Origin of the sequence: Klebsiella oxytoca NBRC 105695 (assembly GCF_001598695.1) — a bacterium.
GTDB classification, from domain to species: Bacteria; Pseudomonadota; Gammaproteobacteria; order Enterobacterales; family Enterobacteriaceae; genus Klebsiella; species Klebsiella oxytoca.
The window spans coordinates 346,030-399,064 of the sequence record NZ_BCZK01000004.1; the positions used below are offsets into that span (position 1 = coordinate 346,030).

The 53,035-nt window shown below is 54.8% G+C and carries 47 protein-coding genes (1 of these 47 cut by a window edge); 16 read left to right on the plus strand and 31 right to left on the minus strand.

Annotated elements, in window-relative coordinates:
* Positions 1-1,061, plus strand: the 3' portion of a protein-coding gene (gene csiE, locus KO1_RS09650; RefSeq protein WP_004104520.1) for a stationary phase inducible protein CsiE. It extends 217 nt beyond the left edge of the window; only the last 1,061 of its 1,278 coding nucleotides appear in the window; its start codon lies beyond the left edge, outside the window; it ends in the stop codon at positions 1,059-1,061.
* Here the strand turns inward: csiE and KO1_RS09655 are convergent.
* The 4 genes from KO1_RS09655 to KO1_RS09670 form a co-directional block, all read right to left on the minus strand.
* Positions 1,058-2,191 (minus strand): 3-phenylpropionate MFS transporter, encoded by a 1,134-nt coding sequence (locus KO1_RS09655; RefSeq protein ID WP_004104522.1) that lies wholly within the window; start codon positions 2,189-2,191, stop codon positions 1,058-1,060. The two genes, csiE and KO1_RS09655, sit on opposite strands and share 4 nt — an antisense overlap.
* Positions 2,192-2,268: 77 nt before the next feature.
* Positions 2,269-3,105 (minus strand): aldose 1-epimerase, encoded by an 837-nt coding sequence (locus KO1_RS09660; RefSeq protein WP_017145539.1) that lies wholly within the window; start codon positions 3,103-3,105, stop codon positions 2,269-2,271.
* On the minus strand, positions 3,105-4,541 hold the full coding sequence (locus tag KO1_RS09665) for a sugar porter family MFS transporter (RefSeq protein ID WP_017145538.1): 1,437 nt from the start codon (positions 4,539-4,541) through the stop codon (positions 3,105-3,107). Before KO1_RS09665 ends, KO1_RS09660 begins: the two co-directional genes overlap by 1 nt.
* A gap of 70 nt (positions 4,542-4,611) precedes the next feature.
* Positions 4,612-7,887 (minus strand): DUF5107 domain-containing protein, encoded by a 3,276-nt coding sequence (locus KO1_RS09670; RefSeq protein WP_024274560.1) that lies wholly within the window; start codon positions 7,885-7,887, stop codon positions 4,612-4,614.
* A gap of 112 nt (positions 7,888-7,999) precedes the next feature.
* On the opposite strand from KO1_RS09670, the gene KO1_RS09675 reads away from it, so the two are divergent.
* Both KO1_RS09675 and KO1_RS09680 read left to right on the plus strand, forming a co-directional pair.
* Positions 8,000-9,196 (plus strand): ROK family transcriptional regulator, encoded by a 1,197-nt coding sequence (locus tag KO1_RS09675; protein WP_017145536.1) that lies wholly within the window; start codon positions 8,000-8,002, stop codon positions 9,194-9,196.
* A gap of 74 nt (positions 9,197-9,270) precedes the next feature.
* A complete protein-coding gene (locus tag KO1_RS09680) occupies positions 9,271-9,693 on the plus strand; it encodes a DoxX family protein (RefSeq protein ID WP_024274561.1) in 423 nt (140 codons plus the stop codon).
* A 55-nt stretch (positions 9,694-9,748) separates the two neighbouring features.
* Here the strand turns inward: KO1_RS09680 and glyA are convergent, their stop codons facing one another.
* Positions 9,749-11,002, minus strand: a complete 1,254-nt coding sequence (glyA, locus tag KO1_RS09685; RefSeq protein WP_004104543.1) for a serine hydroxymethyltransferase — start codon at positions 11,000-11,002, stop codon at positions 9,749-9,751.
* A 325-nt stretch (positions 11,003-11,327) separates the two neighbouring features.
* Between glyA and hmpA the strand changes: the two genes are divergently transcribed.
* On the plus strand, positions 11,328-12,518 hold the full coding sequence (gene hmpA / locus KO1_RS09690) for an NO-inducible flavohemoprotein (RefSeq protein ID WP_064406911.1): 1,191 nt from the start codon (positions 11,328-11,330) through the stop codon (positions 12,516-12,518).
* A gap of 58 nt (positions 12,519-12,576) precedes the next feature.
* Here hmpA and glnB read toward each other — a convergent pair whose 3' ends face one another.
* The 5 genes from glnB to purL all read right to left on the minus strand — a co-directional run bounded on the left by glnB (position 12,577) and on the right by purL (position 21,018).
* Positions 12,577-12,915 (minus strand): nitrogen regulatory protein P-II, encoded by a 339-nt coding sequence (gene glnB / locus KO1_RS09695; protein ID WP_002914032.1) that lies wholly within the window; start codon positions 12,913-12,915, stop codon positions 12,577-12,579.
* A 65-nt stretch (positions 12,916-12,980) separates the two neighbouring features.
* Complete coding sequence (gene glrR, locus KO1_RS09700; RefSeq protein ID WP_064344215.1) at positions 12,981-14,318, minus strand: two-component system response regulator GlrR; 1,338 nt, start codon at positions 14,316-14,318, stop codon at positions 12,981-12,983.
* Entirely contained in the window at positions 14,305-15,009 is a 705-nt protein-coding gene (qseG, locus tag KO1_RS09705) for a two-component system QseEF-associated lipoprotein QseG (RefSeq protein ID WP_004114463.1), read from the minus strand. Before qseG ends, glrR begins: the two co-directional genes overlap by 14 nt.
* Before the next feature lie 13 nt (positions 15,010-15,022).
* Entirely contained in the window at positions 15,023-16,459 is a 1,437-nt protein-coding gene (locus KO1_RS09710) for a sensor histidine kinase (RefSeq protein ID WP_094298922.1), read from the minus strand.
* Between the two features lie 671 nt (positions 16,460-17,130).
* A complete protein-coding gene (gene purL, locus KO1_RS09715; RefSeq protein ID WP_064406918.1) occupies positions 17,131-21,018 on the minus strand; it encodes a phosphoribosylformylglycinamidine synthase in 3,888 nt (1,295 codons plus the stop codon).
* A 174-nt stretch (positions 21,019-21,192) separates the two neighbouring features.
* On the opposite strand from purL, the gene mltF reads away from it, so the two are divergent.
* A complete protein-coding gene (gene mltF / locus KO1_RS09725; protein ID WP_032705131.1) occupies positions 21,193-22,809 on the plus strand; it encodes a membrane-bound lytic murein transglycosylase MltF in 1,617 nt (538 codons plus the stop codon).
* On the opposite strand, the gene tadA is transcribed toward mltF, so the two are convergent.
* The gene (gene tadA, locus KO1_RS09730) at positions 22,806-23,312 is read right to left on the minus strand and encodes a tRNA adenosine(34) deaminase TadA (RefSeq protein WP_016809506.1); all 507 of its coding nucleotides are present in this window, start codon (positions 23,310-23,312) and stop codon (positions 22,806-22,808) included. The two genes, mltF and tadA, sit on opposite strands and share 4 nt — an antisense overlap.
* A gap of 58 nt (positions 23,313-23,370) precedes the next feature.
* Positions 23,371-24,006, minus strand: coding sequence for a phosphatidylglycerophosphatase C (gene yfhb, locus KO1_RS09735; RefSeq protein ID WP_004104558.1), 636 nt, complete (start codon positions 24,004-24,006; stop codon positions 23,371-23,373).
* Between the two features lie 209 nt (positions 24,007-24,215).
* Here yfhb and KO1_RS09740 point away from each other — a divergent pair, with 209 nt between their 5' ends.
* A complete protein-coding gene (locus KO1_RS09740) occupies positions 24,216-25,064 on the plus strand; it encodes a MurR/RpiR family transcriptional regulator (protein ID WP_004104559.1) in 849 nt (282 codons plus the stop codon).
* A gap of 38 nt (positions 25,065-25,102) precedes the next feature.
* On the opposite strand, the gene KO1_RS09745 is transcribed toward KO1_RS09740, so the two are convergent.
* Positions 25,103-26,020: an oxidoreductase gene (locus KO1_RS09745; RefSeq protein WP_016809504.1), complete on the minus strand. Its 918-nt coding sequence runs from the start codon at positions 26,018-26,020 to the stop codon at positions 25,103-25,105.
* 21 nt (positions 26,021-26,041) lie between these two features.
* The gene (locus KO1_RS09750; RefSeq protein WP_004104562.1) at positions 26,042-27,238 is read right to left on the minus strand and encodes an L-lactate MFS transporter; all 1,197 of its coding nucleotides are present in this window, start codon (positions 27,236-27,238) and stop codon (positions 26,042-26,044) included.
* Positions 27,239-27,354: 116 nt separating this feature from the next.
* Here KO1_RS09750 and KO1_RS09755 point away from each other — a divergent pair, with 116 nt between their 5' ends.
* Entirely contained in the window at positions 27,355-28,281 is a 927-nt protein-coding gene (locus KO1_RS09755) for a LysR family transcriptional regulator (RefSeq protein WP_024274564.1), read from the plus strand.
* 37 nt (positions 28,282-28,318) lie between these two features.
* Positions 28,319-28,579 (plus strand): YfhL family 4Fe-4S dicluster ferredoxin, encoded by a 261-nt coding sequence (locus KO1_RS09760; protein WP_023321435.1) that lies wholly within the window; start codon positions 28,319-28,321, stop codon positions 28,577-28,579.
* Between the two features lie 45 nt (positions 28,580-28,624).
* Here the strand turns inward: KO1_RS09760 and acpS are convergent, their stop codons facing one another.
* The 12 genes from acpS to rseD all read right to left on the minus strand — a co-directional run bounded on the left by acpS (position 28,625) and on the right by rseD (position 38,285).
* Entirely contained in the window at positions 28,625-29,005 is a 381-nt protein-coding gene (gene acpS / locus KO1_RS09765; RefSeq protein ID WP_004104568.1) for a holo-ACP synthase, read from the minus strand.
* Positions 29,005-29,736: a pyridoxine 5'-phosphate synthase gene (gene pdxJ / locus KO1_RS09770; protein ID WP_024274565.1), complete on the minus strand. Its 732-nt coding sequence runs from the start codon at positions 29,734-29,736 to the stop codon at positions 29,005-29,007. The genes acpS and pdxJ overlap by 1 nt, the downstream gene beginning before the upstream one ends.
* Before the next feature lie 11 nt (positions 29,737-29,747).
* Positions 29,748-30,476 (minus strand): DNA repair protein RecO, encoded by a 729-nt coding sequence (recO, locus tag KO1_RS09775; protein ID WP_024274566.1) that lies wholly within the window; start codon positions 30,474-30,476, stop codon positions 29,748-29,750.
* A 198-nt stretch (positions 30,477-30,674) separates the two neighbouring features.
* Complete coding sequence (era, locus tag KO1_RS09780; RefSeq protein ID WP_004104571.1) at positions 30,675-31,580, minus strand: GTPase Era; 906 nt, start codon at positions 31,578-31,580, stop codon at positions 30,675-30,677.
* Positions 31,577-32,257 carry a ribonuclease III gene (gene rnc / locus KO1_RS09785; protein WP_004104573.1) on the minus strand — a complete coding sequence of 227 codons (681 nt, stop codon included), beginning with the start codon at positions 32,255-32,257 and terminating at the stop codon, positions 31,577-31,579. Before rnc ends, era begins: the two co-directional genes overlap by 4 nt.
* A 224-nt stretch (positions 32,258-32,481) precedes the next feature.
* Complete coding sequence (lepB, locus tag KO1_RS09790; RefSeq protein WP_004104575.1) at positions 32,482-33,456, minus strand: signal peptidase I; 975 nt, start codon at positions 33,454-33,456, stop codon at positions 32,482-32,484.
* Positions 33,457-33,471: 15 nt separating this feature from the next.
* Positions 33,472-35,271, minus strand: a complete 1,800-nt coding sequence (gene lepA / locus KO1_RS09795) for a translation elongation factor 4 (RefSeq protein ID WP_004104577.1) — start codon at positions 35,269-35,271, stop codon at positions 33,472-33,474.
* 185 nt (positions 35,272-35,456) lie between these two features.
* Complete coding sequence (gene rseC / locus KO1_RS09800; protein WP_004104579.1) at positions 35,457-35,936, minus strand: SoxR-reducing system protein RseC; 480 nt, start codon at positions 35,934-35,936, stop codon at positions 35,457-35,459.
* Positions 35,933-36,889 (minus strand): sigma-E factor regulatory protein RseB, encoded by a 957-nt coding sequence (gene rseB, locus KO1_RS09805; RefSeq protein ID WP_023321438.1) that lies wholly within the window; start codon positions 36,887-36,889, stop codon positions 35,933-35,935. Before rseB ends, rseC begins: the two co-directional genes overlap by 4 nt.
* Positions 36,889-37,539, minus strand: a complete 651-nt coding sequence (gene rseA, locus KO1_RS09810) for an anti-sigma-E factor RseA (RefSeq protein WP_004104582.1) — start codon at positions 37,537-37,539, stop codon at positions 36,889-36,891. Before rseA ends, rseB begins: the two co-directional genes overlap by 1 nt.
* A gap of 32 nt (positions 37,540-37,571) precedes the next feature.
* A complete protein-coding gene (rpoE, locus tag KO1_RS09815; protein ID WP_004104583.1) occupies positions 37,572-38,147 on the minus strand; it encodes an RNA polymerase sigma factor RpoE in 576 nt (191 codons plus the stop codon).
* Positions 38,148-38,186: 39 nt separating this feature from the next.
* The gene (rseD, locus tag KO1_RS28905) at positions 38,187-38,285 is read right to left on the minus strand and encodes a rpoE leader peptide RseD (RefSeq protein ID WP_148720832.1); all 99 of its coding nucleotides are present in this window, start codon (positions 38,283-38,285) and stop codon (positions 38,187-38,189) included.
* Positions 38,286-38,570: 285 nt separating this feature from the next.
* Between rseD and nadB the strand changes: the two genes are divergently transcribed.
* Positions 38,571-40,190, plus strand: coding sequence for an L-aspartate oxidase (gene nadB, locus KO1_RS09820; protein ID WP_023329931.1), 1,620 nt, complete (start codon positions 38,571-38,573; stop codon positions 40,188-40,190).
* On the opposite strand, the gene trmN is transcribed toward nadB, so the two are convergent.
* Positions 40,175-40,915 (minus strand): tRNA(1)(Val) (adenine(37)-N(6))-methyltransferase TrmN, encoded by a 741-nt coding sequence (gene trmN, locus KO1_RS09825; protein ID WP_004104592.1) that lies wholly within the window; start codon positions 40,913-40,915, stop codon positions 40,175-40,177. The two genes, nadB and trmN, sit on opposite strands and share 16 nt — an antisense overlap.
* A 131-nt stretch (positions 40,916-41,046) precedes the next feature.
* On the opposite strand from trmN, the gene srmB reads away from it, so the two are divergent.
* A complete protein-coding gene (gene srmB / locus KO1_RS09830) occupies positions 41,047-42,378 on the plus strand; it encodes an ATP-dependent RNA helicase SrmB (RefSeq protein WP_023321440.1) in 1,332 nt (443 codons plus the stop codon).
* Between the two features lie 44 nt (positions 42,379-42,422).
* Here srmB and grcA read toward each other — a convergent pair whose 3' ends face one another.
* A complete protein-coding gene (gene grcA / locus KO1_RS09835) occupies positions 42,423-42,806 on the minus strand; it encodes an autonomous glycyl radical cofactor GrcA (protein WP_004104596.1) in 384 nt (127 codons plus the stop codon).
* 311 nt (positions 42,807-43,117) lie between these two features.
* Between grcA and ung the strand changes: the two genes are divergently transcribed.
* Positions 43,118-43,807 carry a uracil-DNA glycosylase gene (ung, locus tag KO1_RS09840; protein WP_004104597.1) on the plus strand — a complete coding sequence of 230 codons (690 nt, stop codon included), beginning with the start codon at positions 43,118-43,120 and terminating at the stop codon, positions 43,805-43,807.
* A 106-nt stretch (positions 43,808-43,913) separates the two neighbouring features.
* Here the strand turns inward: ung and KO1_RS09845 are convergent, their stop codons facing one another.
* The gene (locus KO1_RS09845) at positions 43,914-44,987 is read right to left on the minus strand and encodes a tRNA/rRNA methyltransferase (RefSeq protein WP_024274569.1); all 1,074 of its coding nucleotides are present in this window, start codon (positions 44,985-44,987) and stop codon (positions 43,914-43,916) included.
* A 203-nt stretch (positions 44,988-45,190) separates the two neighbouring features.
* On the opposite strand from KO1_RS09845, the gene trxC reads away from it, so the two are divergent.
* From trxC to KO1_RS09870, 5 genes are all read left to right on the plus strand, one after another.
* Positions 45,191-45,616 (plus strand): thioredoxin TrxC, encoded by a 426-nt coding sequence (gene trxC, locus KO1_RS09850; RefSeq protein ID WP_004104599.1) that lies wholly within the window; start codon positions 45,191-45,193, stop codon positions 45,614-45,616.
* Between the two features lie 69 nt (positions 45,617-45,685).
* Positions 45,686-46,384, plus strand: coding sequence for a tRNA-uridine aminocarboxypropyltransferase (locus KO1_RS09855; protein WP_004104600.1), 699 nt, complete (start codon positions 45,686-45,688; stop codon positions 46,382-46,384).
* Between the two features lie 35 nt (positions 46,385-46,419).
* A complete protein-coding gene (locus KO1_RS09860) occupies positions 46,420-49,098 on the plus strand; it encodes a bifunctional acetate--CoA ligase family protein/GNAT family N-acetyltransferase (protein ID WP_004104601.1) in 2,679 nt (892 codons plus the stop codon).
* Between the two features lie 93 nt (positions 49,099-49,191).
* Complete coding sequence (gene pssA, locus KO1_RS09865) at positions 49,192-50,547, plus strand: CDP-diacylglycerol--serine O-phosphatidyltransferase (protein ID WP_004104602.1); 1,356 nt, start codon at positions 49,192-49,194, stop codon at positions 50,545-50,547.
* 40 nt (positions 50,548-50,587) lie between these two features.
* Positions 50,588-50,914 carry a YfiM family lipoprotein gene (locus tag KO1_RS09870; RefSeq protein WP_004104604.1) on the plus strand — a complete coding sequence of 109 codons (327 nt, stop codon included), beginning with the start codon at positions 50,588-50,590 and terminating at the stop codon, positions 50,912-50,914.
* Positions 50,915-50,916: 2 nt separating this feature from the next.
* Here the strand turns inward: KO1_RS09870 and KO1_RS09875 are convergent, their stop codons facing one another.
* Both KO1_RS09875 and KO1_RS09880 read right to left on the minus strand, forming a co-directional pair.
* Complete coding sequence (locus tag KO1_RS09875) at positions 50,917-52,215, minus strand: MFS transporter (RefSeq protein WP_004104606.1); 1,299 nt, start codon at positions 52,213-52,215, stop codon at positions 50,917-50,919.
* A 273-nt stretch (positions 52,216-52,488) separates the two neighbouring features.
* On the minus strand, positions 52,489-52,944 hold the full coding sequence (locus KO1_RS09880) for a DUF4385 domain-containing protein (RefSeq protein WP_024274570.1): 456 nt from the start codon (positions 52,942-52,944) through the stop codon (positions 52,489-52,491).
* Between the last annotated feature and the right edge of the window lie 91 nt (positions 52,945-53,035).

Consider the following 53,035-nt stretch of genomic DNA (forward strand, 5'->3'; position numbering starts at 1 on the left):
GCTATCGGATGGAAGGCGCCGCGCTCGATCAACGCTTATGCCTGCTGCACGGCCTGCGCCGCGGGCTGCGCCTGTGCCCGCATTTTGTCAGCCACCATTTTACCCCGGCTCTGAAAACGCAGCTTAAACAGCAAGGTATCGCACGCACGCTCTATGATGACACCAATCTTCAGGCATTGGTCAACCGCTGCTCGCGCGCCCTGAACCGGCAGTTTGACTGCCGCGACGTGCATTTTCTGCGTCTTTATTTACAGTATTGTTTGCTGCAGCACCACCTTGGGCAGAGTCCCTCTTTCACTCACGAGCAGCAGCGCTGGGCGCAGGCCGCCGCCGAATTTGCCCTCGCGGAGGAGATTGTCCGCCACTGGCAGCGGCGGGTTGCGGCAGCGCCCCACGCAGGAGAACAGCTGTTTTTGACCCTGCTGTTTATGCTGTTGAAAACTCCCGATCCTATTCGCGATGGTCATCAGCAGGATCGACGTCTGCATCTGGCTATATCTGGCCTGATTCACCGCTTTCAGAACCTGGCGGGTCGTCCGTTTAGCGATGAACAGGGGCTCAGCGATCAACTCTATATCCACCTCTCGCAGGCGTTACATCGCAGCGTTTTCGCTATCGGTATCGATAACGCGCTGCCGGAGGAAATTGGCCGTCTTTATCCCCGCCTGATGCGCACCACCCAGGCCGCACTGGAGGAGTTTGAAGCCAGCTGGCAAGTGCGGTTTAGCCAGGAGGAAGTCAGCCTGATCGCGGTGATTTTCGGCGCATGGCTGATGCAAAAAAGCGATCTGCAAGAGAAGCAGGTGGTGCTGCTTACCGATGATAATCCGGATCTTGAGCAGTCGCTGGAGCAGCAGCTGCGCGAGTTAACCCTGTTGCCGCTCAATATCAAGTATTTGAGCGTGAGCACCTTTCAGAAAGAGGGCGCCCCGAAGGAAGTGACGCTGATCGTCACTCCCTATACCACCGCGCTACCGCTGTTTTCACCGCCGCTGTTTCATGCTGAAGAGGCGTTCAGCGATCATCAGCAGCAGCAGATTTGCAAAATGCTGGAGGCCTAGGCTACCGCTTTTGGCCTCACCACCAGCGCCGGTAAGGCCACCAACGCCATTACCCAGAACACGCCCTGGTGCAGATGCTGGTAGAGGAAACCGGCAAATACCGTCATCACCGCAATGCTGCCGCCCATCGCGACGGCGGAGTAGACCGCCTGCAGGCGGATCACTTCGCTGCCCTGACGCGCTGCGATATAGCGCATCGCCGCCAGATGGCACACCGTAAAGGTGCCGCAGTGGAGGATCTGCGCGACGATAAGCCAGGGTAGCGCCGTCGTCCAGCCCATCAACGTCCAGCGAATCAGCCCGCACACCGCGGACAGCAGCAGTAGATCGCGGGCGCTAAAGCGACGGAAGACTTTTTTGCTCAGCGCGAAAATCACCACTTCCGCCACCACGCCAAGCGACCACAGATAGCCCACCGCGGAGGCCGAATACCCCGCCTCCTGCCAGTAGATAGCGCTAAATCCGTAGTAGGCGGCGTGCGCTCCCTGCAGCAAACAGACGCAGGCGAGGAAGCGCCAGCTTTGCCGCACCAGCGTAAGCCAGGCCGCCAGGCCGGCCGCTTCCTGCTGGCGGGACTCTCCCTGCGGCTGCACCGACGGTTTCAGCAGCATGCCGAGCAGCATTGAAGCAATACCGACGCTGAGCATCACCAGTATCATCCGGTAGTCATACAGGCTGACCAGCTTCCCGGTTAGCGCCGAACCAATGACGAAAGCTATCGATCCCCACAGACGCACGCGCCCGTAGTCCATGGTGATCTGCTTTTGCCAGGTATTCGCCAGCGCGTCGGTGAGCGGCACCAGCGGCGAGAAAAAGAGGTTAAAGCCGACGATAATCACCATTAGCCAGGCGACATGATGGCCGACCCAAAATGCGAGCGCAAAAAGCAGCGTCAGCAAAGCCAGAATGCGTAGAGAAGAGATCAGTCGGGACGGGTCGCTGACCCGCGGCGCAATCAGCAGGCTGCCAAGAAAACGCGACACCAGCCCGGCGCCGAGCAGCATACCGATGGTTTCCGGCGTCAGGCCAAGTCCGGAAAGCCAGACGCTCCAGAAAGGCAGGAAGATACCGTAGCTAAAGAAATAGGTGAAGTAACTAAGCGCCAGCCAGCGCGTGGAGTGTAAGACCATGATTCCCTCCCGAATGGAGGCGACAGTCTGGCGATAAAGCGGGGCGGGTGCAAGATGCCCTCGCCCCAAAAATGGCGCTACTCGCGCCCCTGAACGTCTATTTTTAGCGAAAAATTCAGCGTATCTCCGGTGCCCAAAACCCGCAGCCCCGGCTGGCCGTCCATGTTATGGGCGTTTACCGGGTGAGTTTGCGGCTCGAGGCAAAGGAACGGTTCACCCTGCATTCTAAAGAGCATCAACCACGAAGTTTGCGAAAGAATTGCGATATTCATCACATTACTTACTATCCTCGCTCGTCCACTCCAGCCGGAATAGCCGACGTTTAGCCAGCGATCCTCACCGTACTGCGGGTGACTGAAATCGGCATAGCCGGGAAGAGGGCTTTGCCAGTTCAGAGGAAGGTGCTGTTCCCCTTCCGGCCAGTAGCCACTGGCGGCAAACTGCACCGTGCTGCGCTTATCAAAGGAGAAAAAGGGATGAAAACCGCAGCCGTAGGGGATAGGCGTGCTACCGCAGTGGGTAAGCGTCAGCGACGCTATCAGTTGGTTACGCAGCAACTGATAGCGGATCTGCGCCAGGTAATCGAAACCGCAGACATGTTGCCGACGCAGCTGTAACACGCAAAAATCGCCGCCGCGCGCAATGATATCCCAGCACTGCAGCCAACCGTCGCCGTGGAGAAAAAAATGCGCGTCGGCGTGGTGACGTGGCAGGACTATCTCGCGGCCCTGAAAAATGAAGCGATTTCCGGCAACGCGATTGGCCATCGGCAGCATCGGAAACATGCCGCCAGCGGGATTTTCATATAGCACCGGCGCCTGATATTGCCGCGAGAATAAACTTTGCACTTTGCCGCCCAGAGAAGAGACGCACATCCGCAGATGCGCGTTCTCCATAATCCACTCTTCCGCCATTAGCGCGTCGGCTCCTGCTTCGCCGCATTAACGCCCGTATGGCGTTGCGCCAGCTGTTCTTCCAGGGCTTCGAGAGTGATCCCCTTTGTTTCCGGCACGTTGCGCAGAATATAGAGATAGCCGGCAGCGCAAATGATGCCATACAGCAAGAAGCTGCCCGCCGCGCCCAGTCCGGCATTAAGCAGAGGGAAAGTGTAGGTTAACAAGAAACAGGCAATCCACAGCGCCAGGGTACCTAAAGACATGGCGAGTCCGCGAACGCGGTTGGGGAAGATTTCAGCCAGCAGTACCCAGGTGACCGGCGCCAGGGTCAAGGCGTAAATGGCAATAGCCGCCAGCACCAGCAGCAGTACCGGCCAGCCCATAATGCCCATGGCGTAAGCGCCGGCAATCAGCACATAGATCAGCGTCAAGCCTGAAGCGCCAAGCAGCATCAGTTTACGGCGGCCGATTTTATCCACCAGCGGCAGCGCGGCGAGGGTAAATACCAGGTTTACAACCCCCGTCGCGACGATCGATTTAAGCGTGCTGTTAATATCGAAGCCCGCTGAGGCAAAAATCTCCTGTGCGTAGTTAAAGATGACGTTGATTCCGCACCACTGCTGGAAAACGGCGAGAACCATGCCAATGATAACGATCGGTTTCACCTGCGGAGCCAGCAGTGCGCCATAGGATACTTTATGGTTATCTTTTTCCAGCGTGTGCGCAATGTCGCGTAATATTCTGTCGGCATAGTCGGCAGAACCAATACGTTCCAGCGCGGCTCGGGCACGCTCAGGCTTACCGGCTTTCATAAGCCAGCGCGGCGATTCGGGAACAAAAAACATCAGTACCAGAAACGCCAGCGCCGGAACCAGTTCTGCGCCGAACATCCAGCGCCAGCCCATCTGCCCGTTCCAGGTTTCTACAATCATTTGCTGCGTCGCCCCCGTCTCTACGGGTTCCGCAATCATCAGGTTAATAAGCTGAGCGGCCAGCACGCCAATCACGATAGTGAGCTGGTTGACCGCAACAAAGCGCCCTCTTTTTTCTGCCGGGCTGACTTCGGCGATGTAAAGCGGGCTGAGAGCGGATGCCAGACCAATCCCCACGCCGCCCACAATGCGGTAAACCACAAACATGTCGAAACTGCTGGCGACCGCCGTCCCCCACGCCGACGCGCTGAACAGCACGGCGGAAAGTATTAAGGGCAGCTTGCGCCCGAGTTTATCGGCGCACCATCCCGAGATTAATGCGCCGAAAACGCAGCCCACCAGCGCCGAACTCATAGCCCAGCCGGATTGTGCCGGGTCGGTAATGGAAAACCAGGCTTCATAAAATGGCTTAGCGCCGCCGATGACTACCCAGTCATAGCCAAACAGTAAACCACCGCAGGCGGCGACCAGACAGATAGTCCAGACGTAGCCCATTTTGAGATGTGTCTGCGCGTTATTCATAATGATTCCTCTATAAGGGAAACGCAGGGAACAGTAGGGTACAGGCGAGCCAGGCCCGCCCATTTGAGGTTCAGGAAAAAATGCCGCTTTGCAGGGCATGACGAATCAAATGCGCCTTATCATGAGCCGGGTTCAGTTGCAGAAGCCGCTGCATCGCCTGCTGGCTGGCGGATACATTCCCCAGCCCCAGATGGCCCAGCGCTTCAATAAACAAGCAGTGCTGCTGATGTTGCTGCTGCGCTGAGACATCAAGCACCACCAAATCCGGAAGAGAGACGGCAAAAAAGTCGGCTTGCGGAACGTCATCCCGATGCTGCCCGGCCCAGGTGATAAAATTCTGGAAGTGCTGCTCGGCCTGCGCCGGGTTACCGCTCTTACGCAGCGCGATGCCCTGCCAGAAAAGGTAATCAGCGGGCTGATCGTTGTAGTAACGCCCGGCGTCCAGCGTTGAGCCTCCTTGTAGGGCAAGCTGATAATATTCCTCTGCCTGCTGCGCATCCCCAGCCTGTTCCGTGCAGTAGCCCAGCAAATACCAGATATCGTTGTCCGTCTGCCCGGGCAGTCGCCCCTCCCCCAGATTATCGGGATAGCGTAATGCGTCTTTCAGACAGTCCGCAGCCTGCCTAAACGCCTCGCGTTCAATAAACTGCAAAGCCCGATGCAGCTGATTGAGCAAATACTGACCGGTGATTTTCCCTTCCCCGCCTTCCCAGGGATGAAACACGCGCGTACCGAGAATAGCGGCGGCATCGGCATAATGGCCGGAAGCATTCCACAGGCTTAGCAGCTCAGCGGTCAGATCGTCCCGCTTCAGCACCACCGATTTGCGCGCCGCCAGCTTCTCCAGTCGTTCGTTTACCGGCGTACCCAGTGATTTTTGCAGAAAATCAAGCTCAAAGAGGAAGCGCGCGTTTTCGGGCTCAAGCTCTACGGCGCGCTGTAGATAAGCCAGCGCCTGCGCTGCATCTTGTTGTTTGTTCCAGGCGTAAACCCCGAGCAGGCGATGAGCGGGCGCATAGTCGGGTGATTTTGCCAGCGTCTCGCGCCAGCAACTGACCGCCTCTTCATAGCGTCGTTTGCTGTACCAGAAGCAACCGAGCAGATAGCGGGCGAAAGCGCTGTCGCTCAGGGTTTGCAGCATCTGAACTTCATCGAGCGTATTGGGGAAACGCACTTTTTGCGGATGGCAGCGCTCGGCTTCGGCAATCAACCATTGCCGTTTATTTGCGTCATCGCTTAACGAGGCTCGCCACAGCATCGGCAGCGCTTCCTGGCAATCCAGCACCTCAAGCATCTCTTTCGCCGCCTGCTTCTGTCCGATAGAAAGCAGCCAGCCCGCCAGCAGGCTGCCGTTGATCCCTCTGCGCCCCGTTACCCGCAGTAGGTTCTCTCGCGCTTCGTCGCTGGGCTCAATCATCCAGCGCGCGCAGTGCAGCGGATAGCTCAACGGGTATTGTTTAAGACAGGCGAAAATATACTCCTGCGCCGCTTTCGTCCGCCCGCTGTCCGCTAACGCCAGCGCTTTCAGCCCCATAGCCAGATGGTTGCTGGCGTTGAACTGCAGACTGGTGTTGACCTTTTCCAGCGCGTCGGCCGTATCACCACGCTTCATCGCCAGCCTTGCCAGCGCCCACCATGCAGCATCGCGGCAGTTACCGCTCCAGGATGCTTTGTAATAGTGATCCCAGGCGCCTTGTTCATCTCCCTGCCTTTCCAGCGCGCTGGCAAGCAGCATACTGGCTTCGCCATCGCGCGGATTTTTATTCAGACGATGGGCGCGAAGTAGCGCGGCGCGGGAGCATTGCTCCGCTAAAACCCAGTCGGCCTGGTTAAACGCCAGCGTCCCGAGGGCAACATTATTGCGATAATCCTGCGGATCGAGGGCTATCGCCCGGCGATAGTAATCTGCGGCATAGCGGCTGGCGTGATTGTATTGTTCAAGATGCTGGCCGATAAAATAGAGCTCATCACCGTTGTGAATCTCTTCCGGCATCGCTGGCGCTGAGGCCGGTTCGGGCAGCGGCGTCTGCTGAGTAATATGTTCGTGATAATCCAGTAGCACTTGCTTGTCTGCACTTTTCACCTTGATGGTCAAGCGACCGACGTCATGTTCCGGCAGCGTATGCCGCCAACTCTCGCCGGGCTTCAGCGTAAGCTGAGTTTCATACAGCGGCTGCTGTTCAGCACTGAGTTCAACAACGATATTTTCCAGCGGCGCAATGGCGTAAACGCCGAGCTGTAGCTGCTCAGACTCGCGAACCAGCTTCAGCGCCAGCTGCGTATTGGCATTTTGCACCATTCCCAGCTCGCTATAGGGAAGGAAATTTTGCACAAAAATCTTCTCTTCATAAGGCGCAAGCCAGGTAAAGTCAGGCTGGTTATCGGTGTAGACGCCAGTCATCAGCTCAATATAAGGGCCATTTTCGTCGGTCAGATTGCGGTCCCATGCCTGGCCAAAGTCGCCATAGCCCCAGCTCCACTGTTTTTTGCCCGGAGAGATGTGATGATCGGCAACATGCAGTAGCCCACCGCGCTCGTCATGGTGATAAGCGCCGACAAAATCGTAATCCGATTTCTCCGCCATATACGAGGTGGGCACAGGAACGTTTTTATAACGGGAGATATCGACGCCCGCAGAATAGTCGACTTTGTAGTAGGTACCGGTGGCAATAGGGAAAGCGGAAACATCGCGCTTGCCGTGATCGAACACGGCGGTGACGTCGGGCGGGAAAACGCTCTGGTGAGCATCGCCGCCTTTTACCGCCGGGTTGGCCCACCACAGGAAATGGCGCGGCGTGGCGTTACCATTAAAGACCTTACCGGTAATTTCAATCAGCGCGCGGTCAGGATAGAGAGTAAACCCGGTCATGACCTGCAAACCGCGCATGGGCTCCGCTTCCCCCATCCATACGGTCTGCACGCCGTTTTCCCCGCACTGGATCGAAAAGTCGACCGGCATAAAGGTCGTCGGGCGATGATGCTGCGGCCAGTTGAACTCGATACCGCCGGAGATCCATGGCCCCAGCAGCCCCACCAGGGCGGGCTTCACAACTTCATTGTAATACACGAAATCGCGCTGTTTAACCTTGTCATACGCCCGATGTATACGGCCGCCGAGTTCCGGTAACAGCATAATTCGAATGAAATCATTCTCCATCCATACTGCCTGATAATCGCGCATCTCACGTTCGCCGGTCAGGGTGTCAATCACGCCGTAGGGATAGACGTTACCTGAAGAACCTTGATAAACGCGTTTTTCCAGAAACATGGGGTTCGGATCCTCCGCCCCCGTTGTCCACGTAGGTAATGTAATTATTTCCTGCCAGACCTTAACCGAACCGTACATGACGCCTCCACTAAACAAAGTAAGGTAAAATTCGCTATGAGAGGAGTTTATATCGTCACTTAGCTGCTAAAATGCGCAATGCTCACGCAATAAAGTTAAGGGAGTTAAGTGTATGCAGCGTACCGGTTTAAATAATGCCCGGGTCAGACAGGCCAATAAATCCATTTTTTTGGCTCATCTCTGGCGGGAGAAGCAGCTGAGTAAATCCCAGCTTTCTCAGCTCACCGGACTCTCTATTCCGGCGGTGAGCAATATTCTTGAAGAGCTGCTCAGCGAGGGACTGATCGATCACTCCACGGAAAAAATGAGCAAACGCGGCGTGAACAGCGGAAGCTACCAGATCCCCGCGCGCGGAGCCTGGACGCTATGCATGAATATTACGCCGACCAGTATTGAGTATCAGCTTGCCGATGCCCGTCTACTGGCGGTTGACGGCCACCAGCATTTGCCCATCGATGCCCCTACGCCGCAGGCCCTTCTGGAGGCCATCGTGGAATGCTGGCGGCGTATCCACCGCCTCTACCCGCAGCACAGCATCAATCTCGCCCTTGGCGTCCATGGTCAGGTTGATCCGATCACCGGCGTTTCACAAACCATGCCCCAGGCGCGCTGGAAAACGCCGATTGAAATAAAGTATCTGCTGGAAGAACAGCTCGGCGTGCAGGTACGGGTAGATAATGACTGCGTGATGCTGGCGCTGGCGGAGAAATGGCAGCATCCGGGCCCACAACCGGATTTTTGCGTGATCAACGTCGATTACGGTATTGGATCATCGTTTGTGATTAACGATCAGATTTATCGAGGAAGCCTCTACGGCAGCGGGCAGATTGGACACACGATTGTGAACCCTGACGGCAAAGCCTGCGACTGCGGGAGATATGGCTGTCTTGAAACCGTAGCCTCCCTCAGCGCGTTGAAAAAACAGGCGCGGATGTGGCTTAAAACCCAGCCTGAGGCGCAGCGATCTCCGGAGCAGTTAACCACGGCATCGCTCATTGAGGCCTGGGAACAGGGAGACGTGCATATTCGCGCATGGGTTGATAACGCCGCCAACGCTATTGGCTTAAGTCTTTATAATTTCTTAAATATTTTGAATATTAACCAGATCTGGCTATACGGTCGCAGCTGTGCTTTTGGCGAACAGTGGCTGGAGAGTATCGTCAAACAAACCGGCTTTAATCCGTTTGACCACGGCGATACGCCGAGAGCGCATGCCACCCAAATCGGTTTTGGCACACTGACCCGCGCTCAGCAGCTGATGGGGATCGGTTATCTGTATGTTGAGGAGCAACTGCAGACGCTGCGTTAATCGTCAGGGGGACGTGGCGGAGCGCAAATTTGTGTATTACGTTTAAATCACACGTCTCTCATAACGAGCTGATCATGAACACTCTACGCTACTTTGACTTTGGTTCCTCCCGCTCTCTGCTGCTGCTGATTGCGCGTATCGCGGTAGTGGTGCTGTTTATTCTTTTCGGTTATCCCAAGCTGCTCGGCTTTAGCGGCACGGTGCAGTATATGGCCTCCTCCGGCGCGCCGATGCCAACGCTTGCGGCCATCATTGCCATTATTATGGAGGTGCCGGCGGCCATTTTAATTGTGCTGGGCTTTTTCACCCGCCCGCTGGCGGTGATCTTTATTTTTTATACTCTTGGCACCGCGGTGATTGGCCATCACTACTGGAATATGTCCGGCGATGCGGTACTACCGAACATGATTAACTTCTGGAAAAACGTCAGTATTGCCGGAGCCTTCCTGCTGCTGGCAATAACCGGGCCCGGAGCGATTTCGCTCGACCGCCGCTAATCAACAGGCACAAAAAAGGCCGCATCAGCGGCCTTTTTTAGCTCAACGCTAACGCTTACGCATAGACCGGGAAGCGTGCGCAGATATCCAGCACTTTACCCTTCACGCGCTCAATGACCGCTTCGTCATTGATGTTGTCCAGCACGTCGCACATCCAGCCGGCCAGCTCTTTGACTTCTGCTTCCTTAAAGCCGCGACGGGTCACCGCCGGAGAACCGATACGGATACCGGAGGTCACAAACGGGCTCTTCGGATCGTTCGGCACGCTGTTTTTGTTGACGGTGATGTTGGCGCGGCCCAGGGCTGCGTCAGCTTCTTTACCGGTCAGGTTTTTATCGACCAGATCCAGCAGGAAAAGATGGTTTTCAGTGCCGCCGGAAACCACTTTGTAGCCGCGGTTCAGGAACACTTCGACCATCGCTTTAGCGTTTTTCGCTACCTGCTGCTGGTAAACTTTGAACTCTGGCTCCATCGCTTCTTTCAGCGCGACGGCTTTCGCCGCGATAACGTGCATCAGCGGGCCGCCCTGGGCGCTCGGGAATACGGCAGAGTTCAGTTTTTTGTACAGCTCTTCGCTGCCGCCTTTCGCCAGGATCAGGCCGCCGCGCGGACCAGCCAGGGTTTTGTGGGTGGTGGTGGTCACGACGTGAGCATGCGGAACCGGGTTCGGGTAAACGCCTGCGGCGATCAGACCGGCAACGTGAGCCATATCGACGAACAGGTATGCGCCGATGCTGTCAGCGATTTCACGCATTTTTGCCCAGTCAACCACGCCGGAATAAGCCGAGAAACCACCGATAATCATCTTCGGTTTATGTTCCTGAGCCTGCTTAGCCATATCGTCATAGTCAATTTTACCGGACTCATCGATACCGTAAGGGATGATGTTGTACAGTTTGCCAGAGAAGTTGACCGGAGAGCCGTGAGTCAAGTGGCCACCTTGCGCCAGGTTCATACCCAGAACGGTATCGCCCGGCTGCAGCAGAGCGGTATAGACCGCGAAGTTCGCCTGGGAGCCGGAGTGCGGCTGCACGTTAGCGTAGTCAGCGCCGAACAGTTCTTTAGCGCGGTCAATCGCCAGCTGCTCTACGATATCGACGTATTCACAGCCGCCGTAGTAGCGCTTGCCCGGGTATCCTTCAGCGTATTTGTTGGTCAGCTGAGAGCCCTGCGCCTGCATTACGCGCGGGCTGGTGTAGTTTTCGGAGGCGATCAGTTCGATGTGCTCTTCCTGACGTACTTTTTCTTGCTCCATAGCCTGCCACAGTTCGGCATCATAATCGGCAATGTTCATTTCACGCTTTAACATCCGCATCTCCTGACTCAGCTAACAATAAAATTTCGGCCTAAAAAGGCGGTCCACCTGGACAACGGCCCACAGTATAACTGAATCATTCTGCGATAACAGGTCTTGACAAAGGATTTTACGCAAACGATTGGCTCCGCATTACACAAGGCTTTGAGCAATAAAGCACATTCGATTATCAACGGATTTCTTTTCAGGTTTGTGATGCAAATAATTCATGTTGTAACTGTCTTAAGGTAAAGCGTTAAAGAACCATTTACAAAGCAGGGTTATTTTTATAAGATGCATTTAATATGCATCATTAAGATAACTTATAAAGGAAGCTGCTATGCTCGACGCCCAGACCATCGCTACGGTGAAAGCCACCATCCCCCTGCTGGTTGAAACCGGTCCAAAACTGACCGCTCATTTTTACGACCGCATGTTTGCTCACAATCCCGAATTAAAAGAAATCTTCAATATGAGCAATCAGCGCAACGGCGACCAGCGCGAGGCGCTGTTCAACGCGATTGCCGCCTATGCCAGCAATCTCGAGAACCTGCCCGCCCTGCTGCCGGCGGTAGAGAAAATCGCCCAGAAGCACACCAGCTTCCAGATTCAACCCGAGCAGTACAATATTGTTGGTACTCACCTGCTGGCGACCCTCGATGAGATGTTCAGTCCGGGCCAGGAAGTACTGGATGCCTGGGGCAAGGCCTACGGGGTGCTGGCCAACGTCTTTATTAATCGTGAAGCGCAAATCTATAACGAAAGCGCCAGCAAAACCGGCGGCTGGGAAGGCACCCGCGCATTCCGCATCGTCAAAAAAACGCTGCGCAGCGCGCTGATTACCAGCTTTGAATTTGAGCCGGTCGACGGCGGCGCGGTAGCGGAATATCATCCAGGCCAGTATCTGGCGGTCTGGCTGAAGCCGGAAGGTTTTCCGCATCAGGAAATTCGCCAGTACTCTTTGACCCGCAAACCCGACGGTAGAGGCTATCGTATCGCGGTTAAACGTGAAAACGGCGGCCAGGTTTCAAACTGGCTGCATGATTCAGCGAAAGAAGGCGACGTGATTTATCTGGCCGCGCCGGCCGGTGATTTCTTCCTCAACGTGGCGCCGGAAACCCCGGTCACGCTGCTCTCCGGCGGCGTCGGTCAGACGCCGATGCTGGCGATGCTGGATGTGCTGGCAAAAGCGCAGCATCCGGCGCAGGTGAACTGGTTCCATGCGGCAGAGAACGGCGACGTACACGCCTTCTCGGACGAAGTTAAAACGCTGGGTGAAACGCTGCCGAAGTTTACTTCTCACGTCTGGTACCGCAGCCCGAGCGAAGCGGACCGTGAATCCGGCGCGTTTGATAGTGAAGGTTTGATGGATTTAACGGCGCTGGCCGACAAGATCGGCGACCCGCAAATGCAGTTCTATCTCTGCGGCCCGGTGGCGTTTATGCAGTTTGCCGCGAAGCAGCTGGTAGATCTGGGCGTGAGCAGCGGCAACATTCATTATGAGTGCTTCGGCCCGCACAAGGTGCTGTAAACGGAGCGATAAATGCAGGCGGCCCGGAAATTGCCGGACCGCCATCCGGTTTGACAGCTTAAATCGCCGCGTCGTCTTCTTCGCCGGTACGGATACGAATCACGCGCGCGACATCAAAGACAAAGATCTTACCGTCGCCGATTTTGCCGGTCTGCGCCGTACGGATAATGGTATCCACGCAAGTGTCGACGATATCATCGGTAACAACGATTTCGATTTTCACTTTCGGCAGAAAATCGACCATATACTCCGCGCCGCGATACAGCTCGGTATGCCCCTTCTGACGGCCAAAGCCTTTCACTTCCGTTACCGTCATACCGGTGATGCCGACTTCGGCCAGCGCTTCACGCACGTCATCCAGTTTGAAGGGTTTAATAATCGCATCAATCTTTTTCATGGTGTTCCTGTTTTAGTCGCGTAACCGGTTGCTAACCGTATCATAACTTGCGCCACCATCCGGAGCTACTCTTTAAAGTCGTTAGCGTCGAGCTCGTGGCGCGACAGCAGCTTATAAAATTCGGTGCGATTGCGCCCGGCCATCCGGGCCGCATGCGTGACGTTCCCTTTGGTAATTTGCAGCAGCTTGCGCAGGTAATTGAGCTCAAACTGATTCCGCGCTTCGACAAACGTCGGCAGCGCGGTGTTTTCCCCTTCCAGCGCCTGCTCTACCAGGGCGTCGCTAATGACCGGCGAAGAGGTCAGCGCCACGCACTGCTCAATCACGTTCACCAGCTGGCGCACGTTGCCCGGCCATTTAGCGGCCATCAGCCGCTTCATCGCATCCGTGGAAAATGCGCGGACAAAAGGTTTATGGCGATCGGCAGACTGGCGCAGCAGATGGTTCGCCAGCAGCGGAATATCTTCCGTACGCTCAGCCAGCGGCGGGATTTTCAGACTCACCACGTTGAGACGATAGAACAGATCTTCACGAAATTCGCCTCGCGCCATGGCCTTCGGCAGGTCGCGATGGGTCGCAGAAATAATCCGCACATCAATATCGATATCGCGATTGCTGCCCAGCGGGCGCACTTTACGTTCCTGCAGAACGCGCAGCAGTTTCACCTGTAGCGCAACCGGCATATCGCCAATTTCATCAAGAAACAGGGTCCCGCCTTCCGCGGCCTGGAATAGCCCCTCGCGATTGCTGACTGCGCCGGTAAAAGCGCCACGCGCGTGGCCGAACAATTCTGACTCCAGCAACTGTTCGGGAAGCGCGCCGCAGTTAATGGCGACAAAAGGTTTATCGCGGCGCGGGCTGGCGTTATGAATTGCCTGGGCGACAATCTCCTTGCCGGTACCGCTCTGGCCGTTAATCAGCACGCTGACGTCCGACTGCGCCACCATCCCGGCCTGCTCCAGCAGTCGCTCCATCAGCGGGCTACGGGTCACAATCGCCTGACGCCAGCGCTCGTCGGTGGTTGGCGCACTCTGCTCCAGCGCGTCATCAATCGCTTTATAAAGGGCGTCTTTATCCACCGGCTTGGTGAGAAAGCTAAACACGCCCTGCTGGGTCGCGGCAACGGCGTCCGGAATGGAACCGTGCGCGGTGAGAATAATCACCGGCATCCCCGGCTGAACCTTCTGGATTTCGCTGAACAACTGGAGTCCGTCCATCTCGTCCATCCGCAGGTCGCTGACCACCAGATCGACCTTGTCGCGGCTCAGCGTGCGCAGCGCCTCCGGCCCGCTCTCGGCGGTCAGTACGCTATACCCTTCGCTGACCAGACGCATACCCAGCAGCTTCAGCAGCCCCGGATCGTCGTCCACTAATAGCAGACGGGCGGGTTTACGGATCGTCATGAATCACCTCCGGGACTTTATCGCCGCCGTGCCCGGCGTCAGAGCTGAAGTTCCCGCCGGGTTTACGGCTGGAGAGCTGACGCTCGATATCGGTGAGATTCTCCAGCTTGCGGGTCGTCAGTTCGAGCTGACTGCGTAGCTCAATTTCCTGCTGTCGCAGCGTCTCCAGCTCCGCATCGTTTGACTGCTGCAGTTTGGCGTAGCGGGAACGCTCGTCAATCAGCTGAAGCTGCCGGCCCTGAGCATCGCGCCAGAGCTGATAGAGCGGGCGCACCTGAGGGGCGATTTGCGGGCTGAAGCTATCCAGACTGGCGACCAGTTCCCGGCGCTCGTTAGGCGTAATTTTGGCATCAGCCAGTAAAATGCCGCGCTTAAAGGCATCCTGCCAGCTGTCGCCGCTGTGCAGCCGGGCCTCCGCCCGCGCCTGCACCGGAGCAAGACGATCGGCGCAGTCAATTCCACGCAGCCAGTAGAGCGGATTTTTGTCGCTGGCTTCGCTTTGCAGATTCCAGATATCAGCGCACTCCACCGAAAGAAAATCGGCGACCTGATGCTGCGGCAGCGCGGAGAGCGTTTTGCCATCCGCGGCGTGTGGTGATGTAGAGGCGGAACATCCCGCCAGCGCCAGGCAGGAAATGCCTGACAGCAGCCATCCCCTGAGGGGACGGACAAATGCGAAGAAGTGGGACATATTCACCCGATAGTTAGACGTTATTTTTTCCAGACTCGGCGACGGGGAGCGTGATACGAAAACAGATTAGCCCTGACTTCTCATCAACCAGGCTCAGCTCGCCCTGCATTTGCCGTACGCAGTCGCGGGCAATGCTCAGCCCCAGACCGCTGCCTTTTACCGCCCCTTTACGCTGGTGGCTTCCCTGATAAAAAGGCTCAAAAATCATGTTTCTTTCTGCGGACGGGATCGGCTCGCCGTCGTTAATGACGTCAATGCGCACCTGCTCGCCGTGCCGATAGCTATGGATTCGAATGTTACCGGATTCAGCACCATAGTGCACCGCATTGGAGTAGAGATTATCCAGTACACTCACCAGCAGAGCGGGCTCCGCTTCGCAAAAACGCTCGCTGAGCAACAGTTCGGTATGCATCATTTTAGCTCTTGCCGGCAGGCTATGGGCAGAAACCACATTTTCCACCAGTTCGGCCAGGTTGACCGTCTCGCGCGCAATCGGGCCATCGGCCTGTTTGCGGTTATAGTCCAGCAGTTGCTCAATCAGCTTTTGCAGGTTGCGGCTGCTGTTATCCAGAATCTCCACGATCTCCTGCTGCTCGGGCGTCAGCGGCCCGGCCACCCGGTCAGCGAGCAGTTCCGTCCCTTCGCGCATGCTGGCCAGCGGCGTTTTCAGCTCATGGGAAAGATGGCGCAGGAACTGATGGCGCTGGGATTCCAGCCAGGCAAGGCGTTCGCTCAGCCAGATAATGCGTTTACCGACGGAGCGCAGCTCGCGCGGGCCGGTAAACAGCGCGGCATCGTCCAGCGATTTCCCCTCGCCCAGTCGGTTGATCATTCTTTCAATGCCCTTTACCGGGCCGATAATCATGCGGGTGAACAGCAGCACCAGCGCCAGGCTGAGCAGGAACAGCACCAGCGCCTGCCAGCCGAAGAACTGGCCGCGCTCGGCGATTTCCTGCTGCAGCTGCTGTCCACGCGAATAGACCACCGTCCGGGTTGCCTGGACCATGTCGCTATTGGCGGAAGCAAACGCTTCCAGGCTGACTGCTGACTTCGCCGCCGGGCCGCTATTTTTACACTGCAGCTCGGCCAGATCGTCGAGATCCTGACGCAGCGCCTGCCAGATTTTTTCATCAGGCAGAACGCCCGCGTGAGCGTCAAGCATTTCGCTGTAGCGTTGGCGTTGATTTTGATAGACCCGCGCCAGCGTCGGATCGTCCAGCACGCAGTATTGCCGGTAGCTACGCTCCATTTCCAGCGACGCGTTAATCATCGCCTCGCTGCGGCGGGCGTCGATAAGGGTGGTGCGATTAATATGCGCCGCCTGGGCGCTGAGGGCGTTAAGGCTTTGCCACGCCTGCCATGCCAGCACCAGCAGCGGAAGCAGGATCAGCACGAAGGATAGCGTGACCAGCTGGCGCAGCGAACGGGGGAAAAGGGAGAGTCGCTTCACGGATAGGGTCTCAATCATTAGCTCACTACGATGCTACCTGAATATACCCAATATACTCTATGGATTTTGAGTTACAGGAAGGCGGCAAAGCTGAGAATCCCCGGGAGCTTACTCAAGTAAGTGACCGGGGTGAACAGATGCGGCCAACGCACCTGTAGCACAAAAGACGACGAGTATAATAAAGCCAGGCTACGGGAGCCTGGCTTTATTAAGAAATGAGGCGGTGCCTTACTCGACGTTTCGCCCGATGACTGATAAAGCAGAGCTGTTATCAGGAGTTGGACGGCAGGCACCTGTTTGTGCGTCATTCGAAGTTTATGTAGCGCGTCCCGAAGGGGCTGACATAAGAAGGTGAATGAGCCACTGGTTATAATTATGCACGAACTATGCCACATCTCAAAACATTTTATTAACACAATGAAATATAATGTCTTTTTACTATTTATGGGCACGGATGATGATGGTCGCTTTTTGTACAAAGTGTCGCTGATTAGCAACATCGGGTGAATGATTCAGTGATGCCTTTATGAATCAATAAGTTAAATGTCACCTTTTGACGACACCACCATAGCGCGTTTGTCGGCGATCCCCGACACCTGCTTTCGAAGTACCCCACAAATAAAAAAGCCCCCTGCGTGGGCAGGAGGCTTAATTCGATTTGTAAACGATTTTTAGCCCAGCTGTTTACGCGCGTTGCGGAAAATACGCATCCACGGGCTGTCTTCGCCCCAGTTTTCCGGGTGCCAGGAGTTCGACACGGTGCGGAACACGCGTTCCGGGTGCGGCATCATGATGGTCGCGCGCCCGCTTTCGCTGGTTACCGCAGTGATACCGTTCGGCGAACCATTCGGGTTGGCCGGATAGTTTTCCGTCACCTTACCGAAGTTATCGACGAAGCGCAGCGCCACCAGGCCTTTACTTTCCAGCTGCGCCAGATGCGCGCCATCGCGAACCTCCACCTGCCCTTCACCGTGGGATACGGCAATCGGCATCATCGATCCCACCATACCCTGCAGCAGCAGAGACGGGCTCTGCGTCACTTCAACCAGGCTGAAGCGCGCTTCAAAGCGGTCAGACTGATTACGCACAAAGCGCGGCCACAGGTCGCTGCCCGGGATCAGCTCGCGCAGATTAGACATCATCTGGCAGCCGTTGCACACGCCCAGCGCCAGGGTCTGCGGACGATGGAAGAAGGTGGCAAACTCGTCGCGAACCCGCTCATTGAACAGAATCGATTTCGCCCAGCCTTCACCGGCGCCTAAAACGTCACCGTAGGAGAAGCCGCCGCAGGCCACCAGCGCCTGGAAATCAGCAAGACCGGTACGGCCCGCCAGCAGGTCGCTCATGTGCACGTCGATGGCATCAAAGCCGGCGCGATGGAACGCCGCGGCCATTTCTACATGGGAGTTCACGCCCTGCTCACGCAGCACCGCGACCTTCGGACGCGCGCCGGTGGCAATATAAGGCGCAGCGATATCCTCATTGATATCAAAGGAGAGCTTCACGTTGAGCCCTGGATCGGCATCGTTGGCTTTCGCCTCGTGCTCCTGGTCAGCGCATTCCGGGTTATCGCGCAGACGCTGCATTTGCCAGGTGGTTTCTGCCCACCACATGCGCAGCGTGGTGCGGCTTTCGCTGAATACCGGATGACCGTCGGCCTCGATGACGAAGCGATCGCTCGCCGTAGCCTGGCCAATATAGTGAACGCAATCCGCCAGGCCATGAGCGGCCAACGTGGCTTCCACGGCCTGAAGATCGGCGGCACGAACCTGAATGACGCCGCCAAGCTCTTCGTTAAACAGCGCGGCCAGGCGATCCTCGCCGAGCGCGGCGATATCAACGTTGACGCCGCAGTGGCCGGTAAAGGCCATCTCGGCCAGGGTGACCAGCAGACCGCCGTCGGAACGGTCGTGCCAGGCCAGCAGCTTATCTTCAGCCACCAGCGCCTGCATTGCGTCCCAGAAGCCTTTCAGCTGCGCGACATCGCGAACGTCGGCAGTCACATCGCCAAGCTGACGATAAACCTGCGCCAGCGCGGTCGCGCCCAGCGCATTGTTCCCCTTGCCTAAATCAATCAGCAGCAGGGCGTTGTCTTCGGTGGAGAGCTGTGGGGTGACGGTACGGCGTACGTCTTCCACGCGGGCAAAGGCGGAAATCACCAGAGACAGCGGAGAAGTCATCTCGCGCTGTTCAGCCCCTTCCTGCCAGCGGGTTTTCATCGACATGGAGTCTTTACCCACCGGAATAGTCAGTCCCAGAGCCGGACAGAGCTCTTCGCCCACCGCTTTTACCGCTTCATATAAACCGGCGTCTTCGCCCGGGTGACCGGCAGCGGCCATCCAGTTTGCCGACAGCTTCACGCGATTGAGCGCGCCAATCTGCGTCGCCGCGATGTTGGTCAGCGCCTCGCCAACAGCCAGACGGGCGGAGGCGGCGAAGTCCAGCAGCGCCACCGGCGCACGTTCGCCAATGGACATCGCTTCGCCGTAGTAGCTATCGAGGCTGGCGGTGGTGACCGCACAGTTAGCCACCGGAACCTGCCACGGCCCCACCATCTGATCGCGCGCCACCATACCGGTGACGGTGCGATCGCCAATGGTGACGAGGAAGGTTTTCTCCGCGACCGTCGGCAGGTGCAGCACGCGATTCACCGCGTCGGCAATCGTGATGCCCTGGCGTTGCAGACTCTGGCCCTGCGCTTTCAACGTCTGCACGTCACGGGTCATTTTCGGCGTTTTGCCCAGCAGCACGTCAAGCGGCAGGTCGATCGGACGATCGTCAAAGTGGGCATCATCAAGGCTCAGATGCAGCGCTTCGGTTGCTTCGCCAATCACCGCGTACGGCGCGCGTTCGCGGCGGCACAGCTCATCAAACAACGGCAGTTGCTCAGGCGCGACCGCCAGCACATAACGTTCCTGCGATTCGTTACACCAGATCTCCAGCGGGCTCATGCCCGGCTCATCGCTGAGGATATCGCGCAGCTGGAATTTACCGCCGCGTCCGCCGTCGCTGACCAGCTCAGGCATGGCGTTCGACAGACCGCCAGCGCCGACATCGTGGATAAACAAAATCGGGTTGGCGTCGCCCAGCTGCCAGCAGCGGTCGATAACCTCCTGGCAACGACGTTCCATCTCCGGGTTATCGCGCTGTACGGAGGCGAAATCGAGGTCGGCATCGGACTGGCCGGAGGCCATTGAAGAGGCCGCGCCGCCGCCGAGACCGATGTTCATTGCCGGACCGCCGAGAACAATCAGCTTCGCGCCGACGACAATTTCGCCCTTCTGCACGTGTTCGCCGCGAATGTTGCCAATTCCGCCCGCCAGCATAATGGGCTTATGGTAGCCGCGCAGCTCTTCGCCGTTGTGGCTGGTTACCTTCTCTTCATAGGTACGGAAATAGCCGTTGAGCGCCGGACGACCAAATTCGTTGTTAAACGCCGCGCCGCCCAGCGGACCTTCAGTCATGATATCCAGCGCGGTAACGATACGATCCGGTTTGCCGAAATCTTCTTCCCACGGCTGTTCAAACCCCGGAATCCGCAGGTTGGAAACCGAGAAACCCACCAGACCGGCTTTTGGCTTCGCCCCGCGTCCGGTGGCGCCTTCATCGCGAATTTCGCCGCCGGAACCTGTCGCCGCGCCCGGCCACGGAGAGATCGCCGTCGGGTGGTTATGGGTTTCGACCTTCATCAGAATATGCGCGTCTTCCTGGTGGAAGTCGTAGCGACCGGTTGCGTGGTCGGCAAAGTAGCGCCCCACGGCTGAACCTTCCATTACCGCGGCGTTGTCTTTATAAGCAGACAGCACGTAGTCCGGGGTTTTCTCGAAGGTGTTTTTGATCATTTTGAACAGCGACTTCGGCTGCTTTTCGCCATCGATGACCCAGTCGGCGTTAAAAATCTTGTGTCGGCAGTGCTCGGAGTTAGCCTGCGCGAACATATAGAGTTCGATATCGTTCGGGTTGCGGCCCAGCGTCTGGAAAGCATCCTGCAGATAGTCAATTTCGTCATCCGCCAGCGCAAGCCCCAGACGGAGGTTGGCGTCAATCAGCGCCTGACGCCCCAGGCCCAGCAGGTCAACGCTGGTGACCGGCGTTGGCTGATGATGGGCAAACAGTTTTTCACCCTCTTCCAGCGCGCCGAAAACGCTTTCCATCATGCGGTCATGAAGTTCGGCCGCCACCAGCGACCACTGTTCATCGTTCAGGCTGCTGGCTTCGACGTAATACGCGACGCCGCGCTCAAGGCGCACAATCTGAGACAGGCCGCAGTTATGGGCGATGTCGGTAGCTTTAGAAGACCAGGGAGAGATGGTGCCGGGACGGGGAGTAACGAGCAGTAGCTTGCCGGTTGGGGTATGGCTGCTTAAGTTCGGGCCATACTTGAGCAACCTTGCCAGACTCTCGCGATCGTTGTCGCTGAGCGGGGCGCTAAGGTCGGCAAAATGAACGTACTCGGCATATATCGTGCTGACCGGAAGGTTGGCCGCCTGGAAACGTGCCAGCAGTTTATTGATACGGAATGCCGACAGTGCAGGTGAACCACGCAAAATTTCCATCATAAGTCTCTCGTCTTCGAAGCTTTCATGGTGAGCCAGGGGGGAAACGGGCGCCATTATAGTGAATCCTGCGCCCCGACGAAACCGTTTGCGTAGAAATAAAATGATTGCCAGGGTTTATCAATAAATGTGACCCTCCTCGCGAATAAGTTGCCAACTGGCGCATTCTTAAGCAAAATGCCGCTCATTCCACGACAACCTTTTACTTATTCTGGTCATAGTCTGCTGAGGAACCCGAAGCTGCAGAAGATTAACTATCTGAAAAAATTAAAGATTAATTATCTGCTCATCGGCATTGTGACTCTCCTGCTGGCGGCTGCCCTGTGGCCGTCTCTCCCGTGGATGGGTAAGCCGGAAAACCGCGTGGCCGGGATCATGGCGCGCGGAGAACTGCGTATCAGCACCATTAATTCGCCAATGACCTTCGCGACCATTAACGATCGGACCTACGGTTTTGATTATGAGCTGGCGCAGCAGTTTGCCGACTACCTCGGCGTCGAGCTAAAAGTCACCGTCAGGCAGAATATCAGCCAGCTGTTTGATGACCTCGATGAAGGCAAAGCCGATATGCTGGCTGCCGGCCTGGTCTACAATTCCGAACGGGTGAAGAACTATCAGGTCGGGCCAACCTACTACTCCGTTTCGCAACAGCTGGTTTATCGCAAAGGCAGCCTGCGTCCGCGCAGCCTGGCAAATCTTACCGCCGACCAGTTGGCGATTGCTCCCGGACACGTGGCGATTAACGATCTTCAGGCCCTAAAAAAGCAAAAATACCCCGATCTCGACTGGCGCGTGGACGAGAAACGCGGGACGACGGCGCTGATGCAGGCGGTTATTGATGGCAAACTCGACTATACCGTTGCTGATTCGGTCGCCGTCAGCCTGTTCCAGCGCGTCCATCCGGAGCTGGCCGTCGCGCTTGATATCAGCGACGAGCAGCCGGTCACCTGGTTTAGCGAAAAAGGTGAGGACAACTCCCTGCCGGCAGCAATGCTCGATTTCTTCAATAATATTAACGAGGACGGCACACTGGCGAGGCTGGAGGAGAAATACCTTGGTCACGGCAACGATTTTGATTATGTAGACACCCGTACCTTCCTGCGCGCCGTGGAAAGCGTGCTCCCGGACCTGCAGCCAATGTTTGAAAAATATGCCCGTCAGATAGACTGGCGGCTTCTGGCGGCTATCTCATGGCAGGAATCGCACTGGGATCCGCAGGCCACCTCCCCGACCGGCGTTCGCGGCATCATGATGCTGACCCGCAATACCGCTCAAAGTCTGGGCTTGACCGATCGTACCGACGCCGAGCAAAGCCTCGACGGCGGCATGCGTTATTTACAGGATATGATGAATAAAGTGCCGGAGTCGGTCCCGCAGGACGAACGCATCTGGTTTGCGCTGGCGGCTTACAATATGGGCTACGCGCATATGCTCGATGCAATGGCGCTGACGAAAAAGCAGAAAGGCAACCCGAATAGCTGGGCCGATGTGAAGCAGCGTCTGCCGCTGCTAAGCCAGAAAAACTACTACAGCCGGCTGAAGTACGGCTTTGCACGCGGCCACGAAGCCTACGCCTACGTCGAAAATATCCGTAAATATCATATCAGCCTCGTGGGCTATCTTTCTGAAAAAGAGAGAAAGGACGCCCAGATAGCGGCACTAGGCGAGCACTATCCGGCAGTCATGCCGGAGGAGCTGGGTAAGGAAGAGCAGTACGCTATGTCCTTTTTCAGCTTCCGCGCAGAAACGCTGGTGGACAACGCGAAGCTGAAAATCCCCGGTACGGGGCATTAACCTTCCGCTTGCCGGCTAGCTCGCTTCAGCGCTTTTTTCTCTTCGCGTCGCCAGCGGAAAAAATCGCTCAGCATGCCGGAACAGGCCTCAGCCAAAATACCTTCCGTTATCTCGACCCGATGGTTCATTCCCGGATGGTGCAGCACGTCGATGAGCGACCCGGCTGCGCCGGTTTTCGCATCTCTGGCGCCAAAAACCAGCCGAGAGATGCGACTATGGACCATCGCTCCGGCGCACATCACGCAGGGTTCAAGGGTAACGTACAGCGTTGCGTCAATCAGACGATAGTTTTGCTGCACCAGCCCGCCCTGACGCAGCGCCATAATTTCGGCGTGCGCGGTCGGATCGTGACGTCCGATTGGCCGATTCCAGCCTTCGCCGATGACCTGATGATTATGCACCAGTACCGCGCCGACCGGCACTTCGCCCTCTTCCCAGGCGCGTTTCGCCAGCGTCAGAGCGTGACGCATCCAGTATTCATCATTTAATTCATGGTCAGACAAAGCGGGCACTCCTGCAGAAAAGCGGGGCGCATTATACATGGACGTTATGTATTACACACTATTCTAACTGCTGAAGATCGCCCTGCGGCGTCACCCGCCAGCGGTGCTGGCAAAAATAGAGCAGCGGGTTATCCTGCTCGCTGTCGCTGTAGCCGCTGTACAATCGCAGCGGAGCGCCGATTTTTTGTTCCAGCTGCGCCACTTTTTCATTGCCGAGGCAGCGCAGGGTTAATCCCCAGCCGCCGCAACGACGCTCCATCCGGCTGGCGATCAGGTTCACTCGCGGCAGCCAGGGAGTATCAAAATAAACCTGCTCAACCAGCGACTGCGGCGAGCCGGTAATCAGCCAGACGTCCGCATCGGTGCTGGTCAGATAGTTGTTGAGCCGCGCCTGTACTACCGGGAACGCCGTGACGTGCTGGCGAAACCAGCGGGCGAAACTCGCCTCAAGGCGTTTCAGGTGACGCTCGCTGCGGCCAAAAGTTGACGCCCACAGCAGCAGGCTCATCGGCCAGCGCGCAGCGCGTCCGAACAGCATCAGCCCGGCGGCAATAACCGGTAATAAAGGAATCACCAGCAGGACATTTAGCGGCTGGTGGCGCAGGACATAGCGCAAAAAGCTGCCGAACATATCCTGCTGATGTAAGGTTCCATCCAGATCAAAGAAAACCACTCTCCGCGTACTGCTATTCAAAACCCACTCCCCTGAACGATCGCCTGATAACCAATAGCTTAGCAGTCTTAAGCTGCGAATAGCGAAAACATACGCTGTTGTTGAATCCGGATTAAGAAAACGCTTCTGCAGAGAAATCTGAAGCTCAGAATTTTTAATTCGCAGTAATCCTCTTATAATCGAATACAAAATTCTTTCAGTCGAGGGTGAAGCCGTCCTCCGGAGCCGCTATGAACTGTTTGACCCGTATTCGCCAGCGCTACCCAACGCTGGCCGCAAGCGATAAAAAACTGGCCGATTTCATTCTGGCCCAACCGGATAAAACCCGCCACCTTAGCTCACAACAGCTGGCGGGCGAAGCCGGGGTCAGCCAGTCAAGCGTAGTCAAATTTGCGCAGAAGATGGGTTTCAAAGGTTTTCCGGCATTAAAGCTGGCGTTAAGCGAAGCCCTGGCAAGCGCCCCTACGCCACAGTCCGTGCCGGTACATAATCAGATCCGCGGCGACGATCCTCTCCGTCTGGTAGGCGAAAAACTCATTAAAGATAATATCGCGGCCATGCACGCTTCGCTGGACGTCAACGCCGAAGAGAAGCTGTTCGAAGCCGTCACGCTATTGCGCCACGCCCGCCGGGTCATTATTACCGGTATCGGCGCGTCGGGGCTGGTGGCAAGAAACTTCAGCTGGAAGCTGATGAAAATCGGCATTAATGCCGTGTCAGAACAGGATATGCATGCGCTGCTGGCGACGGTACAGGCGATGTCGCCGGACGATCTGCTGTTGGCTATCTCCTACTCCGGTGAACGACGCGAGATCAACATGGCGGCTGGTGAAGCGTTACGAGTAGGAAGCCAGATCCTGGCGATCACCGGATTTAACCCTAACGCTCTTCAGCAACAGGCGACGCTGTGCCTGTATACCATAGCGGAAGAACAGGCTACGCGCAGCGCCGCGATCTCCTCTACCAGCGCGCAGATGATGCTGACCGATCTTCTGTTTATGGGACTGGTGCAGCAGGATCTTGAGCGTGCCCCGGAGCGGATTCGCCATAGCGAAGCGCTGGTGAAAAAGCTGGTTTGACAGAGGCTCTTTCGCACCATGCGAAAGAGCCTCTGGGTTTATTGCGCTTCTTTTGCGTGAATAAGCTGCGTCAGAAGCGTATTCACCGGCACGGGGATATTATTCTGCATGCCAATTCGCGCGATGGCGCCGTTTAAATAGTCAATTTCCGTAAGTCGCCCCTTTTGCAAATCCTGATACATAGAGGGATAGTGATGGCCGCTTTCGCGCGGGTCGAAGACCTTCTTCACCGTATTCATTACCATCTCTCCGCTCAACGGAATATTCTGGCTGGCGGCAACTAATACAAATTCATCCACCACCGCCTGCGCTAAATCTAATGCGCCCGGCAGTTGACCGAAGCCGCCGACATTACAGTCCAGCAGCGCGCAGTAGGTATTCATCACGCTATTAAAAGCCGCTTTCTTCCAGATCGATAAGAGTACGTCAGGGCTTATTTCAGCATTCAATCCGGCGCTATTGAGAACGGCAACGATATTTTCTTCCAGAGCGGCGTCCTGGCTGGCAACCGGTTGCAGTTCAATCGTTCCGGTACCGGTGGCCATAATATGCCCGGGGCCCTCCAGTTCACTGGACCATAGCGTCACGCCAGCATAAATTTTTTGCCGATCGACGTATTTCTCCAGGGTTTCAATATTTCCGAGGCCATTCGATAAAATCATGACGACCTTCGCGGCTGGCAGCAGCGGCTTAATATGCTGCAGCATGCGATCGAGCTGCATGGCTTTAGTAAACAGAATAATCAGCTCAAACTCCCCCTGCGATTCATCAGCCAGCATTGCCGAAATGGGGTAATACTGCTGGCTTACTTCCGTTTCGACAAACAGTCCGTTGCTGCATATGGCGTTGACATGTTCGTGCCAGCCATCGATAAGCGTCACGTCGTGCCCGGCCCCCAGCAGCATGTAGCCAAAACGACAGCCCATAGCCCCGGCGCCTGCGATTGCAATTTTCATCTTTATTTCCTTACGCTTTGATCAATGAATTTTGGCTAAAACCACTGCGATATATTTTTTGGTAATCAGGGTTAATACGACACCAATAAGCAATAGCGCCACGGTCAGGATAAATACCGTGTTGTAGCTTCCTGTGTATTTTGCAATGGCGGAGGTTACATACGGCGCAATAACTGCGCCGACGGCAAAGCCAAAATACATAAAGCCATAATTGAGTCCCTGATTGCGCATCCCAAAATTCTGACTGGTCAATCCGGGAAAGATAACTAATATACCCGCATAAGCAAAGCCCACGCCCAGAGCGCTGAAGTAGAATACCGCCGTATTACCATTAAAGAATAATAACAAGAGCATGCAGAGGCAGGTAAAAAGATAAACGATTATCAGTGTATTATATCCTCCAAGCTTATCGGTTAATCCCCCCCAGAATAAACGGCCAATAGAATTAAATATCGATACCAGACTGACAACCAAGGCGCCAGACAGTAAACCATACTGCATCATACCAATTTGCGCTGAACTTGAGCTGATGACCATTCCGGAGAAAACGCCCAAAGCCAGAATGACGAATAGCAGCCAAAAACGGAGATCCTTTAACATATGTCGAAAGTCTTTATCCAGTGGCGATGCTTTAATTTCGCCACTATCTTTCGCTGGCGCGCTACGAATAAAAAACTGAACAATGAAGATAACCACCAGATATACAATACCGAGATATAATAAGGCCCGGCTGACATCGTGCGTTTGCGTCATAAAATATTCAGCCAGGCGGGTGCAAAGTAACGTACCCACGCCAACTCCGGCCAGGACAATACCGCTGGCAAGACCTCGGCGATCGGGGAAAAACTTCAGAATATTATTCAGATTGCCGGTAAAAGCAAGGCCGGAACCGAGCCCTGCAATGACGCCATAGGTTAAGAATAGCATTGGCAAATTATCCACGAATCCGGATAGGATAAAGCCTAAGGAGAACAGGATACCGCCGATAACTATCGCCTGCTTGCCTTTACCATTATCGATCATTCTCCCACCCCAAATCATGGGTAAAGGAATGATCCCCATATTGATAGAGAATGCTAAAGCCAGCGTAGCCGGGTCCCAGTGATATTGCGCCATTAATGGCGTTTTAAAATAGCTAAAGGCGTAGACGCCTCCGAGTACAAAATTTATGCACACGTGGGCTGCAAGCATTCCCCAGCGGTTGATTGATGCTGTCATAATTATTCCTTTTTTAAAATGCACTGATCACAGTTTAAAAAAAGCAAAATAGGCAAACAATTTGGTATTTTTTATAATCGTTATAACAAAACTCAATCGATTGGTATCTGACCTTAATGAATATCAAGCAGCTGCACTCTTTTCTGATATTGTGCGATGAACGGCATTACGGCCGGGCAGCCGCACGCTTGTTTATTACTCAGCCATCATTAAGCCAGCAAATAAAACAACTTGAGTCATCACTCAAAACAATATTATTCTCACGAAGAGGGCGAGGTATTGAATTAACAAAAGCCGGAATTATATTGCAACAACACGCTAACAAAATAATGGTGGATCTGAAAAATGCAGAGAACGAACTTCTGCCTTATCAGAACCAGCAACGGGACACAATATCTATTGGCGTGTCAGGCAGCTATCTGGTTCTGCCCGCCTTTCGTAGCTTTATGGCGCACCATCCGGCGATCTCTTTAAATGTTAAGGAGTTCTCTACGGAGCAAACGATAAAAAAACTGACGGACAGCGCCGTCGATATTGGCATTGTTTACCGAACGCCCCTCCCCGCCCAGCTTAGCTCGACGATGCTATTTGAGGATGAAATTATCGCCGCCATTCCGCTTTCGCATCCTCTGGCGCAGTACGAGCGTATCGATCCACAGGATTTAAACGATCAATCCATTATAGTGCTCAATGATTCCCTGCTATTGAGAGGCATCATCACGACTGAATTTAATCACCGCAAGGTCGTTCCCAACATCATCTGCGAGCTGGATAACCACTATTCGTGCCTTGAATATGCTGAGGCCCAGATTGGTATCGCCTTTATTACCCGCTCGTTAACCCGTTTGTCCACGCCGAAAAACGTTCGTCTGGTTTCCCTGAATATTCCTGCGTTCTTTATTCCGGTGATGCTGGTGCATAGCAAAGACCTTTCGCTGGACAACGCGACTATCTGTCTGCTCAAGCAGATCAAAAATTTTTACACCGTTGAGGGCCAATCAGCGGTGGAAAAGAGCTGGCCCGAGCGAAAAATGGGCGTATAATGCCCGCCCTGTTTGTGTTGTTTCTGAGAAATTCCTGATGGCGCTGTTAATCACCGAAAAATGTATCAACTGCGATATGTGCGAGCCGGAGTGCCCGAATGAGGCGATATCCATGGGTGATAGCATTTATGAAATTAACAGCGATCGCTGCACCGAATGCGTCGGCCACTATGATACGCCAACCTGCCAGAAGGTGTGCCCGATCCCAAATACCATTCTGAAAGATCCGGCCCATAACGAGAATGAAGAGCAGCTGTGGGATAAGTTTGTCCTGCTGCACCACGTGGACAAACTGTGATATTGCCGGATGGCGGCGTTAACCGACCTCTCCGGCCTGTAACAATTAGCTTTCGATAATCACCGTGGCGCAGGCATAGTGACGCTCGTCGGCCAGCGTCACGTGAATGCTGCTTACGCCCATACGCTCCGCCAGACCCTTTGCCTCGCCCCACAATCGCAGCTTTGGCTTACCCAGCTCGTCGTTGTAAACCTCAAACTGATTGAACGCCAGCCCGTTGCGGATGCCGGTGCCAAGCGCCTTGGCCGCCGCTTCTTTAACGGCGAAACGCTTCGCCAGAAAACGGACCGGCTGCTGATGCTGTTCCCATATCGCCCATTCAAAATCGCTGAGTACGCGACGGGCAAGACGATCGCCGCTGCGGGCTATCACCGCGTCAATACGGGCAATTTCAACAATATCAGTACCCAGTCCGAGAATCGCCATCAGCCGCGAGCTTCCTGCATCAGACGCTTCATTTCCGCAACCGCTTCCTTCAGGCCGCTCATTACCGCCCGGCCAATAATCGCATGACCGATGTTCAGCTCGTGCATTTCCGGCAGCGCGGCAATAGCCTTAACGTTATGGTACGTCAGGCCGTGACCGGCGTTGACCTTCAGCCCCAGGCTCGCGGCATAGGTTGCCGCTTTGGCGATACGTTCCAGCTCTTTTGCCTGTCCGGCGTCCGTTTGCGCATCAGCATAGCAGCCGGTGTGAATTTCGATATAAGGCACGCCGACGTCCGCTGCGGCCTTAATTTGCGCGTGGTCAGCATCAATAAACAGGGAGACGAGGATACCGGCCTCGGCCAGACGCTTACAGGCATCGCGCATTTTATCGAGCTGCCCCGCCACATCCAGTCCGCCTTCGGTTGTCACTTCCTGACGTTTTTCCGGCACCAGGCAGCAGAAATGCGGTTGAGTCTCACAGGCAATCTTCAGCATCTCTTCCGTCACCGCCATCTCAAGGTTCATGCGGGTATCCAGAGTCTGGCGCAAAATACGCACGTCGCGATCGGTAATATGGCGGCGATCTTCGCGCAGATGAACGGTAATACCGTCAGCGCCTGCCTGCTCGGCGATAAAGGCCGCCTGTACCGGATCCGGATAAGCGGTACCGCGAGCGTTGCGTAATGTCGCTATGTGGTCAATGTTGACCCCTAACAGTAATTCAGCCATGACAATCCTCGTTAATCGTTATTTGTTTTATCGGCCCGTGCGGGCAAAAACTGACGAAACAGCTCGCGACTTTTTAACGGCTTCCCACCAAGATAGGGCTTCAGGGCGATTCGGGTGAAACGCTTTGCCGCGCGCAGCGCATCGCTGTCCGGAAATTCGCGGCTGGCCAGCGCCTTCAGATGGTGCCCGGTAAAGGTGTTGTTATCAATAACCACGCTGGCGATAAAGCCTTTCTCTTCACGGTAGCGGTAGGTCATCGTATCGTCAACCGCTTCTCCGCTGCCGGCGCAGTGCAGGAAATCAACGCCATATCCCAGATGCCCAAGCAGCGCCAGCTCAAACCGCCGAAGCGCCGGTTCCGGCGAACCTGTAGCGCCAGCCAGCGACTGGATACAGTGCAGATAATCGAAAAAGAGTTCCGAGAAGCGCGTTTCGTGCTCAAGCACGCGAGAGAGCAGTTCGTTGACGTAAAGTCCGCTGTAGAGCGTGATTCCGCTGAGAGGGAGCGCCAGCGAGACGGCTTCCGCGCTGCGCAGCGTTTTAACTTCGCCGCGCCCGCCAAAGCGGAGCAGTAAGGGGGTAAAAGGCTGAAGAGCGCCTTTGAGGTTGGAGCGTTTGGAACGTGCGCCTTTTGCAACAAGGCGCACGCGACCGGACTCTTCCGTGAAGACGTCCAGCATCAGGCTGGTTTCGCTCCAGGGACGACTATGCAGTACGAAAGCGCGTTGCCAGCCTTCCATCATACTCGTCGTCTTTCAAGCCGCAGGTGCGTTGGCTGCGCCCACTCACCCCAGTCAATTACTGAAGTAAGCTCCCGGGGACTCGCGGTCTTGCCGCGCGACTCAGCCTCTGGCCTCGCTCCTTCGGAGCCAGCGCAAGCGCTGTTCAAAACACTTTGTGTTTTGTCCTGCACCTCGAAAGCCATAGAGTATCCAAACTTAGAGATCGTCGCCGTAACCGAGACTGCGCAGCGCGCGTTCGTCATCAGCCCAGCCGGATTTCACTTTCACCCAAAGTTCAAGGTGAACCGGCGCTTCAAACATATCCTGCATGTCTTTACGCGCTTCTATACCGATGGTTTTGATTTTGGCCCCTTTGTTACCAATCACCATCTTCTTCTGCCCTTCGCGCTCAACCAGAATCAGGCCATTAATGTCGTAACCGCCGCGCTCATTGGTGACAAAACGCTCAATTTCGACGGTGACGGAATATGGCAGTTCTGCGCCAAGGAAACGCATCAGCTTTTCACGAATGATCTCGGAAGCCATAAAGCGCTGCGAACGGTCAGTGATGTAATCTTCCGGGAAGTGGTGAATCGCCTCCGGCAAATGCTTGCGCACGATACCGGCGATCGTATCAACATTCAGCCCCGTTTCCGCAGAAATCGGTACGATATCGAGGAAGTTCATCTGACTGCCGAGGAACTGCAGGTGTGGCAGAAGATCCGCTTTTTCCTGGACGTTGTCGACTTTGTTGACCGCCAGAATCACCGGCGCTTTACCGTCGCGCAGCTTGTTGAGCACCATCTCGTCGTCCGGCGTCCAGCGGGTCCCTTCAACCACAAAGATAACCAGCTCAACGTCGCCAATAGAGCTGCTTGCTGCCTTGTTCATCAGGCGGTTAATCGCGCGTTTTTCTTCCATATGCAGACCGGGGGTATCGACGTAGATCGCCTGATACGGGCCTTCAGTATGGATACCGACGATGCGGTGACGCGTGGTCTGCGCTTTTCGGGAAGTGATCGAGATCTTCTGCCCGAGCAGCTTGTTCAGCAATGTGGATTTGCCCACGTTTGGACGACCAACGATGGCAATAAATCCGCAGTAGTTCTTTTCTTCGCTCATTCCAGCTCCAGCTTTTTCAGCGCCTGTTCGGCGGCAGCCTGCTCCGCCTTGCGACGGCTAGAACCCGTGCCAACCACCGGTTCACTCAGGCCGCTAACCTGGCAGTGGATAGTAAATTCCTGATCGTGCGCTTCACCGCGAACCTGTACCACCAGATAAGACGGCAGCGGCAGATGACGCCCCTGCAGATACTCCTGCAAGCGCGTCTTCGGATCTTTTTGCTTGTCACCAGGGCTGATTTCGTCCAGACGGCTCTGGTACCAGGAGAGGATAAGGCGCTCAACGTTCTGAATATCGCTGTCGAGGAAAATCCCGCCGATTAAAGCTTCAACGGTGTCCGCCAGTATCGATTCACGGCGAAAGCCTCCGCTTTTCAGTTCACCCGGCCCAAGACGCAGGCATTCACCTAATTCGAACTCGCGGGCAATTTCTGCCAGCGTGTTACCTCGTACCAGCGTCGCGCGCATGCGGCTCATATCGCCTTCGTCTACCCGAGGGAAACGATGATAGAGGGCGTTTGCGATCACAAAGCTCAATATTGAGTCGCCTAAAAACTCCAGGCGCTCATTGTGTTTGCTGCTGGCACTGCGGTGAGTTAATGCCTGTTGCAACAGCTCCTGATGATGAAAAGTGTAGCCCAGCTTCCGTTGAAGCCGATTAATTACGATGGGGTTCATGCGTTACCAATAGATGAATGCGTCAAAAATGCAGCACACGAAACCGACCTGAGTAAAAACCAACGCGGTTTCGTGTGCTGTGTCAATCTTACGAGAGACAACCTAAAACTTCGGGGGGATATTCTATACGCAACGACAAGGGATGTCGTTAGTTTGAATAGATTTAAATATTAAATAATTCACGCTGCCGTTATTGCGGCGGCAGCGTGAATAAGGCAGGAAAATTAATGAATGCCGCCAATGCGCGATAAACGTACGCCGGTAGGCCATTCACCTTCCTGTTTTTCGAAACTCATCCAGATTGCGGTGGCTTTACCCACCAGATTCGCTTCCGGCACAAAGCCCCAATAACGGCTGTCGGCGCTGTTATCGCGGTTGTCACCCATCATAAAATACTGCCCCGGGGGGACAATCCAGGTTGCCAGCGGTAGCCCGGACTGGTGGTAATACATCCCAACCTGATCCTGCGCAATCGGCACGGTCAAAATGCGGTGCGTCACGTCACCCAGCGTCTCTTTACGTTCGGTCAGACGAATTCCATTCGCTTTGGTCTCGCCTTTCGGCAGTTGCCAGAAACCGCTGGTCGCTTCACCGCCGTTGCTGCGGGAGAAGGTCTGTACGAAATCGCTCGGCTCAACGTTGGAGTAAGTGACCGGCAGAGCGTTGCCGCAGGCCTGACCAGAACTGCAGCCCGGCTGGATAGTGACCTGTTTAGCAATCGGATCGTAAGTGACTTTATCACCCGGTAAGCCGACGGCCCGCTTGATATAATCCAGGCGCGGATCCTGCGGATATTTAAAGACAACGATATCGCCGCGCTTCGGATGCCCGGTTTCGATCAGCGTTTTCTGGTAAATCGGATCCTTAATGCCGTAAGCAAACTTCTCTACCAGAATAAAATCGCCGATTAGTAGCGTCGGCATCATTGAGCCGGATGGGATCTGGAAGGGCTCATAAATAAATGAGCGAACCACCAGAACAATCGCCAGTACCGGGAAGATTGAAGCGCCGGTTTCCAGCCAGCCCGGTTTCGGGCCCACCTTTTTCAGCGTTTTCTTGTCCAGCTGGTCGCCGGTCGCCGCCTGGGCAGCGGCCTGACTTTCGCGACGTTTTGGCGCAAAGATAAACTTATCCAGGCACCACAACAGACCCGTCACCAAAGTTGCGATGACCAGGATCAGGGCAAACATGTTCGCCATGCCAACTCCTTAGGGTTATTTGCCGTCTTTACCAACGTGCAGAATGGCGAGGAACGCTTCCTGCGGCAGCTCAACGTTACCGACCTGCTTCATTCGTTTCTTACCTTCTTTCTGCTTCTGCAGCAGCTTTTTCTTACGGCTGACGTCGCCGCCATAGCATTTCGCCAGGACGTTTTTACGCAGCTGTTTAACGGTAGAACGGGCAATGATGTGGTTGCCGATAGCAGCCTGGATAGCGATATCGAACTGCTGACGCGGGATCAGCTCTTTCATCTTCTCAACCAGTTCGCGGCCGCGATACGGCGCATTATCGTTATGCGTGATCAGCGCCAGCGCATCCACGCGCTCGCCGTTAATCAACACATCCACGCGCACCATATTGGAGGCCTGGAAGCGTTTGAAGTTGTAGTCCAGCGAGGCATAGCCGCGGGAAGTAGACTTCAGACGGTCAAAGAAGTCGAGCACCACTTCCGCCATCGGAATTTCATAGGTCAACGCAACCTGATTGCCGTGATAGACCATATTGGTCTGTACGCCGCGTTTTTCGATACACAGGGTAATGACGTTGCCTAAAAACTCCTGCGGCAGCAGCATATGACACTCGGCGATCGGCTCGCGCAGCTCCTGAATATTGTTCAGCGGCGGCAGCTTGGACGGGCTATCGACGTAAATAACTTCTTTCGAGGTGGTTTCTACTTCATAAACGACCGTCGGCGCCGTGGTGATCAGATCCAGGTCATATTCACGCTCAAGACGCTCCTGGATGATCTCCATATGCAGAAGACCCAGGAAGCCGCAGCGGAAACCGAAGCCCAGCGCGGTGGAGCTTTCCGGTTCGTAGAACAGAGAGGCATCGTTAAGGCTCAGTTTGCCCAGCGCATCGCGGAAGTTCTCGTAATCATCAGAACTGACCGGGAACAGGCCGGCGTAAACCTGCGGTTTAACCTTTTTAAAGCCTGGCAGCGCTTTTTCCGCCGGGTTGCGGGAGAGAGTCAGCGTATCGCCGACCGGCGCGCCGAGAATATCTTTGATGGCGCAAACCAGCCAGCCTACCTCGCCGCATTTCAGCTCGGTACGGTCAACCTGTTTCGGCGTGAAGATGCCCAGGCGGTCGGCGTTATACACCTGCCCGGTACTCATCACCTTAATTTTATCGCCTTTACGCATGGTGCCGTTTTTGATACGCACCAGAGAGACGACGCCGAGGTAGTTATCGAACCAGGAGTCGATGATCAGAGCCTGCAGCGGCGCTTCCGGGTCGCCTTCCGGCGGCGGAATGTCGCGCACCAGGCGTTCCAGCACGTCCGGCACGCCAACGCCGGTCTTTGCAGAACAGCGCACCGCATCGGTAGCGTCGATACCGACGATGTCTTCAATTTCTTCCGCCACGCGCTCCGGATCGGCCGCCGGCAGGTCAATTTTGTTCAGGACCGGAACCACTTCCAGGTCCATTTCCATCGCCGTATAGCAGTTAGCCAGCGTCTGGGCTTCTACGCCCTGCCCCGCATCAACCACCAGCAAAGCGCCTTCACAGGCAGCAAGCGAACGAGAAACTTCATAAGAGAAGTCGACGTGGCCGGGCGTGTCGATAAAGTTCAGCTGATAGGTTTCGCCATCAGACGCTTTGTAATCGAGGGTGACGCTCTGCGCCTTGATGGTAATACCGCGCTCACGTTCAAGATCCATGGAGTCCAGAACCTGGGCTGCCATTTCACGATCGGAAAGGCCACCGCAAATCTGGATAATTCGGTCAGACAATGTCGACTTACCGTGGTCGATGTGAGCGATGATTGAAAAGTTACGTATATTCTTCATATTTAGAGTTAATTATGCCTTACGCGAATCATGAGGCCGCTGTACTGTGCCTGACGTTTTTTAATCCGAAAACGCCGCATTCTACACTACATCCACGAAACCAGGAAATGCTCTTACCGCTAGCATAGCTGGAGTAAATGACGAGTTCTTGCGTGAGTTGTAAATAAAGATAAGGGCCAGTGAAATCACTGACCCAATGGTGAGGAAGTCGTCTCGATGCGGACTAAATCTGGCGGTAAACCGACGCTAAGAATCACCGGCTGCCACGACTGCCGGGAAGCCAGGCCCGGCGAGAGGCCGCGCGCTACCAGAAACCCGCCGACGCCGCCCAGTATCGCCCCGCAGAGGGAGGCGAAATCATTGGCAAACAGCACCTGGAATATTGATGCCATTACGAACAAACCCACTAACGGCGCCATATAGACCAATACTGCCGACCCTAGCAGGCTGCTCTCGGCAATACCCAGCTCGACCTTTTGCCCGGCCGACAGCGGCTGTTCGCAGGGAACGCTAATTGTATGGCTGGTTTGCGGCCCTAGCTTATTCAGCACCCGGCTTCCGCAACCGGCGCGAGAAGCGCAGCTGCTGCAGGAGGCTTTGACATCGCAATGCACCAGCGCAACGCCATTGTCCCAGGAAACAACCGTCGCCCACTCTTTAATCATTGTACTGCCCTGAATTTGATACTGTCGGAAATCCGCTTGGCGGTTTGCGGAGGCAGCTCGCCAACAATGGTGATTTCTGCGTTATCATGCACGGTAGTCGCTACGGTACGACGGCCGGTACGCAGTAGCTGATCTGTGCTATTTGCCGTGGCGCGATTGATATTAATGGAGAAACTAAACAGCCCGTCGGAATACAATCGGGACTCTACCGGCCCATCGAAAGTGGGCAGGCGACGCTGGCTGCTGGACACTTCGGCAACACCCTGCGGCAGCCAGGTTGGCGCCCAGTTAAAGTTGGCCTTATTGCCCCCCTCCGGAACGGACAGCTGAGGAGGTAGATTAGCTTTAGACAGGGTTTCCATGCTGGCGCTGACGTTATCGCCAACGTTGAAGGAGACCACCCGGAACTGCTCAAGCGTTTCGCCATCCCGATCAAGCAGATCCACCCGCAGCGGAAGCTTAGTTTCCGCATCCAGCCAGGCGATATAGCTATAGCGGGTACCGTCGCGAGCCACGACGCGAACCACATCGCATAGACGATCGGCAATACGCGTACGCCCAACGGAAATGAAGTCGTAATAGGATGAAAGACGTTTAAAGTCGGAGTAAACCAGCGAGGGCAGCGAATCAACAATATAGTCGCCGTTTAGCGTAAAAGGATCGAGCCCGGGTTCAAAGTAGCTAATCTCCGTTCCGCGCAGCACCACTTCCCGACGGGGGCCGTCGAGCTGGAGAAGCTGAGCCAGAGTGCGATTATCCAGTTTAGCGTGTCGATAGCGCAGCGACTCAACACCCTGCTTGTTGATGCTGACGAAAGAGAGCTCGTAATTAAGGGACTGGCTGGCCAGATTCATCTGCTGCAACAACGCCCCGGACGATGTATCAGCCGAGGCGTTGACGGAGAAGAACAGGCTGCCTGCCATGAGCGACATGGCACACCAAAGTTGCTTCATTACTGCGATTGCGTTCCTAAAGTTTGATAGCCCGGCACCTGAACAGCGGCTTGTTGAGTCTGGGCCTGGCCAAACTGCAGCTGTTCCGCATGCAGGCGACGCTGCAATTCATAATCCTGCAGCATAGCATTAATTCTGCGGCGCTGTTCCTGCACTTGAGCCTGCTGGCCGGTACCTGCTGAGGCATCCGCCGGTACGCCCAGGCTAACCGGGCTGGCCTTACCCATCATCGGCATGGTGTTAAACACCGGCGCTTCCGGCTGCTGAGAGGTATCAGACTGGCCATTATACTGTTGAACGCCAACAATCACAGCCAGAGACACGCACGCGGCAACGCCCATCTGGGTGAGCGAACTGGCCCACGGGCGAACTTTTTGCCAGAAAGGCATCTGACGCCACTGGTGCGGTGCGGGCTGAGATTCCGGAATAAGAGGAACCGTCTGACGAACGGGCTCGTTTTCAATGGCGGCCATGACGCGAGCTGAGATATCAAAATGGAGCATCTCACTCGTATCGCCTCGCAGCGTATCGCGGATGAGATGGTAGCTCTCCCAGGTTTTTTGCATTTCAGATGAACGCTCCAGCTCATTGAGCAGTTCGTTATCCAGCGTTTCACCATCCATTAAGGCCGAAAGTTTTTCTTTCTGCATGCCTGATACCCTTTTCCAGTATTCCGCTATCGTCAACGCCTGATGAGCGGTTGAACTTTATTATCAATAGCTTCTCGCGCCCGGAAGATGCGTGAACGCACTGTGCCCACCGGACAATCCATGATGGCGGCTATTTCTTCATAGCTCATGCCATCCAGCTCCCGCAGGGTAATTGCCATGCGTAAATCCTCCGGAAGCGACTCAATGGTACGAAAGACTATCTGTCTCAGCTCTTCTGACAACATTAAGTTCTCAGGGTTCGAAATTTCTTTCAACGCCCCACCGCTTTCGAAGTTTTCAGCATCATTTGCATCAACATCGCTGGATGGCGGACGGCGCCCCTGAGCAACCAGATAATTCTTCGCCGTGTTTACGGCAATGCGATATAACCAGGTGTAAAAAGCACTATCCCCCCGGAAAGAATCCAGCGCACGCCATGCTTTAACGAACGACTCCTGAACAACGTCAGCGATATCGCCCGGCGGTACGTAGCGGGAGACCAGGCTTGCAACCTTATGCTGATAGCGTACCACCAGCAGGTTAAATGCTTTCTGATCTCCTTTCTGGACCCGTTCAACAAGGACCTGATCCGTTAACTGCTCGCTCATCCGAGGTAATGTCTCCCCAAACCCAATTCCCATGCGTATTCAAAAACACCACCCAATTACTGCATAAATGAGCAAGCAGAGGGTTGGAGTGTCTGAAAACAATAAAGTTCCGTTACGCCTTTGTTTTTCGTTCGGCACCGGCTGACGGATTGTTATCTCTCATTATATGTCCCGGTAGCTAAACGATATGTAAGATAATAAGAAAAAGCGCAAGACCCGCCAGAAGGGTAACGTAACCCGACTTTTATTTCACTATAAAATCTGAAGCTAACGAGCGGCTTCGCAAAACCTTTCGTAGACGTATCTTCCGCCACATTGTGACTCCATGTTTAGCCTGCACAACCAGCAGTAAAAAAAGTGTACGAATTATCGCTGGCTGGTGCTATTGTTCGGTAATCGTGTTTAGTAAATTAAACAAAGACTATGAATACAACTCCTGATTCCTCCTGTGATGTGCTAATTGTTGGCAGCGGCGCTGCTGGTTTATCTCTCGCCCTGCGCCTGGCGGAACGCTGTACGGTCACCGTTCTCAGCAAAGGCCCCATTAGTGAAGGGTCTACTTTCTATGCGCAAGGCGGCATCGCCGCCGTGTTTGATGAAACCGACAGCGTTGAATCCCACATCGAAGATACGCTGATTGCCGGAGCGGGTCTTTGCGATCGCCATGCGGTCTCCTTTGTTGCGAGCAACGCTAAACCCTGCGTTCAATGGCTTATCGATCAGGGCGTTTTGTTCGATACTGAGGTACAGGCAAACGGCGAAGCGAGCTATCACCTGACGCGCGAAGGGGGGCACAGTCACCGCCGTATCCTCCACGCCGCCGATGCGACCGGGAAAGCCGTAGAGACCACCCTGGTGAGCAAGGCGCTGGCCCACCCTAATATCCGGGTGCTGGAGCGCAGCAACGCCGTTGATCTGATTCTCTCCGATAAAATCGGCCTGCCGGGAACGCGGCGCGTTGTGGGAGCCTGGATCTGGAACCGTAATAAAGAAGCGGTTGAGACCTGCAGCGCAAAAGCTGTGGTGCTGGCGACCGGCGGCGCAGCGAAGGTTTATCAGTATACGACCAACCCTGACGTCTCTTCCGGGGATGGTATTGCAATGGCCTGGCGAGCCGGCTGTCGGGTCGCCAATCTGGAATTTAATCAGTTTCACCCAACGGCGCTGTACCATCCGCAAGCGCGCAATTTCCTGTTAACGGAAGCGCTGCGCGGCGAGGGCGCACTGTTGAAACGTCCGGACGGCACACGGTTTATGCCGGAATTTGACGAGCGCGGCGAACTGGCTCCGCGCGACATTGTCGCCAGAGCGATCGATCATGAGATGAAGCGCCTGGGCGTTGACTGTATGTATCTCGATATCAGCCATAAACCGGCAGAATTTATCCGCCACCACTTCCCGATGATCTACGAGAAGCTGCTGGGGCTGGGCATTGACCTGACAAAAGAGCCAGTTCCCATTGTGCCGGCGGCACATTATACCTGCGGCGGCGTGATGGTTGACGATCATGGGCGCACTGATGTTGACGGGCTGTACGCCATTGGCGAAGTGAGCTACACGGGATTACACGGCGCTAACCGTATGGCTTCAAATTCATTGCTGGAGTGCCTTGTTTACGGCTGGTCCGCTGCCGAAGATATCGTTAAGCGTATGCCGTTCGCTCAGGCGGTCAATAAACTGCCTTCCTGGGACGAAAGCCAGGTCGAAATACCTGATGAACTGGTCGTAATACAGCACAACTGGCATGAGCTGCGCTTGCTGATGTGGGATTATGTCGGCATCGTGCGTACCACTCGTCGTCTTGAACGCGCCCTGCGCCGTATTACTATGCTGCAACAGGAGCTGGACGAATACTACGCTCGCTTCCGTGTCTCTAATAATTTGCTGGAGCTGCGTAACCTGGTACAGGTTGCTGAGCTGATTGTACGCTGTGCCATGCAGCGTAAAGAGAGCCGCGGGCTTCACTATACGCTGGATTATCCTGAGCAGCTGCCCGACAGCGGACCGTCGGTGCTCTCGCCGCTGGCTCACATAAAAAGATAAAAATCCTGGGTCAAAGCGGTAAATCCTTCGGAATATTGCTGCTCTGGCCCGCGGATAACTAATCTGTCGCTAAAGCACTCTTCCCCCGCCGACGGCGAAAAAGCCAGCAGAACCCGATGCGGCGGGCGCATTTCCGTTTCCGCGACATCCGTTCGTAGACGCAGATGCCAGCCCATATTCTGCGCCCGCTGCACAAACGCGTTACCGATGTCGACCGGAAGCACAACGCAGAAAAACCCCTCTTCCGTAATAAGTTCGGCGGCGCAGGTTAATAATGTTGCGTGATCGAGAGAGGAAGTGTATCGAGCCTGCTCGCGCTGCGAGGTGGCGCAAGGTACGCCTTCTGCGAAAAAAGGCGGGTTGCTGACAATCAGCTCATAGCGTCGGGTTTGCCGCGGCTGCCATTGCTGAATATCGGCCTGATGAATCTGCAGACGCCCGGCCCATGGAGAATCCGCGGCGTTTTCTCGCGCCTGTTGTGCCGCCTCTTCGTCCAGCTCCACGGCATCCACGATGACCGTCTCCCCGGTACGCTGCGCGAGCATCAGGGCTAACAGGCCGCTGCCCGCGCCGATATCCAGCACGCGCTTAACCTGCGCGATCGGGGCCCATGCGCCAAGTAAAATACCGTCGGTACCCACTTTCATCGCACAGCGATCGTGGGCGACAAAAAACTGCTTAAACGTAAAACCATTGCGCGGCAGCGCGAACTTCGACTGGGACATCCTCGATAACCTTGCGGACAAAAACTCCTGAGCGTAAGGCTATGCACAATACCGGAGAACAGATAGCCTTACAAACAGATGAACATTGCGTCCGTAACGTCTATAATCGGCGGTCCACTCAGAGGTAGATCATGACTGTAACGACTTTTTCCGAACTTGAACTCGACGAAAACCTGCTGGACGCTCTCCAGGACAAAGGTTTCACACGCCCGACAGCCATTCAGGCCGCCGCTATTCCGCCTGCGCTTGATGGCCGTGATATTCTCGGTTCAGCCCCGACAGGCACCGGTAAAACGGCGGCGTATCTTCTGCCCGCGTTGCAGCATCTGCTCGATTTTCCACGCAAGAAATCTGGTCCGCCGCGCATTCTTATCCTGACCCCAACTCGCGAACTGGCAATGCAGGTTGCCGACCACGCGCGTGAGCTGGCAAAACATACTCATCTGGATATCGCCACCATTACCGGCGGTGTCGCCTATATGAACCATGCTGAAGTGTTCAGCGAGAACCAGGATATTGTGGTCGCCACGACCGGCCGCCTGCTGCAGTATATTAAAGAAGAAAACTTTGATTGCCGCGCCGTTGAAACCCTGATCCTTGATGAAGCGGACCGCATGCTGGATATGGGCTTCGCGCAGGATATCGAACACATTGCCGGTGAAACCCGCTGGCGTAAGCAGACGATGCTGTTCTCCGCCACCCTCGAAGGTGACGCCATTAAAGATTTTGCTGAACGCCTGCTGGAAGAACCGGTAGAAGTCTCGGCAACGCCCTCCACCCGCGAGCGTAAAAAAATTCACCAGTGGTATTACCGTGCCGATGACGTCAAGCACAAGACCGCTCTGCTGGTCCATCTGCTGAAGCAGCCGGAAGCGACGCGCTCTATCGTCTTCGTACGTAAGCGCGAGCGCGTTCATGAACTGGCGGGCTGGCTGCGTGAAGCGGGTATCAATACCTGCTGGCTGGAAGGCGAGATGGTGCAGGCGAAACGTAATGAAGCAATTAGCCGCCTGACCGATGGTCGAATTAACGTGTTAATCGCTACCGATGTTGCCGCACGCGGAATCGACATCGCGGACGTAAGCCACGTATTTAACTTCGACCTGCCGCGCACGGCAGATATTTACCTGCACCGTATTGGTCGTACCGGCCGGGCGGGTAAAAAAGGTACGGCTATTTCACTGGTTGAAGCCCACGATCATCTGCTGCTGGGTAAAATTGGCCGCTATACTGAAGAGCCGCTAAAAGCCCGCGTTATTGATGGGCTGCGCCCAACTACCCGCGCGCCAAGCGAGAAGCAAACCGGTAAACCGTCCAGGAAAGTATTAGCGAAGCGTGCAGAGAAGAAAGAGAAAGAAAAAGAGAAGCCGCGCGTGAAAAAACGCCACCGCGATACCAAAAACATTGGTAAGCGTCGTAAACCAAGCGGAGCGGATACCGCGCAGAAGGCAAACGAAGAGTAAAAAAACGCCGGGATATCCCGGCGTTTTTACATCAAAGTTGAGTCTTACAGGCTTTCGGTAAAAGTACGGGCGATAACGTCGCGCTGCTGTTCCGGCGTCAGGGAGTTAAAGCGCACCGCATAGCCAGAAACGCGAATGGTCAGCTGTGGATATTTTTCCGGATGTTCAACCGCATCCAGCAGAGTTTCGCGACGCAGAACGTTCACGTTCAGATGCTGACCGCCTTCAACGCGGACTTCAGGCTTCACGTCTACCGGGATTTCACGGTATTCGATCTCGCCCAGATTGCTCACCGCAACCACGTCATCTTCAGCAAAACCGGCTTTCGCGCACAGGCAGCGGGCTTCGCCTTTTTCGCTATCCAGCAGCCAGAAAGAGTTCAGCAGGTCGTCATTTGCAGCTTTAGTAATTTGGATACCAGTAATCATTTTATGCCTCCCAGGCAGTGTTTGTTCGATTATTGGCCTTCGCGGCCAATTGGTAAAACCATTGTTGTATGAGTGTATATATATCAGCCGGGCATCCGGCATTCTTTGATTTATATCAACAAAAACCCCATCACAAAAGTGGGTATAGGCAGATATTATTGTTTTACATCAAGTTACGCTACACCCTTCACCAAAAAAATTTGTAAATTTTCAATTTTTTTTGCACAAAGAACGCCAGTGGGATGGCGTAAATTTTGTGTTGTAGAAAGATGCAGTTAAGCTATGGCAATGACACTTTGCAGGAGAGCAAAATGACCACCCCATTAACCTGGCACGATGTGCTGGCAGAAGAGAAGCAGCAACCCTGGTTTGTTAATACCTTAAAAACGGTTGCTGAAGAGCGGCAATCGGGCATCACTATCTATCCTCCACAAAAAGACGTTTTCAACGCGTTTCGCTATACCGAGCTAAGCGACGTCAAAGTGGTGATCCTCGGTCAGGATCCCTACCACGGACCAGGACAGGCTCACGGCCTTGCCTTCTCTGTTTTACCGGGCGTTGCGACCCCTCCTTCTCTGCTGAACATGTATAAAGAGCTGGAAGGCACGATCCCGGGCTTTCAGCGCCCAAATCATGGTTATCTCGAAAGCTGGGCGCGTCAGGGGGTTTTGCTGCTTAATACCGTATTAACGGTACGCGCCGGGCAAGCGCACTCTCACGCTAGTCTTGGATGGGAAACCTTTACCGATAAAGTGATTTCACTGATTAACCAGCATCGGGAAGGGGTTGTATTTTTGCTGTGGGGTTCACATGCGCAAAAGAAAGGCGCGATTATCGATCGCCAGCGCCATTGCGTGCTCAAAGCGCCGCATCCGTCACCGCTCTCCGCGCACCGCGGCTTCTTCGGCTGTAATCATTTCGTCCTGGCGAATGAATGGCTGGCTGAACGCGGCGAAGCGCCAATTGACTGGCTACCCCGGCTGCCGGCTGAGAGCGAATAAAGCAGACCAGTGTTAAAAATCAATCACCACCTCCCCAGGAGGTGGTTTAGGGATGACAATGAAAATGCCAGCATTACGCTGGCATTTATCGTTCTGCGACAAGCTATCAAGCTTTGTTCTGTCGCCACCATTCTGCCAGCAGCACGCCGGTTGCCACGGAAACGTTCAGGCTTTCAACGTTGCCGGTGCCTTCGATAGCAATATTCAGATCGGCGCTGGAGATAGCGGCATCAGACAGACCGTCGCTCTCCTGCCCTAATACCAGCACCATCTTCTTCGGCAACTCGGCTTTAAACAGCGGAGTCCCGTTATGGCTGGAAGTTGAAACAATCGCGTAGCCCGCTTTACGGAAGCGCTCAAGCGTATCGATAAAGCTGTCGCCCGTAATCGGTTCAACGTGTTCTGCCCCGCCTTCGGCGGTACGAATCGCGGCACCGGACTCCATAACGCCAGCATCCTGCACAATTACGCCCTTAACGCCGAAGTGCGCGCAGCTGCGCATGATGGCGCCAAGGTTGTGCGGGTTGCCGACATCTTCCAGCGCCAGCACGCAATCTTCAGCGTCGGCTTTCGCCACCCACTGCTCAACAGAGGTGCCATGACGTTTTTTAATCAAGAAGCAAACTCCGCCGTGGTGTTCAGTGCCGGACGCTTTCGCCAGCTCTGCTTCATCAACGACGTGATAAGCTTTACGGTTAGCCGCCATCCAGCGCAGGGCTTCTTTGAAGCGCGGAGTCACGCTCTGGATAAACCAGGCGCGCACAATAGCGTCCGGACGGCTCTGGAAAAGCGCCTGGCAGGCATTTTCGCCGTAAACACGGGTCTCTTCCGCGCGTTGGCGACGCAGCACTTCAGGATCGATAAAGCTTTTTCCGCTGATCCCGCCGTGATCCGCTTTTACCGGCGTCTCATCACCCGGCGCGCGGGATACGGTACGCCACGGAGAGGAACCCTCACCGCCGAAGCCTTCACGCTTGCGATCGTCACGTTTACGATCGCCACCGCGGCTGTCTCTTTCATCGCGCGCAGGGCGGTTACGACCGTCAACACGAGACTTTCCTGGGCGTCCCCCACCTTTCCCGGTACGCGGGTTATGGGTACGTCGGTCAGAATCATCATCACTGCGGACATACATCACTTTGACCTTGCCGCTTTTATTTTTCAGTTCGTCGTCGCTCATTCATTTTCTCCACCTGCGCTGCGCGAAGCGCGCAGATTACCCGATGTGCCATCACTTAGCCATTATTTCATTTAAAAGCCTGAGTCTATCGTAATCATTGAATAAAACTCATTGTCCTTTATTAGTACTGCATCGATAATATGTAACATTACAGAAACAAATCGGCCACGTGCCGCGCTGCAACCCATAACCAGAGGTTAGTTATGAATACCGTTTGTGCCAGTTGTCAGGCTCTGAACCGCATCCCCGACGATCGTAGCGCTGATGGCGCGAAATGCGGGCGCTGCGGCCACGATCTTTTTGACGGCGATGTGATCAACGCGACCGGGGCAACGCTGGATAAACTGCTGAAGGACGATCTGCCCGTTGTCGTTGATTTCTGGGCGCCGTGGTGCGGCCCCTGCCGTAACTTTGCGCCCATTTTCGAAGATGTGGCTGAAGAGCGCAGCGGCGAAATGCGGTTCGTGAAAGTGAATACCGAAATGGAACGCGAACTGAGCGCCCGCTTCCGCATCCGCAGTATCCCGACCATTATGATGTTCAAAAATGGCGAAGTCATCGACATGCTGAACGGCGCCGTACCAAAAGCGCCTTTCGATAGCTGGTTGAACGAAGCCGGCCAGCAATAAACCCGACGGGGCACCGCTTGTGCCCCGTTTTTACCTCTGCGACAATGGCGTTTTTTCTTAGCGATCCCCATGACTGATAACGCCGTCCTTCGCCTTCGCGCCGAACGTCTCGCGCGCGCCACCCGGCCTTTTCTTGCTCGCGGCAACCGTATTCACCGCTGCCAGCGCTGTTTGCTGCCGTTGAAACAATGCCTCTGCGCGACCCTTAATCCCGTTGCCGCCACCAGCCGTTTTTGCCTGGTGATGTTCGATACCGAGCCAATGAAGCCCAGCAATACCGGACGCCTGATTGCCGATATCCTGCCGGATACGGAAGCCTTTCAATGGTCACGAACCGAACCGCCGCAGGCGCTTCTCGATCTCGTTGCCGACGCGAGATATCAGCCAATGGTGGTTTTTCCTGCCTCCTATGCCAGCGCCAGGCGCCGGGTACTTGACGCACCGCTTCCCGGCAAACCTCCGCTGTTTATTATGCTCGACGGCACCTGGCCCGAGGCGCGAAAAATGTTCCGCAAAAGTCCCTGGCTTGATGCGCTGCCGATGATTTCCGTTGATCTGTCCCGCGTCTCCGCTTATCGCCTGCGAGAAGCCCATGCAGAAGGCCAATACTGTACCGCTGAAGTCGCCATAGCGCTGCTGGATCTTGCGGGGGATGTCACCGCAGCCAGCGCCCTTGGCGATCATTTCAGCTTATTCAGAACGCGCTATCTGGCAGGAAAAACACAGCATAAGGGCGGTATCACAGCACAACTGACAGAAAACGTTTAAAATCATTCGGTCACTGGGGATCAAAGGAGACCGGAATGAGCCAACGAGGCCTCGAAGCATTACTGCGGCCGAAATCGATCGCCGTTATCGGCGCATCAATGAAACCACAGCGCGCCGGTTATCTGATGATGCGCAACCTGCTGGCTGGCGGGTTTAACGGCCCTGTCCTTCCCGTTACGCCGGCGTGGAAAGCGGTTCAGGGCGTACTGGCCTGGCCTGACGTCAACAGCCTGCCCTTTACCCCCGATCTCGCGGTGCTTTGCACCAATGCCCGAAGAAACCTTGAGCTTCTGGAAGCATTGGGGCAAAAAGGGTGTAAGACCTGCATTATTCTCTCTTCCCTACCCGAACAGTATCCCGCGCTGCTTGAATGCGCCGCCCGCTATCAAATGCGCCTGCTCGGGCCGAATAGTCTCGGCCTGCTTGCGCCCTGGCAGGGCCTTAACGCCAGCTTTTCGCCGGTTCCTATCCATCGCGGTAAACTGGCGTTTATTTCGCAATCGGCGGCCGTATCCAACACCATCCTCGACTGGGCCCAGCAGCGCGAAATGGGGTTTTCTTACTTTATTGCGCTCGGCGATAGCCTGGATATCGACGTTGATGACCTGCTCGATTTCCTTGCTCGCGACAGTAAAACCAGCGCTATTCTGCTCTATCTTGAACACCTTAGCGACGCCCGTCGCTTTGTCTCCGCGGCTCGTAGCGCATCGCGCAATAAGCCTATCCTGGTGATCAAAAGCGGGCGTAGTCCGGCGGCGCAAAAGCTGCTACACGTCAATTCCGGTATGGATCCGGCCTGGGACGCCGCTATTCAGCGCGCGGGTTTGTTGCGGGTTCAGGATACTCACGAACTGTTCTCTGCGGTGGAAACCCTCAGCCATATGCGCCCACTGCGCGGCGAGAAACTCATGATTATCAGCAACGGCGCAGCGCCGGCTGCGCTGGCGCTGGATGAGCTTTGGCTGCGCAACGGCAAACTTGCCGCTCTCAGCGAAGAGACCAGCGATCTTCTCCGCCAGGCGTTGCCTGAAACCATGGATATCGCTAACCCACTGGATCTCCGCGATGACGCCAGTAGCGAGCACTACCTCAAAGCGCTGAACGTGCTGCTGGATAGCCATGATTACGACGCGCTGCTGGTGATCCATTCACCCAGCGCGGCTGCTCCGGGGACGGAAAGCGCGCTGGCGCTGATTGACGCCCTGAAGCGCCACCCGCGCGGTAAATACGTTACGGTTCTGACTAACTGGTGCGGTGAGTTTTCATCGCAAGAGGCGCGTCGTCTGTTTAGCGATGCGGGACTACCGACCTATCGCACCCCCGAAGGGACGATAACCGCGTTTATGCATATGGTGGAATACCGGCGTAACCAGAAGCAGCTCAGAGAGACCCCGGTACTGCCAGTCTCATTAGCCACTAACACAGCCGAAGCGCATAGTCTGTTACAACGCGCAATCAATGAAGGTGCCACCACGCTGGATACCCATGAAGTGAGTCCTGTTCTGCGTGCTTACGGTATTCATACTCTACCGACGTGGATTGCCGCGGATAGCGCCGAGGCCGTGCATATCGCCGAACAGATAGGTTACCCCGTCGCGCTCAAGCTCCGCTCGCCAGACATCCCCCATAAGTCGGAAGTCCAGGGGGTCATGCTTTACCTACGTACGGCTACCGAGGTACAGCAGGCCGCGGACGCGATTATCGATCGCGTCAAAATGACCTGGCCGCAGGCGCGTATTCACGGACTGCTGGTGCAAAGCATGGCCAATCGAGCCGGGGCGCAGGAGCTGCGGGTCGTCGTCGAGCACGATCCGGTTTTTGGACCGCTGATCATGCTGGGCGAAGGCGGCGTCGAATGGCGAGCAGAAGATCAGGCCGCCGTCGCACTCCCGCCGCTCAATATGAACCTTGCGCGCTACCTGGTCATCCAGGCCATCAAAAGCAAAAAAGTGCGCGGGCGCAGCGCGCTGCGTCCGCTCGATATTCCCGGCCTGAGTCAGCTACTGGTACAGGTATCGAATTTGATCGTCGACTGCCCGGAAATCCAGCGCCTCGATATCCACCCTCTGCTGGCTTCCGGTCACGAGTTTACCGCGCTTGACGTCACGTTAACTCTCGCGCCGTTCACTGGCGATAGTGAAAGCCGCCTGGCCATCCGCCCTTATCCGCAGCAGCAGGAGGAGTGGGTAGTGATGAAGAATGGCGAACGCTGCCTTTTCCGTCCCATACTCCCGGAAGATGAGCCGCAGCTGCTGGCCTTTATCGCACAGGTCACGAAGGAAGATCTTTATTATCGTTACTTCAGCGAAATCAACGAATTTACTCACGATGATTTAGCTAACATGACGCAGATCGACTACGATCGAGAAATGGCCTTTGTTGCCGTGCGCACGACGGCTGAAGGGAATGAGATCCTCGGCGTGACGCGAGCGATCTCCGACCCGGATAACATCGATGCCGAATTTGCCGTACTGGTGCGCTCTGATTTAAAGGGTATGGGTTTAGGCCGTAAGCTACTGGAAAAGCTCATTGCCTATACGCAAAGTCACGGTCTGCAGCGGCTGAATGGCATTACTATGCCTAATAATAAAGGCATGATTGGACTCGCCAGAAAGCTAGGATTCTCAGTTGATATTCAGCTTGAAGATGGAATTGTCAGTTTGTCTCTACAGCTTGTATCTGAGCAATTACAATCGGCTGGCCGCAATTGTTGACTACTTTAACGGGTAGTAATGGTATTATTGCCCGCTTACGTCGTCTGCATGGTACAGAAGACCCTTCAATAAACAGAGAAGAAACGCACTGTGATGTTGTCAAAATTTAAACGCAATAAACATCAACAACACCTTGCCCAACTCCCTAAGCTTTCTCAGTCAGTTGATGATATCGAGTTCTTTTACGCTCCGGCAGATTTTCGGCAAGCGTTACTGGCCAGGATAGCTCAAGCCACCCAGCGTATTTGTATCATTGCGCTCTATCTGGAACAGGATGATGGCGGTAAAGGAATTTTGCAGGCGCTGTACGACGCTAAGCGTCAGCGTCCAGAGTTAGATGTCCAGGTGCTGGTTGACTGGCATCGTGCCCAGCGCGGGCGTATTGGCGTCGCCGCGTCAAACACCAACGCCGACTGGTATTGCCGCATGGCGCAGGAGAACCCTGGCGTCGATATCCCGGTTTATGGCGTTCCGGTCAATACCCGGGAAGCTCTCGGCGTCCTCCATTTCAAAGGCTTTATCATTGATGATTGCGTTCTCTACAGCGGCGCCAGTCTGAACGACGTTTACCTGCATCAGCACGATAAGTATCGTTATGATCGCTACCAGTGCATTCGCAACGCGAAAATGGCCGATGTGATGTTTGACTGGGTTACGAACAACCTGGTGCAAGGTCGCGGCGTTAACCGCCTTGATAAGGCCGATCGCCCAAAAAGCCCGGAAATCAAGAATGAAATCCGCCAGTACCGCCAGGAGCTGCGCGATAGCCGCTACCATTTCCCAGGCGATGCCGACGAAGAACAGCTGTCGGTAACCCCGCTAGTTGGCCTGGGCAAGACGAGCCTGCTGAATAAAACCATTTTCCATCTGATGCCCTGCGCTGAACATAAGCTGACTATCTGCACCCCCTATTTCAACCTGCCGGCTCTGCTGGTACGTAATATCATTCAGCTGTTGCGGAGTGGCAAAAAAGTCGAAATTATCGTCGGCGATAAAACCGCCAATGATTTCTATATTCCGGAAGATCAGCCATTTAAAATTATCGGCGCGCTGCCCTATCTTTATGAAATTAATCTGCGGCGCTTCCTGAGCCGTCTGCAGTATTACGTGAATACTGACCAGCTCATTGTCCGTTTATGGAAGGATGATGATAACAGCTATCACCTGAAAGGCATGTGGGTTGATGATGAGTGGATGCTACTGACCGGCAATAACCTGAACCCGCGCGCATGGCGGCTGGATTTGGAAAACGCGATTCTTATCCACGATCCAAAGCATCAGCTTGGTGCCATGCGCGAAAAAGAACTCAGCCTCATCCGTAAACATACCACGATCGTTAAGCACTATCGCGATCTACAAAGTATTGCCGACTACCCGATAAAAGTACGCAAACTGATCAGACGCCTGCGACGTATTCGAATCGACCGCCTTATCAGCCGTATTCTTTGAATTTCCGCCCCGCTCAGCGGGGCTTTTTCCTGGAATTTGTATGCGCAATATCATGCTTATTGCCCCGCTGTTACTACTGACCGGCTGCAGCCATATGGCCAATGATTCATGGAGCGGTCAGGACAAAGCCCAGCACTTCCTCGCCTCAGCGATGCTTTCTGCCGCAGGTAACGAATATGCCCAGCATCAAGGCTATAGTCGCGACCGGAGCGGCGCTATTGGCTTTATGTTTTCCGTGAGCTTAGGGGCATCGAAGGAGCTATGGGACAGCCGCCCGTCGGGGAGCGGCTGGAGCTGGAAAGATTTCGCCTGGGATGTGGCAGGCGCCACAACCGGCTATGCGGTATGGCAGCTGGCACATCAATAAATCTACAAGCGCAGCCCTTTACCTTTACGATGCAGCGTCAGAGAGACCAGAAAAGCAATCGCCCCCATGACGGTCACGTACCAGTAAAAAGCGTGCTCAATTCCCACAGATTTTAGCGACAGTGCGACATACTCGGCCGAGCCGCCGAATAGCGCATTGGCTACAGCGTAAGAAAGCCCAACGCCCAGAGCACGTACCTGGGCCGGAAACATTTCCGCCTTCAGAATGCCGCTGATTGAGGTGTAGAAACTGACGATCAGCAGGGCGCATATCACCAGAGCAAACGCCGCATACGGCGAACTCACGTTTTGTAGCGCATTAAGAATCGGCACGGTAAAGAGGGTGACCAACGCGCCAAAACAGAGCATTGAGGTACGACGGCCAATCTTGTCCGAGAGGGCGCCAAAAAGCGGCTGAACCAGCATATAAACAAATAAAGCAGCGGTCATAATCATGCTGGCGGTGCCCGCTGTCATACCCGCGGTATTGACCAGATATTTTTGCATATAAGTGGTGAAGGTATAAAAGCTTAACGACCCGGCGGCAGTAAAGCCCAGTACCATAATAAATGCCTTGCGGTTACGCCAGAGCCCTTTGAACGAACCAGCTTCTTTTAACGCGCGCGTTTCCTGCTTAGAAGTTTCGTCCAACTGGCGTCGCAGCCACAAGGCCACGATAGCCAGGACTGCGCCAAGGGCAAACGGAATACGCCATCCCCAGGCATGAAGATCTTCATCACTGAGGATCTGTTGTAATGCAACAACAACCAGCACCGCCAGAAGTTGACCACCAATCAGCGTGACGTACTGAAATGAGGCATAGAACCCTTTCTTACCTTCTACGGCAACTTCGCTCATATAGGTGGCGCTGGTACCGTATTCCCCCCCGACGGATAATCCCTGGAATAAACGTGCAAGCAGAAGCAGAGCCGGAGCCCAGGTTCCTATCGTTGCATAACCCGGCAGGCAGGCTATCACCAGTGAACCAAAACACATCATGCATACGGAAATCAGCATAGAAGTTTTGCGTCCACGACGATCAGCAATGCGCCCGAATATCCATCCGCCGATTGGACGCATCAGAAAACCGGCAGCAAACACTCCTGCCGTTTGTAACAATTGGGTTGTGGTATTCCCGGAAGGAAAGAAGATGTGCGCGAAATAGAGTGAGCAAAATGAATAGACATAAAAATCAAACCATTCCACCAGATTCCCTGACGATGCCCCAACAATGGCCCATATACGGCGCCGGGTATCGGCATGTTCCAGCGATTCACGTTCGCTAATACTGCTTTCTGTCATTGTAATTCTGCTCCAGCAAAGACTGCAATCTGCCTCATCGGGTGTCCCCGCGCCATCAGGCAAATCAGTTAGTAAATCAAATGTTATATAATTGTTATTTTTTAGTTTGTGATGCTATTCACATTTTTTTTCGTAATGTATCTTTTCGCGATTAAAAGTAGATTCTTAAGGATTAACAAAGTGAAATATGGTGAAGATCGGGCAATACAGTTTTTTATATAGGCTAAATCACGGTAAATATTTATGCGGGGCGAGGAACATTGAGGTTGAAAATTACCCCCATTGAGCCTGATGTTTCTTTTTTCTCTGGAGATAATCTTCATCCTGCCGAAGTTTATCCCACCATTGTTTAAAGACTGCCGCAGCTGCTGCCTTAACAGGATCATTACCACGTGGATTCAGGCAGCCATCCTTTGCATATTTTTTACCACCTTTGTAATTGGCATAACGCCTTGCCCGGGTGTAGCCCATCTGAATAAATTTTCGTGCCATATCCATACCAACGAAATCATTCTGCTGTCGATAAAACTCGAAGAGCTGATAAATTTCCCTGGCAGATTCAGTCGCGGATGCTTCATCTTTATAGCGCCAGTAGGGAAGGATTTCGCTTTTATAGGGCTCAACCAACAACACGCCCTGTTCGCCTCTTCCTACCTGATAGAGCTCCGGGTGCTGGCGAAAATCGATGCAGGAAAAGTCTTGCTGGTAATTAAAAGGCTTAATGGCCATTATTTTCTCTCATGCCCACAGGTACATATTATAAGCCTGGTACATAAGTCTGGAATGTGGAGAGGGAATTACTCTGGATCTTATACAGGGA

Excerpts from the sequence above, each read along its gene's own strand:
- KO1_RS09880 (WP_024274570.1), bottom strand. The coding sequence starts at position 52,944 with ATGGCCATTAAGCCTTTTAATTACCAGCAAGACTTTTCCTGCATCGAT.
- KO1_RS09875 (WP_004104606.1), bottom strand. The coding sequence starts at position 52,215 with ATGACAGAAAGCAGTATTAGCGAACGTGAATCGCTGGAACATGCCGAT.
- pdxJ (WP_024274565.1), bottom strand. The coding sequence starts at position 29,736 with ATGGCTGAATTACTGTTAGGGGTCAACATTGACCACATAGCGACATTA.
- KO1_RS09760 (WP_023321435.1), top strand. The coding sequence starts at position 28,319 with ATGGCGCTGTTAATCACCGAAAAATGTATCAACTGCGATATGTGCGAG.
- KO1_RS09680 (WP_024274561.1), top strand. The coding sequence starts at position 9,271 with ATGAACACTCTACGCTACTTTGACTTTGGTTCCTCCCGCTCTCTGCTG.
- pssA (WP_004104602.1), top strand. The coding sequence starts at position 49,192 with ATGTTGTCAAAATTTAAACGCAATAAACATCAACAACACCTTGCCCAA.
- KO1_RS09870 (WP_004104604.1), top strand. The coding sequence starts at position 50,588 with ATGCGCAATATCATGCTTATTGCCCCGCTGTTACTACTGACCGGCTGC.
- KO1_RS09845 (WP_024274569.1), bottom strand. The coding sequence starts at position 44,987 with ATGAGCGACGACGAACTGAAAAATAAAAGCGGCAAGGTCAAAGTGATG.
- glrR (WP_064344215.1), bottom strand. The coding sequence starts at position 14,318 with ATGACGATCCGTAAACCCGCCCGTCTGCTATTAGTGGACGACGATCCG.
- ung (WP_004104597.1), top strand. The coding sequence starts at position 43,118 with ATGACCACCCCATTAACCTGGCACGATGTGCTGGCAGAAGAGAAGCAG.
- trxC (WP_004104599.1), top strand. The coding sequence starts at position 45,191 with ATGAATACCGTTTGTGCCAGTTGTCAGGCTCTGAACCGCATCCCCGAC.
- trmN (WP_004104592.1), bottom strand. The coding sequence starts at position 40,915 with ATGTCCCAGTCGAAGTTCGCGCTGCCGCGCAATGGTTTTACGTTTAAG.
- purL (WP_064406918.1), bottom strand. The coding sequence starts at position 21,018 with ATGATGGAAATTTTGCGTGGTTCACCTGCACTGTCGGCATTCCGTATC.
- hmpA (WP_064406911.1), top strand. The coding sequence starts at position 11,328 with ATGCTCGACGCCCAGACCATCGCTACGGTGAAAGCCACCATCCCCCTG.
- qseG (WP_004114463.1), bottom strand. The coding sequence starts at position 15,009 with ATGTCCCACTTCTTCGCATTTGTCCGTCCCCTCAGGGGATGGCTGCTG.
- grcA (WP_004104596.1), bottom strand. The coding sequence starts at position 42,806 with ATGATTACTGGTATCCAAATTACTAAAGCTGCAAATGACGACCTGCTG.
- KO1_RS09755 (WP_024274564.1), top strand. The coding sequence starts at position 27,355 with ATGAATATCAAGCAGCTGCACTCTTTTCTGATATTGTGCGATGAACGG.
- nadB (WP_023329931.1), top strand. The coding sequence starts at position 38,571 with ATGAATACAACTCCTGATTCCTCCTGTGATGTGCTAATTGTTGGCAGC.
- KO1_RS09665 (WP_017145538.1), bottom strand. The coding sequence starts at position 4,541 with ATGAATAACGCGCAGACACATCTCAAAATGGGCTACGTCTGGACTATC.
- lepB (WP_004104575.1), bottom strand. The coding sequence starts at position 33,456 with ATGGCGAACATGTTTGCCCTGATCCTGGTCATCGCAACTTTGGTGACG.
- glyA (WP_004104543.1), bottom strand. The coding sequence starts at position 11,002 with ATGTTAAAGCGTGAAATGAACATTGCCGATTATGATGCCGAACTGTGG.
- KO1_RS09860 (WP_004104601.1), top strand. The coding sequence starts at position 46,420 with ATGAGCCAACGAGGCCTCGAAGCATTACTGCGGCCGAAATCGATCGCC.
- KO1_RS09750 (WP_004104562.1), bottom strand. The coding sequence starts at position 27,238 with ATGACAGCATCAATCAACCGCTGGGGAATGCTTGCAGCCCACGTGTGC.
- era (WP_004104571.1), bottom strand. The coding sequence starts at position 31,580 with ATGAGCGAAGAAAAGAACTACTGCGGATTTATTGCCATCGTTGGTCGT.
- glnB (WP_002914032.1), bottom strand. The coding sequence starts at position 12,915 with ATGAAAAAGATTGATGCGATTATTAAACCCTTCAAACTGGATGACGTG.
- acpS (WP_004104568.1), bottom strand. The coding sequence starts at position 29,005 with ATGGCGATTCTCGGACTGGGTACTGATATTGTTGAAATTGCCCGTATT.
- KO1_RS09675 (WP_017145536.1), top strand. The coding sequence starts at position 8,000 with ATGCAGCGTACCGGTTTAAATAATGCCCGGGTCAGACAGGCCAATAAA.
- rseC (WP_004104579.1), bottom strand. The coding sequence starts at position 35,936 with ATGATTAAAGAGTGGGCGACGGTTGTTTCCTGGGACAATGGCGTTGCG.
- KO1_RS09740 (WP_004104559.1), top strand. The coding sequence starts at position 24,216 with ATGAACTGTTTGACCCGTATTCGCCAGCGCTACCCAACGCTGGCCGCA.
- KO1_RS09855 (WP_004104600.1), top strand. The coding sequence starts at position 45,686 with ATGACTGATAACGCCGTCCTTCGCCTTCGCGCCGAACGTCTCGCGCGC.
- rseA (WP_004104582.1), bottom strand. The coding sequence starts at position 37,539 with ATGCAGAAAGAAAAACTTTCGGCCTTAATGGATGGTGAAACGCTGGAT.
- KO1_RS09655 (WP_004104522.1), bottom strand. The coding sequence starts at position 2,191 with ATGGTCTTACACTCCACGCGCTGGCTGGCGCTTAGTTACTTCACCTAT.
- rseB (WP_023321438.1), bottom strand. The coding sequence starts at position 36,889 with ATGAAGCAACTTTGGTGTGCCATGTCGCTCATGGCAGGCAGCCTGTTC.
- srmB (WP_023321440.1), top strand. The coding sequence starts at position 41,047 with ATGACTGTAACGACTTTTTCCGAACTTGAACTCGACGAAAACCTGCTG.
- rnc (WP_004104573.1), bottom strand. The coding sequence starts at position 32,257 with ATGAACCCCATCGTAATTAATCGGCTTCAACGGAAGCTGGGCTACACT.
- rpoE (WP_004104583.1), bottom strand. The coding sequence starts at position 38,147 with ATGAGCGAGCAGTTAACGGATCAGGTCCTTGTTGAACGGGTCCAGAAA.
- KO1_RS09745 (WP_016809504.1), bottom strand. The coding sequence starts at position 26,020 with ATGAAAATTGCAATCGCAGGCGCCGGGGCTATGGGCTGTCGTTTTGGC.
- lepA (WP_004104577.1), bottom strand. The coding sequence starts at position 35,271 with ATGAAGAATATACGTAACTTTTCAATCATCGCTCACATCGACCACGGT.
- mltF (WP_032705131.1), top strand. The coding sequence starts at position 21,193 with ATGCCGCTCATTCCACGACAACCTTTTACTTATTCTGGTCATAGTCTG.
- recO (WP_024274566.1), bottom strand. The coding sequence starts at position 30,476 with ATGGAAGGCTGGCAACGCGCTTTCGTACTGCATAGTCGTCCCTGGAGC.
- KO1_RS09670 (WP_024274560.1), bottom strand. The coding sequence starts at position 7,887 with ATGTACGGTTCGGTTAAGGTCTGGCAGGAAATAATTACATTACCTACG.
- KO1_RS09660 (WP_017145539.1), bottom strand. The coding sequence starts at position 3,105 with ATGGCGGAAGAGTGGATTATGGAGAACGCGCATCTGCGGATGTGCGTC.